This window comes from Phenylobacterium sp. FG114, from assembly GCF_057809855.1.
Genome location: NZ_JBMDKU010000001.1, coordinates 440,251 through 493,684, shown reverse-complemented (window position 1 = coordinate 493,684; position 53,434 = coordinate 440,251). Strand labels below are relative to the sequence as shown.

Genomic DNA, 53,434 nt, shown 5'->3' with positions numbered 1-53,434 from the left:
GTCCATGGCGCCGCCCATGCCCTTGACCATTTTGCCCGGGACCATCCAGTTGGCGAGGTCGCCGTTGGCCGCCACCTGCATGGCGCCCAGGATGCTGAGGTCGATGTGGCCGCCGCGGATCATCGCGAAGCTGTCGGCCGACGAGAAATACGAGCTCGAGGGCAGCGCCGTGATCGTCTGCTTGCCGGCGTTGATCAGGTCCGGGTCCTCCTCGCCCTCGTAGGGGAAGGGGCCCATGCCCAGCATGCCGTTCTCGCTCTGCAGCGTCACCGACATGCCCGTGGGGATGTAGTTGGCCACCAGGGTCGGGATGCCGATGCCCAGGTTCACATAGAAGCCGTCGCGCAGCTCCTGCGCGGCGCGGGCGGCGATCTGGTCGCGGGTCCAGGCCATGTTACGCGATCTCCCGCTTGCGGACGGTGCGCTGCTCGATGCGCTTTTCCTGGACGCCCTCGAAGATGCGATCGACGAAGATGCCCGGCGTGTGGATGTTGTTCGGGTCCAGCGTGCCCGTTTCGACGATCTTCTCGACCTCGGCGACGCAGACCTTCCCGGCCGTCGCCATCATCGGATTGAAGTTCCGCGCGGTCATCCGGTAGGTCAGGTTGCCTTCGCGGTCGCCGACATACGCCTTCACGATCGACAGGTCGGCGGTGAGCCCCCGCTCCATCACATAGAGTTCTCCGTCGAACTCGCGGACTTCCTTGCCCTCGGCGACCAGGGTGCCGACGCCGGTCTTGGTGAAGAAGGCGGGGATGCCCGCGCCGCCGGCCCGGATGCGCTCGGCCAGCGTGCCCTGCGGGTTGAACTCCAGCTCCAGCTTGCCCGATAGGTACAGCTCGGCGAACAGCTTGTTCTCGCCGACATAGCTCGAGATCATCTTGCGGATCTGACCGCCGGCCAGCAGCACGCCCAGGCCGAAGTCATCGACGCCGCAGTTGTTGGAGATGACCGTCAGGTCCTTCACGCCCGCCGCGCGGATCGCCGCGATCAGGTTCTCCGGGATGCCGCAGAGGCCGAAGCCTCCCGCCATGATCGTCATGCCGTCGAAGAGCCGACCCGCGAGCGCCTCGACTGCGTCCTTGGAAACCTTGTCCGCCATGGTCGCCCAATACGCCGCAAAACGTGGGTTGGGAACGGGTCGGCGAAAAAATTCATCGATTGATGATTTCGCCATCACACCCACGTGTCACGGCTTAAGCTGGAGCCGAGATGCACGCAGATTCCTTCCTGATCCAGGCGCTGGTCTATCTGACTGCCGGTGTCGTCTCGGTTCCCATCGCCAAGCGCCTGGGGCTGGGTTCGGTGCTGGGCTACCTCATCGCCGGCGCGCTGGTGGGGCCGTTCGTCCTGGATCTGGTGGGCGAGCCGGGCGACGTTATGCGCTTCGCCGAGTTCGGCGTGGTCATCCTGCTGTTCCTCATCGGGCTGGAAGTCCGCCCCGCCCTGCTCTGGCAAATGCGCACCTCGATCTTCGGCCTGGGCATGGCGCAGATGCTGGCGACCGCCGCGCTGGTGGGCGCCGTCGCCCTTTTGCTGGGCGCCGACTGGCGGGTGGCCCTGACCGCAGGGCTTATCCTCGCCATGTCGTCCACCGCCATCGTGCTGCAGAGCCTGGAGGAGAAGGGGCTCCGGCAAGGCCCGGTCGGACAGGCGGCCTTCGGCGTGCTGCTGTTCCAGGACCTGGCGGTGATCCCGCTCTTCGCCTTCCTGCCGCTGCTGGCCGTCGGCCATCAGGCGGGCGCCGTCGAGGCCACCGGCCACGGGGCCAGCGTCATGGACGGTCAGCCGGAGTGGCTGCGGGTTCTGGCCACCTTCGCCGCCGTGGCCTTCGTGGTCATCGGCGGCCGCTACCTGACCCGTCCGCTGTTCCGCTTCATCGCCGCCGCCCGGCTGCGCGAGATCTTCACCGCCTCGGCCCTGCTGCTGGTGGTGGCCGTCGCCGCCCTGATGGAGCTGGTGGGCCTGTCGCCGGCCCTGGGCGCCTTCCTGGCGGGCGTGGTGCTGGCCGAGAGCGAGTTCCGCCGTGAGCTGGAGACCGACATCGAGCCGTTCCGCGGCCTGCTGCTCGGCCTCTTCTTCATCACCGTCGGCGCGGGCCTGAACTTCGGCCTGGTCGCCGCGCAGCCGGTGCTGGTCGTGTCACTGACCGTGGGGCTGATGGTCGCCAAGTTCGCCGCCATGTACGCCGTGGCGGTGGTCTTCCGGCGCGGACGCCGCGATGCCGGCACGGTCGCCGTCTCCCTGGCCCAGGGCGGCGAGTTCGCCTTCGTCCTCATCGGCTTCGTGCTCGCCGCTCGCGTGCTCCCGTCCGAGCAGGCGGCCCTGATGACCGCGGTGGTGGCGCTGTCGATGGCGCTCACGCCGATCGCCTTCGCCCTCTATGAGAAGCTGGTGTTGAACCGCACGGCCGGCCTGGCCGAGCCCGAGGAACTGCCGTTCGACGACGGCGCGCCCGACGCCATCGTCGCGGGCTTCGGCCGCTTCGGTCAGATCGCCACCCGCCTGCTCACCGCCAACGATTTCAAGGTGGTGCTGCTGGACTCGTCCATCGAGCAGATCGACACCATCCGCCGCTTCGGGTGGCAGGTGCACTACGGCGACGCCTCGCGGCTCGACCTGCTGCGCGCCGCCGGCGCCGAGAAGGCCAAGCTGCTGCTGGTGGCCATCGACGACAAGGACAAGGCCGTCGAGCTGGTGAAGGCCGCGACCGAGTACTTCCCGAACCTCACCATCATCGCCCGCGCCTTCGACCGGCGGCACGCCTATGAGCTGGTCCGAGTGGGCGGCGACGACATCGTGCGCGAGACCTTCGAGAGCGCTCTCTTGTTCGGCAAGAAGGCGCTCCTGCGCCTGGGCCTTTCGGAACGCCGCGCGGCCAAGGCGGTCACCGTGTTCCGCGACCACGACAAGGCGCTCTTCAAGCGCCTGGCGCCGGTCTATGGCGAGGAGGAACGCTACGCCATGGCCGTCCGCGACAGCCGCGAGACCATGGAGAAGCTGCTGGCCGCCGAAATGCGCCGCCTGGGCAAGGAAGAGGCTGAGGAAGCCGACAACGACACCGCCGAGCGGCGCCGGTTGGAGGCGAGCTAGCTCCGGGTGTAGAAGTCCGGAAATGAGCCAAGCCCTCGACCTCCAAGACAAAATCGAGCCCGTTTCGTTCGAGCTCTTCTCCAAGGACTTCAACGCCTTCACCCAGCGCCTGGGCGACAGCTACGCCCGCTGGGGCTTCGCGGTGATCTCCGACCACGGCTTGCCGCAGGACAAGGTCGACGCCGCCATCGACCAGATGAAGCAGTTCTTCGCCCTGCCCGAGGCGACCAAGACGAAGTACAAGCTCGGCGTCGGCGGCCAGCGTGGCTACACCCCCTTCGGCGTCGAGACCGCCAAGGGCCACACCCACTACGACCTCAAGGAATTCTGGCACGTCGGCCGCGACTTGCCGCCCGGCCACAAGTTCCGCGACCACATGGCCGACAACGTCTGGCCAGACGCCGAACTGCCCGAGTTCCACGAGAAGGTGCAGTGGCTCTACGACGCCCTGGACGCCATGGGCCTGAAGGTGTTGGAGGCGATCTCCTGCTACCTGGGCCTCGAACGGCACTTCTTCGACGACAAGGTCGATTTCGGAAACTCGATCCTGCGCCTGCTGCACTATCCGCCGGTGCCCAAGGACGGCCCGCACATCCGCGCCGGCGCCCACGAGGACATCAACGTCATCACCCTGCTGCTCGGCGCCGAGGAGGCGGGGCTCGAGGTGAAGGACCACGACGGCCGTTGGATCGCGATCAACCCGCCGCCCGGCAGCCTGGTCTGCAACATCGGCGACATGCTGCAGCGGCTCGTGAACCACAAGCTGCCGTCGACGACCCACCGGGTGGTCAACCCGGCCCCCGAGCGCCGCGGCTTCCCGCGCTACTCGACGCCGTTCTTCCTGCATTTCAACTCGGACTACCTGATCAGGACGCTGCCGCAGACCGTCGACGCCCAGCACCCCGACCGCTACCCCGAGCCGATCACCGCGGACGGCTACCTCCAGGAACGCCTGAAAGAGATCAAACTGGCTTAGCTCCTCTCCCCCGAGGCGAAGCCTGAGGGGAGAGGAGTCCGGGAGGTTCGCTAGCCGCCTACCACCCGCACTGCTGCCCCTTGTTCTGCTTCACCAGCCACGCATCCAGCGGCTTGAAATAGTCCGCCACGGCGCTGGCGTCGGTGCGGGTCTCGCCCGAGAACACCGCTAGGGTCTGCGGCCACGGCTGCGACTGGCCCAGCTCCATCATCTTGTTGAACTTCTCGCCCACGGCCTTCTGACCATAGACCGAGCAGCGGTGCAGCGGGCCCTTCCAGCCGGCCTGCTGGCAGGCGGCCCGGTGGAACTGGAACTGGTAGATGTGAGCCAGGAAGTAGCGGGTGTACGGCGTGTTGCCCGGCACGTGGTACTTGGCGCCCGGGTCGAAGGCGTCGGCCGGCCGCGGTGCGGGCGGCGTCAGGCCCTGATACTTCAGGCGCAGCGCCCACCAGGCGTCGTTGTAGTGGTCCGGCGTCACCTCGCCCGAGAACACCTCCCAGCGCCAGCGGTCGACCAGGAGGCCGAACGGCAGGAAGGCGATCTTGTCGAGCGCCATCTTCAGCAGGAACGGGATGTCCTCCTCGGCCCCGGGCACGGTGTCGAGCAGGCCGATCTGGTTGAGGTAGGTCGGCGTCGACGCCGACAGCGCCGCGAAGTCGCCGATCGCCTCGTGGAAGCCGTCGTTGGCCCCGTTGCGGAACAGGGTCGGCTGGTTTTGATAGGCGCGCTGGTAGTAGTTGTGCCCCAGCTCGTGGTGGATGGTGCGGAAGTCGTCCGCATTCACCTTGGTGCACATCTTGATGCGGATGTCGTTCTTGTCGTCCAGGTCCCAGGCCGAGGCGTGGCAGACCACCTCGCGGTCCTTGGGCCGGACAATGAGCGAGCGTTCCCAGAAGGTCTGCGGCAGGGGCGAATAGCCCAGCGACGAATAGAAGCCCTCGCCGGTCTTCACCATGCGCACGGGATCGTAGCCCTTGGCCTCGAGCAGCTTGTCGAGGTCATAGCTGGACGCGGCCGTCTTCGGCTGCACGATGTCGTAGATGTTGCCCCACTGCTGGGCCCACATGTTGCCGAGGAGGTCGGCGCGGATCGGGCCGGTCTTGGGCTGCACCGCGTCGCCGTATTTCTCGTTGAGGCGGGCGCGCACATAGCAGTGCAGGTTCTTGTAGAACGGCTCCACCTGCTTCCACAGCCGGTCGGTCTCGGCGGCGAAGGCGTCGGGGTCCATGTCGTAGTTCGACCGCCACAGGGCCCCGGTGTCCTTGAAGCCGAGGCTCTTGGCGCCCTCGTTCGACAGCGCCGCGAACCGGGCGTAGTCCGGCTTCATCACCGCCGCCACCCCATGCCAGCCTTCCCAGGCGGCCTTCAGCTCGGCCGGGTCGCGGCTCTTGGCCAGCACGTCTTCGGCGTCGTTCAGGGTGATCTGCTTACCCTTGTACGTGAACTTCCCGGACGAGTACGTGCTGTCCAGCTTGGTCACCAGGCCCGCCAGTTCCTCGGCCGCGCCGGGGCGGTTCGGCGCCGGCGAGACCAGGTACAGCTTCAACAGCTTCAGCTTGCGCGCGGTGACGGCGTCCACCGTGACGCCGTTGAACTTCGCCGCCTCGGTGGCCAGCTTGGTCACCAGCTCGTTCTGCTCGGCGTTGGCCTTGGCCTCCAGCCACTGAGTGTCCTCGGTGATGAAGTTGGCGCGCACCCAGGCGGCGCGGTTGGCGAAGGCGTTGACGCGGTCGAGCTGGGCTTCTGCGCTCTCCACGAACGCCTTGGCTTCGGCGGCCGTCGGCTGGGGCTGGGCGGCGGCGGGCGTCGCGCCCACGAGGACGGCCAGCGCGCACGCGGCCATGAGCTTCCGTTTCATACTTCGGTCCTGGTCGTTTCCGTTGGCGGCTTTCCGCCTCTGGGTCCGACACAAGCGGCGGTCGGCGATAAGGTCAACCGCGGCGCGACGAACCTAGTCCTCGTACTCCGCCAGATCGTCGGGCCCGGTCACGCTGACGTCGAGGTCGGTCACGATCCCGGTGCCCAGGGTATAGACCCAGCCGTGCACGGTCAGGGGCTGGCCGCGCGCCCAGGCGTCCTGCACGAAGACGTCCGAGGCCACGTTCTTCACCTGCCGGATGACATTCAGCTCGACCAGCCGGTCCCACTTCGCCTTTTCGTCCGGCAGGACGTCGAGTTCGTGCCGGTGGTCCTGGTGCACCTCGCGGATGGGATGCAGCCAGTGATCGACCAGGCCCCGGCGCTGCCCGTCGACCGCTGCGGCCACCCCGCCGCAGCCGTAGTGGCCGACGACCAGGATGTGCTTCACCTTCAACACCTCGACCGCGAACTGGAGCACCGACAGGTAGTTGGCGTCCTGCGGCGGGGCCAGGTTGGCGACATTGCGGTGCACGAACAGCTCGCCGGGATCCAGGCCCACGATCTCGTTCGCCGGCACCCGGCTGTCGGAGCAGCCGATCCACAGGTATTCCGGCGCCTGCTGGCCTTCCAGCCGCTTGAAGAAGCCAGGGTCAACGGCGACCTTGCCCGCGGCCCAGGCCCGGTTCTTCACTTTCAGGTCTTCGAGGGTCTTGGGCATCAGAGGGGCTTCGCGTCCGGCTGTTGGTTGGGGTGGGCGGCCACGAAGGCCGGGTGCTCTGCGGCGTGGTCGGCGGCCGCCACCAGTTTCGGCCACGGAGCGACGTCCAGCTCGAAACGTCGCGCCGAATAGACCTGCGGGACCAGGCAGATGTCGGCCATCGTCGGCGCGTCCCCGAAAGCGTAGGCGCCCCCGTGCTGGGCGATCAGCGGCTCCAACGCGTCGAAGCCATCGCGGATCCAGCCGTGGATCCACTCGGTGATCTGCGGTTGTGGCACGCCCATCTGGTGCAGCTTGCGGCCGACCCGGGTGTTGTTCAGCGGGTGGATGTCGCAGGCGATGATGCCCGCCATCCGCCGCACCATCGCCCGATCGATCGCGGCGCGCGGCAGGATCGGCGGTTCGGGCCGCGTTTCCTCCAGCCATTCCAGGATCGCCAGGCTCTGAGCGAGCACGTGGCCGTCCCCCAGGTCCAGCGCCGGCGTCAAGCCCTGCGGATTCACCGCACGGTATTCTGGCTCGCGCTGCTGGCCCGCGATCAGGTCGATGGGATGATAGTCGTACGTGCAGCCCTTGAGCTGCAGGCCGATGCGCACCCGGTAGGGCGCCGTCGCCCGCCAGGCGGAGTGCAAGGTCCAGCCCATCAGGCCACCGTGAAGGCGAGCCGGCCGACGCCCTCGACCTCACCCTCGACCCTATCGCCCTTGACCAGTGGGCCAACGCCCTCGGGCGTTCCCGTATAGATCAGGTCGCCGGGCTCCAGGGCCCACAGCTTCGAGGCTTCGGCGACGATCTCGGCGACGTTCCAGATCATGTCCACCACGACGGCGTCCTGCTTCACCGCCCCGTTCACCGCGATGGCGATGCGCCCCTGGGGCGGCGGGCCCGTCCAGCGACGGATCGGCGAAATCGGCGCGGAGTCGTCGAAGCCCTTCGAGGCGTCCCACGGCTGGCCCTTGTCCTTGGCGGCGTTCTGCAGGTCGCGGCGCGTGAGGTCCACCCCCACCGCATAGCCGTAGACCAGGCCCAGCGCGTCGCCGACGGCCACGTCGCGGCCGGCCTTGCCGATGGCCACCACCAGCTCGATCTCGTGGTGCAGGTTGCCCGTGCGCGGCGGATAGGCGGGGTCGCACCCCGGGGGCACGATCGCATCGGCGGGCTTGGCGAAGAAGAACGGCGGGTCCCGGTCGTCGCCGCCCATCTCGCGGCGGTGGGCGGCGTAGTTGCGCCCCACGCACAGGATCCGGCGGACCGGGAAGCCTCCCGTTTCGCCCTCCACGGGCACGACGGGAACGGGCGGTGGGGAGAGCACGAACTCGGCCATGGCCGCGCACATAGGCCCCCCGGCGCGGGAAGTGAACCCCACGCTACGGGACAGTATCCTTACGTCAGGGAAAGCCGCCCTGTCGCCGGCCTCCCCCCGCCTATTCCAGGTACATGGCGCGCAGCTTCGCGATCCCGGCGGCGTCGACGCCCAGTTCCTTGTTGAGATAGGCCTCGACCGAACCCCAGCGGCTCTCCACCTCGGCCAGGGCGAACTCCACATAAGCTCGCTTCGCGCCGTCCATCAGCGGCTGCGGCGTCCTGTATTTCGGGTCCTGCTGGAAGCGGGCGAACATCGCGGCGGCGGCGTTGGTGGAGGTCGCGGCCGGATCGATGCGCGGCATCTCGAACTCGGGCCGCCGGTAGGTCGTCGAGAGGTGATAGTCGGCCACGATCGTTTCGCGGGGTACGCCCAGGGCGCTGAGGATCAGGGCGCTGGCGAACCCGGTGCGGTCCTGGCCCGCCGAGCAGTTGTAGGCCACCGGCGCGCCGCCCGCGAGCAGGTCGGCGAACAGCAGCCGCAGCTGCGGCGCCAGCAAGGCCGGGAAATTGCGGTAGATCGCCCCCATCTGGTCCAGGCCGGGCGGCGTGGCGCCGGCGCCCATCAGGCCGGTCATCGAGTAGCCGACCGCGGCATAGGGGACGCCCTGGATCCTGGTGGGCGCCAGCGACCGCTCTTCGCTGGAGCGCAGGTCGACCATCTCCCGGAGGTTCAGCGCCTTGATCATCATCAGGTCGGCGTCGGTCAGCATCGGGGTCGCGCCCGAGCGGAAAATCAGGCCCCAGCGCACATGCTTGCCGCCGGCCGCCGGATAGCCGCCCAGGTCTCGGAAGTTCGAGCCCTGCTGCAGCGGCAGCGCCCGCTCGGCGGTGCGGGAGACCTGCCCGTCGCCGCCATCGCGCAGCAGGAAGTAGGGGCGAGAGCCCGGCGCAGCGGTGAATTCGAACCGGCCGTCCCTGTCCTTGCCGGACACCAGCCTGGCGGCCGAGAGCGCGGCGTCGGGCTTGTCGGCGACGAACACGTCCACCGGATCGGTGTCGGTCCAGGTGACGACGACCTGGTCGGGCTGGGGGCGTTCGACCTTTTCGCCGGTGACGGCGGCGTGGGCCTGGCCGGTCACGAGAAGAGCGGCGAGCGTGAGGGCGAGCTTGCGGCGCATGTGAGGGCTCCCGGTCAGAATTCGAAGGTGAGGTCGAGGCCGTAGGTGCGGGGCTCGTTGAAGATGCCGAACGAGCCTCCGGCGGCGTACGCGGCGCGGCTTTCGACGATGGTGTGGTCCTCGTCGAAGAGGTTGCGGGCCCAGAGCGCCACCTGCATGCGGGCCCCGCCGGCCACCTCGATGTCGGCCAGCGCCAGGCGTCCGTTCACTACCGCGGAGTCGTCGGTGAGCGTCGCCTCGCCCGACTGGGCGCGGTAGCCGTCCGAGACGTTGGCGTCGATGTGGGCGCGCAGGGTGGCGAAGCCCAGCGGCCGGGCGTAGTCGACGGCCGCGGTGTAGGCGTTCTTGGGCGTGTAGACGATGTAGACGGGCGTGAGGCGGCCGCCCGCGAACGGGTTGGCCGCGGCCGGCAGGTGGCCCACCGTCTGGGCGAAGCCCAGCGACAGGGTCAGGCCTTCGACGGGCGCCACCTGGCCGTCGACCTCGAAGCCCTTGATCTTGCCGTGGCCCGGCGCATTGACCGTCTCCAGCGTGCCGCGGTTCGAGTTGTTGAGGTTGGTGGCCGAGAAATCGATCTGGATGTCGGTGTAGCGGGTCTCGTACGCGGCCACGTTCAGCCGGGCGCGGTTCTCCCAGAACTCGCTCTTGAAGCCGGCCTCGAAGGTCTCAACCTCCTCGGGCCCGAAGGCGCGGTAGCTGACCGAGCGCGAGTTGGCCCCGCCGGCGCGATAGGCCGTGCCCCACTTGCCGTAGACGTGGATGTCGTCGGTGGCGTCGTAGGCGAGGGTGACGGCAGGATCAAACCGGTCGTCCTTGAGGTCGAAAGTGAAGTTGGTGTTCGCGCCGTTCACCTTGAACAGGCGGCCGCTCTTCTTGTCGTGCGTCAGCCGCCCGCCCACCGTCAGGTGCAGGCGCTCCTCGAGCACCGCCGGCGTCCACGTGAGCTGGCCGAAGGCGGCGTAGCTGTCGGCCTTGGCCGTCGAGGCCCGGTCCGGGAAGATCCAGGAGGCCCCGGCTTCCAACGTCGGCAGCCGCGTGGCGGTTGTGCCCGTGGCGTTCCATTGCAGGGTGTTGGGCGTCCAGGCGTCGTCATCGCCCGCCTCGTGGTAATAGTAGAGGCCGCCGACGTAGTGGATCTGGCCCACGTCGCCGATCAGCTGGAACTCCTGGCTCCATTGCTTCTGGCGCAGCGACGCCAGGCTGTAGCGGGCGAAGCGGCCATTGGGCGTGAAGACGCCGGCGTGGGCCCCGATGCCGTTGTCGTACTGACTCTGCTTGAGCCGGCGGTACGAGGAGATGGAGCGCAGCTCCAGGTCTTCCATGGGCCTCCACGACAGGTGCAGCGTCCAGCCCTGGGTCTTACCGATACTGTCCTGGGACGGGACGCCGATGTCGCCCGCCTTGGCCCGACTGGACTGGACCTGCACCAGCGGCGCGAGCGGCGGCGCGGCCGGATTCTTGTCCAGCAGCTGGACGTAGTACGGCGTCGAGGCGTCATACGAATCGTCGAAATCGAGCTGCGCGTCGAAGTCCGAGGTCGGGCTCCAGCGGCCGCCCACGTGGATCCCGCGACGGTCGATCTTGTTCCAGTCCTCCTCGCCGGCCAGCGGATTGTCGGTCGTGCCATCCCGGCGAACCACGACCCCGTCGATCTTCACGCTGACATCGTTCCAGGCCGGCAGGTCGAGGTGGGTCTCGCTGCTGTAGCCGCCGAAGTTCCGCACGCCGATCGTCTGGCGCACGCCGAACTCGCCGGACGGCCGGCGGCTGACGATGCTGACCGCCCCGCCGGTGGAGTTGCGGCCGAACAGCGTACCCTGGGGGCCCTTCAGCACTTCGATCCGCTCGATGTCGAACAGCGCCACGCCAAGGCCCTGCGAGCGCCCGAGGTACACACCGTCCAGATAGACGCCCACCCCGGCGTCGCGGCTGGGCTGGTTCGCGTCGAACGGCACGATGCCGCGGATGCCGACGGTGAGGGCCGAGTTGCGGGAGAAGAAGGGCGCCACCCGCAGGGACGGCGCTCCGCTGGTCATCAGGTCGGCCAGGCTCTGCACGTGACGGTCGGCCAGTTGCTCGCCGCCCAGGACCGAGATCGCCACCGGAGTCTTCTGCAGGTTGGTCTCACGCTTCTCCGCGGTGACCACCACCTCTTCGAGCCCGGTCCCGTCGCCCGCGCCGTCGGCCTCGGCCGCCCATGCCGCGCTGCCCGCCATGACGGCCAGGGCCGCGCCTGCGAACAGGGCCGACCGCCCGCCCCGCCATTTCCGAACCGACCCGCACATAGGACACCCCCGCTCTCGTTGATCGCGGGGCGAGCCCTAGTTTTCGAACATGTGAACAGCGCGACGGTTCTATGATGAGTGGGTGACGCAGCCGGGCGTGCGGGTCAGTTACAGAGAGAATTCGGCCCGTCTGCTCGGATCCTGGCTGCGACGGGTCAAAAATGCGTCGAACAGTTGTACAGTGACCGCTTCCGAGGATCTGGGGGGACGCGCTAGAACGGCCCGATGCCTGCGGCGACTTCCGACCTCGTACCCAGCCGGCTCGCCGACGTGGCGGCCGCGATCGCCGTCGAAAAGGGCCTGGGCGGACTCACGGCGCGCGCCCTGGCGGCGCAGTCCCGCGTCAGTCCCTCGGCGGTGAACTACCACTTCGGCGGCCGCGACGGCCTGCTGATCGAGGTGCATCGGGCGCTCGCCCGACGCCGCACGGCCTGGCGAGCCCGCCGGCTGGACGGGCTGACGGCGGGCTCGCCGGTCTGGACCTTCATGCTGGCCGCGGTGTTCGACCTGGCGTTCACGACGCGCGGCGAGACCGTCACGCTCCTGGAGTTCGAGGCCCTCGCCGGCGCCGAGTCGCCCGAGCTGGCGGACCTGGTGCGCCGCGAACACGCCGCGCAGGACGCCTTCTGGCGGGAAGCGGCGAGAGCGTTGGGCGCGGGCCCCGACGCCGCCGACGTCTGGGCCAACCTGGCGCGCACCGCGACGCGGTTCGCCCTGCTTGACGACGAACCCTGGGACGCCCTGGTTTGGCTATCGCCGACCCTGGTGCGCGCGGCCGAGCGGATGGAAGGACGCGCGACGCCGGCGGCGACGCCCTGGCTGGCCGAGGCCGAGCCGCCGGGCTCGCTGCCGGCCCGGCCCGCCGGGGCGCAAAGGCTGGTCGCCGCGGCGCTGGAGATCATCGGGCGCCAGGGTCTGCACGCGGTGACGCTGCGCAGCGTGGCCGACGCGGCGGGCCTCTCGTTGGCCTCGACCACCTATTTCTTCGAAACCAAGGCCGACATCGTGCTGGCCGCGTTCGCGCAGCTCCGCGACGGCGTCTCGGTGGCCGCCCTGGGCGCGGGCCGCCATGGCGCGGCCGGCTTCAGCCAGGCGCTGCTGTCGCCCGACGGCGAGATGCGCTGGGAGATCGCGGCCATGCAGGCGCTGTTCCTCGCCGGCTCGCGCAACGCCGACCTCCGGGCCGTGGCGCTCAGCCTCCGCCGGCTTTCGGGCCAGACCTCGGCCGCCTGGCTCGCGCTGCACGGCGGGGGTGACGTCGACCGGCTGGACGCCTTTGTCTGGTCTGCGTTCGGAATGGGCGTGCAGGAACGGTTGAGCCACCTGCGGCCTCGCGAGCGCCGGGCCGCGATGGACCGGTCCGTCGAACGCGCCGGCGCGGCCCTTTTCCGGCTGCGGTCGCCGAAGCCCGATTGAGGCCCGGCCCATGAAAGAAAGCCCCCGACCCGGCCGGGTCGAGGGCTTCAAAAAGTGCCCGCGGGTCTAGGAGGGCCCGCGGGTCCTTGCGGAGGATGTGGACCGGCCTGAGCGCCTCCCCAGACGCTTCGGCAAGACCGCATTGGCGCGCCGGACCTGCAAGGACAGGGCCCGCCGCGGGACTGCGATGATCCTTCCAACGACATGACGATCGTCGCCTCTCCGCCAGCACAAGCGTCGAGGCCCGGGGTGGGGCGGGGGTTGTCGGGTCCGCCGCACCCCTCGGGAAGGGGTCGAAATCCGAAGCGCAGAAGACCATTTGCCGGCCCGAGCTGACAGGGACGCCACCCGATCTTTTGCCGAGCGGAAGCCGATCTTTCCTCGGCGAAAGTTGCGTCAGGGCAATGGCGGACCGTCCCGGTTGTGCTAAGGGCGAGGCTCGGACGCGCGGCGGCGTGAGGGTGTCGGCCCCGCGGAATTGAATGGGAATCGGAGTCCATGCAGCTGGCCCACCAGGCCGCTTTTTCCTTGGGGGCGCTCGAGGTCCGGCCCCCCACCTGCGAGGTGGTCTCTCCGCAGGGGCGCGAGGTGCTGCAGCCGCGCGTGATGCAGGTGCTGGTCACCCTGGCGCATGCCGAGGGCGCCGTCGTCAGTCGCGACGACCTGATTGAACGCTGCTGGAACGGTCGCGTGGTGGGCGACGACGCGATCACCCTGGTGATGATGAAGCTGCGCCGGCTGGCGGCCCGCAACGCCCACGCCTTCGCGGTCGAGACCATCCCGCGCGTCGGCTATCGGCTGGCGGCCATGAGCGACGCGGCGCCCGTCCCGATGCCCGTCGATCCGCCGCCCCGCGCCAAGGCCAACGGCAAGGCCCGTCCCCGCATCGTGGTGATGGAGTTCACCCACCAGCCCGGCGACGAGGAACAGGCCTGGTTCGCCGAAGCCCTGGCCGACGAACTCACCGCCGGCCTCTCGAAGTCGCCGCTGCTGGCCGTCACGCCGCGCCAGGCCCTGGTGCTGTCCGACGTCGTGGGCCACCCGCCCGGCGCCATCAGCGCACGCCTGGGCGTCGACTATGTCCTCGACGGCAAGGTGCGCAGCCTGGGCGGCTCGGTGCGCGTGTCGGTCGAACTGATCCAGGGCTCCGACGAGACCAGCGCCTGGTCGTCCCGCTACGACCGGCCGATGTCCGACCTGTTCTCGATGCTCAACGAGATCACCACCTCGATCATCGGCGCCATCGAGCCGGCGGTGCTGGAGCGGGAGGAAGTGCGGGCGCTGCGCACGCCCGAGCACAGCCTGGAGTTCTGGCGCCTGTTCGTGCGCGGCCGCCGCCATTTCTGGCGTTCCACCGCGTCCGACGTCCGCCAGGCCGAGATCCTGCTGGAACAGGCGCTGGCGCTCGAGCCCGACGATGTTTCGGCGCTCTCGATCCTGGCGCACTGCAAGCTGTTCGAAGTATGGGTCGGCACCTCCGACGACCCGACCGCCGCCGTCGCCGAGGCGCACCGCATTGCGCTCAAGGCCGTGGCCGCCGGCGGCTCCGACGCCTTCGCACACTATACCCTGGGCGTGGTGCTCTCGATGCTGGGTCGCCAGGCCGAGGCCAAGGCCGAGCAGCGCCGCGCGCTCGAGCTCAATCCCTACCTGGCCACCGCCTCGGGCGAACTGGGACGCCTGCTGGCGTTCGAGGGCGATTCCGAAGGCGCCATCGCCTATTCCGAGCGGGCCATCGCGGCCAGCCCCAACGATCCGCACGCCTGGCTGTGGTTCCGCAGCAAGGCCGTCGCCCGGTTCATCACCGGGGAGTACGACGCCGCCGCGCGGGATGCGGCCGACGCCTGCGCCCGGGGGCCCGAGCGCTTCCCGCTGCACTACCTCCTCGCCGCCTGCTACGCCGCCGGGGGCCGGATGGCCGAGGCCGGCCAGGCCCTGGAGGGCGGCGAGCGCCTCGCCCGTTCCCGCGCAGGCCCGGGGCGCAGCAACGAGACCGGCTATCCGATCGAGGCCCTGAAGATCGGACACCCCTTCACCCACGGCGAACATCTGGATCGCCTCGTTAACTCTCTTCAAAAGGCTGGGTGGCAAGGTGTCTAGGTCAACAACCTAGGCGAGCCGGGGGCAAAATCCCCGGATGGGGATCATGTCCAACGTGAACGGGCCGCAGAAGGTGGCAATCCTTGGCGGCGGCATGGGTGGTCTCGTGACCGCCTTCGAACTGAGCAGCCAGCCCGACTGGCGGGACAAGTACGACATCACCGTCTACCAGCTCGGCTGGCGGCTCGGCGGCAAGTGCGCATCGTCGCGCGGCGCCAACGACCGGATCGAAGAACACGGCATCCACGGCTTCATGGGCAGCTACTTCAACGCCCTGCCGATGATGAACGACGTCTACACCGAACTGAACCGGCCCGCCGGCGCGCCGCTCGCGACCTTCCAGGAAGCGTTCCTGGGCTCGGGCTTCACCATGCTCTGGGAATGGCAGGAAGACCGCCTGACCCCCTGGCCCACCCGTGCGCCATCCAACAGCATCCCGCCCACCGACGGCAGCTATTACAAGGGCCTCGAGACCGCGATCGTCGCGATCATCACCGAGGTCGGCGAGATGCTGACGGCCGCCAAGGGCGTGCCGAAGATCGTCGGCGACGGCATCCAATTGGTGCTGAACAAGGCCAAGCAGCAGGTCGAGACGGTTCCGCTCTCGGAAGGTCCCAACCATCCGCTGGTGCGCGAGATCGAGGGCCTCCGGAAGCTGATCACCGGCGTGGTCGACACCGTCGACGTCCTGGCGCCGCACATCGCCAACCACGCGGACGACCTGCGCCGCGCCCTGATCACGCTAGACTTCTACGCCGCCCTGATCGTCGGGGCCCTGAAGGACAACGTCGAGGTCGAGGGCTACGACCGCCTGGACGAGGAGAACTGGAGCGATTGGCTCAGCCGCCATGGCTGCTGCGCCGCGACCCTGGCCTCGCCTGTGGTCCTGACCACGGTCAACATCTGCTACCAGAGCCCGAACGGCGACACGAGCCGCGCCGCCCGCATGGGCGCCGGCTGCTACCTCAACTGGACCCTTCGAGCCTGCGCCTACATGGGCGACCTGATCTGGAGCTTCGCGGCCGGCACGGGCGAGACCGTCGTGGCCCCGATGTACGAGGTGCTGAAGCGCCGCGGCGTGAAGTTCGAGTTCTTCCACAAGGTGGAGAGCCTGCGCCTCGACCCGGTGAACCGCCGCCACGTCGGCGCCATCGAGATGACGGTCCAGGCCACGCTGAAGGACCCCGAGGCCGGCTACCAGCCGCTCATCGACGTGAAGGGCCTGCCGTCCTGGCCGCACCGGCCTCTTTACGACCAGCTTGAGCAGGGCGAATACCTGCGCGCCACCGGCATCGACCTGGAGTCGTACTGGAACGGCTGGCCGAACGGGGCCTTCCCGGCGCTCAAGCACCCGCGCACTCTGCGCCACGGCGTCGACTTCGACCACGTCGTCTTCGCCATCTCGCTGGGGGCCGTCCAGTACCTCTGCAAGGAACTGATGGCCGAGGACCGCGCCTGGAAAGACATGGTCGACACCATCCCGGCCCTGCAGACCCAGGCGATGCAGATCTGGCTCTCCAAGGACATGTACGAGCTGGGCTGGGCCGAGCCGGTCAATCCGGCGAAGAACGAGCTGGCGCTCACCGGCACCTACTTCTGCCCGCCGAACGGCAACGCCAACTTCCCCGACCTGCTGAAGTGGGAGAGCTGGCCCAGGGAAAACTATCCGAAGGCGCTCTGGTACTTCTGCGGCCTGATGCCGGACTACGAGCCGCCGCCGCCGTTCTCCGACACCGATTACCCGCGCCGTCAGTCCGAGCGGGTGAAGACCCAGTGCATCCAGTATCTGTCGGCGACGATCGGCACCATGCTGCCCAAGGCCACCACCCGCGCCAACTATGGCGTCGGCGACGCCATGGGCCTGGACTTCAACCTGCTGGTCGACAGCCGCGAGACCGGCCCCGGCGCCCTGCGCGCCGAAGGCGTCCAGCGGTTCGACAGCCAGTTCTGGCGCGCCAACATCGACCCCACCGAGCGCTACGTCACCTCGCCCCCGGGCAGCGTGAAGTGCCGCCTGGAAGCCTGGGGCTCGGGCTTCGACAACCTCACCCTGGCCGGCGACTGGATCTACACCGGCCTGAACGTGGGCAGCTTCGAGGGCGCGACCATGAGCGGCAAGCTGGCCAGCTACGCCATCTGCGGCGCGCCGGCCCTGGACACCATCATCGGCTACCCGACGATGCCCCGTCCCGACGCCGACCACCGCGAGCACGTCCCGCCCCCGGTGGCCGAGGCCCAGCCCTACCTCCGCAAGGTGGTCGGCTAGCCCTCACGCGACAGGGGACGTGGACCGACCGGTCCGCGTCCCCCTTCGCTTTCGGATCAGCGCCGGCGGGTCAGGCGCTCGCCGCGGCGATCGCCAGGGCCCGATGCGGGAACGTGGCCTCGTGATACGGCCGCATCAGCTTGATCGGCGTGCCGTTCACCTTGGTCAGCTCGCATGACCAGGCGAGCTGGTAGAGCCGCTTCAGGTCGGCCCTGTCCTGGTCGGTCAGGAAGCTGTCCGGCCCGTAGTTCATGATCGTGAAGCGGCTATCCTCGCCGAACACCTCGGCGGCCCACGCAGTCTCGGAGATGGCGGCAAAGAAGTGCCGCAGGCCGAAGATGTGCCCCACCTCGTGGATCAGGGTCTCGACCTGCTCCTCGCGGGTCTGCTGGAACATCGCCGGATAGATCCGCAGCTTGTGGCTCCCACCGTCCGGGAAGAAGGCGCTGGCCAGCACGCAGGCGCCGTCCTCGCAGTCGTCCACGGGGCTGACGACGATCTCGAAGTCGGCGCTCGCGTCATCGCGCTTGGTGAAGCGGACCGGCGCGGCGTCGCCCCATTTCAGGATGGCCTCGCCCAGCAGCCGCTCGATCGCCGCGCCGGCGGAGGCGGGATTGCGGAAATGGCTGAGCGTGCCCACCGCGAACCGCCACCGCAGGATCACGTCGCGGTCCCAGAGCGGCACAACGCCCTCCGAGGCGTCCACCCACAGACTGAACGGACCGGAGCCGCGCCGCGGCTCTGGAAAGCCGCGCCGTTCCGTCAGGCACTTGAACCCGTGCCGGACATGGACGTGCGCGGGCGGTTCCGCCGGCCGCTCCTCCGGGCCGCAGGTGACGAACGGATCGTCCTCCGGCCGAGGGTCCACGTGCTCGGGATCGACATGTTCCGGATCCACATGGGCCGGATCCACATGCTCGGTGTCGACGTGATCGGCCCGCAGGCCGGAGGTCGTCTTGTCTTCCATCTCAGCACCCCTTTTCGGTTGTTGTGCGAACCGGCCTGCGCCGTCCGCGTGACGCCCCGTCGAACACTGCGGTCCAGGGCTAGGGCCGCTTCACCTTGAGGTCTTCCCGGGCCGGAGCCTGTGGGGCGCCGCCGCCCGGGGCCGCCGCCCCCACGGCGGCTGGCCGGTCGACGGCGCCCCCGCCCCCCGGCGCCGGCGGCGCGGCGGGCTTTGCCTGCAGCACGCCGGCCGCGATCGCCGCGATCAGCAGGAACAGCACGGACCCGATCATCGACCACAGCGCCGGCCCGGCCTTCGCAAGGCTCTCGCCCAGCGACGCCAGGGCCTTCACCAGTTCGGTGACCTCCGCGGGGGTCACCGCCGCGGCGCGCGCCCGGACCAGGTCGGCGGTGTCGTGGGCGCTCTTCGCCACGGCCTCCGCCGCCGGCCGCCGAAGGCTAAGGACCAGGTAGACGAGGAAGCTCAGCAGCGCGCAGCCGATGGCGACCACGCCCACGGCGACTTGCATCTTTTCGAAGGGAGGCATGGCGTGATCTCGCTGTTGATGGGGTTGGACGGTGAGCGCGGGCTCAGCCGCCCCGGTAGGTCAGGCGCAGTCCGACAGTGACGTCGTGCTTGTCCTTGCGACCATCGAGCGGATCCTCGCCGGAGCTGTAGGCGACGCCGATCGAAGGGGCCCACCCCTGCTCCCAGGTCCGGGCGCCGAACTCGTAGTCGACCGAGGCCTTGAACAGGCTGGTGCTGCTGTCGAACACCGGCTTGCGTGGGCTCGACCTGTGGAACGTCTGCATCTGCTGCACGGAGGATCGGAACAGCAGCCGATGGTCGAGCAGGGGTGGTGAGAACGCCATGTTGAAGGACAGGATCGCGCCGGCCACGCCGCCGTCTTCCTTCAGACCGGCGTCGTTCAGCACCGCGTCCGTCACCTCGTCGTGGAAGAGCACCAGGCGGGGCGCGAACGAGTAGGCGAAGTTGCGGCTGGTCTTATTCTGGACCACCGCGACCGAGCTTTCCCAGGTCTGCATGAAGGGCTGGACGTCCACCGCGAGCCGATAGGATCTCTGGTGCTGCGTCCCGCAGGCCGGCAGGGTTGGGTCGGCGACACAGGCGGCGTCGTTCGGTTTGGGGAACGTCGCCGTGCTGTTCCAGCCGACGGACACGTCGGTGAACACAGAGAGCGCGCCCGTACTTATGCCATTGGCATCAATGGTTCCGCCGTACTTCCGCTCGAAGTGGAATCCGGCCTGGAGCTTGTAGAGTTCCTGCTCCTTCTTGGCCTGGTCACTGACGTGGGCCACGCCGCGTACGAAGACGGTGTCCGCCGTCTTGCCGTGCAGCGCCCGCTCCAGCTTCAGCGCCGCGTCGATGGCGAACTTGTCGTCGTCGCTTTCGGAGCTGTCCACGTAGGTGATGCTGGCGGGCTGGGTCCAGGGCGCCAGGGCCGGGGCCTCGTCGCCGGTGAGGGTGAGGGTCTGGGCGAACGCCGCGCCGGGCGCGCCGGCCAGGGCCAGTACCAGGAAGCTGTGCTTGTGCATCGGTTTCCGCCTCAAGCCGGCTTGCACATGGCAAGCACGTCGGAGAACTTGTGGCTGGTCTTGAGCTGCCCGCGGATCAGGAACGGTCGCCCGTTCGGCAGGCGAAACTTCTCGTTGATCCAGTCCCGGACAAAGTGGTCCAGCACCAGGTCGCCCAGGCCCAGCGCGCCCATCGTCTCGCCGTCCTGCGGCGGGTCGGCGACGAGGTCGCGGGCGTCCCTGTTGTAGGCGTCCAGCCCGACGATCAGGAGCGCTCGCACGGGATCCTCTGCGACCATGCCGTGCAGCCTTTCGGCGAGTCCGGCTTCGGCGTCTTTTGCCGAGCTGGTGCGGTTCCTATCGTCTGACATGTCTGCCCCCTTTGGTTGTTCGAGGCCGCCGGGTGGCGGCCTAGCCGACGGTGATGCCGATGCGGCCGATGTCGGTGGGATTGCCGGACGGGCCGATGCGGCCCGGGACGCGGGTCGGGTTCTGCGAGCCCGGCCACGCCTCGAGCAGGGCGCCGCGCCCGTCACGGATCGTCAGGGTCGCCACGTAGTCCGCCTGCGGAGCGGCGTTGGCGATCGCCAGCCAGGACACCGCCAGCTCGGCCTCGTCGCCGCCGTCGGGCGGTCCGACCTGGCGCCACAGCGCCGAACGTTCGTCCTTGTAGGCCTGCGACAGCGCCCGGCCGTGGGTCTCGAGGGCCTGCACCACGTCGGCGTCGTGCAGATAGACGTGCGCCTCGACGGTCAGCTCGACGCTGAGCGGCCACATGTCGGGGCGGGCCTTCAGGCGCACCGCCGCGCGGCCGGTGTCCAACAGCTTGCTCTGCAGGGTGAACTCCATCGCTCCACTCTTCGGCAGGGCGACGACCGCAGTGGGCCGTGCGCCGTTCATGGCCAAGGAGTAGGGCGGGCCAAATCGACCCGCGCGCTAAATCACCGCTAATTCAGTGGGTTGAGCACCGCTCGCCGCCGCCGCGGCGGTGGTCCTCGCGCATCGCCACGCACCCGCCGCCAGGTCGGTCGTCGCCAGCCAAGTCTCTGATCAGCCAGCGGTTTCCCCGGTGAGGCCGTGGCCGGACAGCGCCGCATCAGGCGCCGCCGCGCCGTGAATTCATCGTTAAATCGCTGGAAGGTTGTAGCGCAAGCTGGGGTGTAGCGTTCTAATAACGCTGTCATGGGGGACAGGTTGGGATGGCCGTCTTCGAGCCAAATCAGGTCGTCGATCCGCTCGTCAGGCTGCGGCTGTTCGGCCCCGTGGACGCGCGGAGCTTCAGCGGCGAGAGCGTGCTGCCGCGCGGTCGCAAGGCCCAGGCGATCCTCGCCTATCTCGCCCTCTCGCCTGACGCCGTGGTCCCGCGCCAGCGCTTCGTGGAGCTCCTCTGGAGCCGGCGCTGGGGCGAGCAGGGGCGGGCCAGCCTGCGGCAGAGCCTGCTGGAACTGCGCGCCGCCCTGGGCTCCTGCGGCGACGAGCTGCTGACCGTCCAGCGCGACCGCATCGGCCTGGCGCGCGGGCGTGTGTGGATCGACGGCCTGAGCCGCCGCGCGGACGAGCCCGCGTCGGAGCCGGGGCCCGCACCGGCCGGCGTCGAGCGGCTTCTGGAGACGCTCGTCGGCCTCGATCCGCAGTTCGACGCCTGGATCCAGGGGCTGCGCAAGGATCTGGCCGCCACGCGGCGCGCCGGACGTGTCGTCGGGACCCCGGCGGCGCCCGATGGTCTGCCGCCCGCCCCGGCCGCCGCGTCCGAGCACGAGCCGTCACGGGGCCTGGTGCTTTCGGTGGCGCCGCTCATCCAGATCGGCGCCGACGCGATCGACGACTATGTGGCGCCCGCCCTGACCCAGGAGATCGTCACCGCGCTCGCGCGCTTCCGCTGGTTTCAGGTCCGCTATAGCCATGCGCCGCACACGGTGGACGCCCAGTATCGGCTCGAGGGCTACATCAACCGGCTGGGCGAGGCCTGCCGCGTGGTGGTGCGCCTGATCGACCAGGCCGATCGCGACATCATCGCCTGGACCGGCGCGGTGCAGACGCAATACCCGCTGCCCTATTCGGCGATCGCCGAAGTGGTCGAACGCGTCGTCGAGCAGCTGGACCCCGAAATCCTGGCCATCGAGACTCGCAAGGCGATGCGCCGCCCGCCGGCCTCGCGTGACAGCTACGACTGCGTGTTGCAGGCGACGCCGCTGCTCTACCGGTTCGACCGGCCGTCGTGGGAACAGGCGACCGCCCTGCTGCAGCAAGCGCTCGTGGCCGACCCGCTGCACGGGCGCGCCTTCGCCTTCTCTGCGCTCTGTCGCGTCACCGGTCTGGCGCAGGGTTGGAGCGGCGAGCCGGACGCGGACCTGCAGCGGCTGGGCCGCGAGGCGGCGCATGCCATCGCCTGCGATCCTCGCGACTCGCTGGCCCTGGCTCTCAGCGGCCACATCGCTTCGTTTCTGAACCACGATTTCGCGGGCGCCCAGGCGCTGTTCGAGCGCGCCGTCCGCTCCAATCCCAGTTGCGGCTTCTCGTGGGGCTATTCGAGCCTCACCTACGCCTATCTGGGCCGCATCGACGAGGCCGCCCAACGCCTGACCCGCGCACAGGCGCTGATGATCCATGATCCCTACCGGTCCTTCATGGAGTCGTTCCAGGCCGTGATCGCGTGGTTCGCCCACGACTGGGCGGCCGCCATGGACGCGTGCCGCCGCCAGCTCGACCAGCGGCCGACCTTCACCAACATGCGCAAGCTGCTTATCGGCGCCCTCTGCTTCACCGGGCAGTTCGAGGAGGCGCGGCGCGAGCACGAGCGCCTGATGCAGGACGAGCCGGCCTTCGGCTGGGACCGCCACCTCGAGACCTATCCCTTCGGACGCGGCCGCGACCGCGCGGCCTTGGCCGCCGCCCTGCGCCGGGCGCGGCTGCTGCCCGACGCTCGGCCCGTCGCACCGGCACGCCCGAAGGCGGATATACGCCTGGTCGCCGCTGCGACCGGCGTCTCTTGATAACCTGACAGCTGGGAGGCCTGTCCAATGACCACGACCCCTCAATATCCGCCCTATGGCCGGATGATCTACGAGTGGGAGAGCCAGATCGGCGCGCCCGACACGGGCGGGCCGGCCCCGGACGCCTGGGATCCGAACGGAACCCCCTGGCGCACGTGGCGCGAGGGCGTCAGCGACCTTCTCAGCCATGTCCTGTGGCCGCGCTACGTCCGCGGCACGGGCTGGGTCGGGCCAGCGGACAGGCTCAAGCACGAGCTCACGCTCGCGGACTTCGACCTGTTCCAGGTCCTGCGTCCGCTGCTGGCCGGCGACGAGACGCTGCCCAACGGCAAGACCATCCCGCAAAAGAAGCTGTTCGTGCTCGAGGACGAGGCCGACGCCAAGGACGACGGCGGCGTGATCGTCCTCAATCGCAGCATCGACGCCACGTTACGGCTGTACCTGGCAGACGTCGTGGATCCGCCGACCATCGAGGCCGTGCTCAGCGACTACCTGCCCGGTATCGGCCGCACCGCCGGGAACGTCGACCTTGAGGTCAAGCGCGATATCCAGCGGCCCCGCGCCTATCAGATGGCCTTCTTGCTGGGCCGCGATGAGTTCGCCCACAACCACGCCAAGTCGGCGGTGACGCCGGCCATGATCAGCGGCCACTGCGTCGAGGCGATGATGGGCGGCGTCACCGCCTGGTATGCCCTGGAGAGGATGGCGCCGGCCAACAAGGCCGAGGGCCAGAGGGCGCTCGCGCGGCACACGATCGACGTGGGCGACCGTCGTGTCTTCGGCGGCGTGCACTATCCCAGCGACAACATCTCGTCGTGGCTCACCGGCATCCTGATGTGCACCCACGTGTGCCCTGACGACACCGGCCGCGATTGGCTCTGGGACACCATCACCAATCGCAGCCGCGTCTACGCCGAGATCTCGAAGCAGCCGAAAGGCTCGCCCTACGACCTCTCGATGGCGCTGCTGGAGCACGTGGCCGGCCTGCCGCGGCCGACGATCGACGACGCGATGAAGTTCGTCGCGGGTTGGGACTCCCAGCCGATCGCCGCCGAATAGCTCCACGGCCCGGGCGGGGAGGGTGCGTTCATCCTCGCCCGGATCGCCTTCGGGCGGGCGCGGACTCGGGCGCCAGCAGCATGGCGCCGAGGGCCACGAGGGCGGCGGCCGACATGTACCAACCCGGGGCGAGCGGGCTGGCGGAGACCTTCGTCAGCCACGCGGCCACGAACTGGGTCGATCCTCCGAAGACCGAGACGGCCACGGCGTACACGAGCCCCACCGCCGTGCTGCGGACCCGGCCGGGCAGCGACTCGGCGACCCAGGTCAGCACCGAGGTGATGGCCAGCGCCAGGCAGGCCGACATCAGCGCCGCCCACCCAATCAGCACGATCGCCGAGCGGGTCTGCGACACCCACCAGAAGCCGGGCAGCGTCGTGGCCAGCAACAGCAGCCAGGGCAGGATCATCACCGGCTTGCGGCCGTAGCGGTCCGACAGCCAGCCGCCGACCGGGCTCAGCAGCACGCCGAACAGTCCTATCGACACCGTGGGCAGGAAGCTGATCCGGGCCGACATCGCCAAGGTCGAGCTGGCGTAGGTCGTCAGATAGGTCTGGACATAGGTCGCCACCGCGCCGCCGCCCAGCAGCACCACGGCCAGCGCCGTCGTTCGCCAGATCGCCGGAGCCGGCCGGACGGGGGCGGTTTCCGCCGGCGGCCCCACATCGGGCAGGCTGCGGCGCAGCGCGAAACCCGCCGGCAGGATCACGGCCCCCATCAGCATGGCGACGCGCCATCCCCAGGCGTCCAGCGCCGCCTCAGTCATCAGCGAGGCGAGGGTGAAGCCCACCAGGCCCGCGGCCAGGATCGCGGCGTCCTGGCTCAGGTACTGCAGCGAGACGAAGAACCCGCGGCGGTGCGCCGGCGCGGCCTCCAGGAGGAAGGCCGTGCTGGGTCCGATCTCTCCCCCCAGCGCGAAGCCCTGGGCGAGGCGGAACAAGATGACCAGGGCTGGCGCGGCAAGTCCGATGCTGGCGTGCGACGGGGTGAGGGCCAGGCCCGTCATCGAGAGCCCCATCAGGCCGAAGGTGATCAGCATGGCGGGCTTGCGCCCCCGCCGGTCGCCGATCCGCCCGATCACCACCGCTCCCAACGGCCGCATCAGGAAGCCGACCCCGAACGTCGCCAGCGACGCCAGCAGGCTCGCCGTGGGTTCGGCGGCGGGGAAGAAGGTCCGGCCGATCTGCGCGGCGAAGAAGGCGTAGGTGAGGAAGTCGTAGACCTCGAGCGCATTCCCCGCGACGACGGCAGCCACATGCCGTGGACGCACCCCCGATGCCGCGGCCGCGCGCTGCGCCTCGCCCGTCATGATCGCCACGCCCCCGCCGGTCCCCTCCCGGTAGGACTCCTCAATCGGGGCGTGTTGGCAATCGCCGTTCGTCACATTGGCGAGTGGTCCGGGCCGGGGTCGTTTCCGCTATTGTTTCACCGCCTCCAGCATTCGCTCGCCGAAGAGGTTCGACCATTCGGCGGCGGTCAGCTTGGCCTGCTTCTGCGCGTACTTCGCCGGCAGCGCCTTGTCGCCGCCCACCGCCCGCTGCACCGCCGGGCGAGCGGCGATCGCCCCGAACCAGCGGTGGGTGTTGGGATACTTCTCGATGTCGATGTTCATCAGTCCCGCCGCCGCCCGGCCGGGCCATACCGCGATGTCGGCGATCGAATATTCGTCCCCGCCCAGATAGGCCGCCTCGCCCAGCCGCCGCTCCAGCACCGCCAGCAGCCGCTGCAGTTCCTTGCCGTACCGCTCGATGGCGTAGGGGATCGGCTGGGGCGCATAGCGCATGAAATGGGAGGCCTGCCCGCCCATGGGCCCAAGGCCCGCCACCTGCCAGGTCAGCCACTGGATCGCCATGCTGCGCGCCCGCGGATCGGCGGGCAGCAGCCGCCCGGTCTTCTCGGCCAGGTACTGCAGGATCGCGCCCGACTCGAACACCGCGTGTGGCCCGCCGCCGAAGGGCGGTTCCAGGTCGACGATCGCCGGCAGCTTGTGGTTCGGATTCACCCGGCCGAAGGCGGCCGACAGGTGGTCGCCCTCGAAGATGTCGTAGCTGATCGTCCGGTAGGGCAGCGCCAGCTCTTCGAGCGCGATGGAGATCTTCTGGCCGTTCGGCGTGGGCGTGAAATGCAGCTCGATCATCGGTGGTCTCCCTGAGGGGGAAGGTGGCGGGGCCGGCCCGCGAGTGTCAACGAAGTTGATGATGTAGATTTGCAGCGGGGGAGGCGCCTCGCCACGGGCGGCGCGGCATGCGACACCCGGCCGTCACGCGTCCGGAGCCGCCCATGTCCTCGACCGTCACCCGCAGGCTGATCCTCGCCGGCGCCGGCGCGCTGGCGGCCACGCCGGCCTTCGCGGCGCCCCCGCCGTCGTCCGCGATGCAGGAGGTCCTGGACTACGCCCGCGCCCAGAAGACCACCGGCTTTCTGGTGGTGCACGACCACCGCACGGTGATCGAGCGAAACTGGCCGGTCCCGGCCGACGCGGCCCAGTTCCGCGCCACCATGGCCTACGAGACCAACGCCGACGGCGCGTTGCTGGAGGACGTGGCGTCGCAGCAGAAGAGCTTCGTCGCGGTGCTCGCCGCCATCGCCGCCGACAAGGGGTTGCTCGACGTCGACCGGCCGGTCTCGGACTACGTCGGCGCCGGCTGGTCCAAGACGACGACCGACCAAGAGCGGGCGATCCGCGTCATCCACCTGCTGCAGATGAACTCGGGGCTGGGGGTGGACTTCGCCTACGCCGCCCCGCCCGCCTCGGTCTTCCTATACAACACCCCGGTCTATGCGGTGACCAAGCGGGTGTTGGCCGCCGCGGCCCGCGCGCCGCTGGAGACGATCACCCGCGACTGGCTCACCGTTCCCGCCGGAATGAAGGACACCGCCTGGCGCAAGCGGCCGGCGGCCATGGGCGACGTGGGCAATCCGACGGGCCTGGTCACCAGTCCGCGCGACACGGCGCGGTTCGGCCAGCTGGTCCTCGATGGCGGCAAGGCGCAGGATGGTCGGCGCGTGGTGTCGGAGGCGGGTCTCCAGGCGATGTTCGCCCGCTCGGCGACAAACCCCGCCTACGGCCGGCTGTGGTGGCTGAACGGGTCGGACCACGCCATCCGCCCGCTGGCCACCCGCAGCGAGGGGCCGCTCATCCCCGCCGCGCCGGCCGACCTGGTCGCCGCCCTCGGCGCGATGGACCGCAAGCTCTACGTGGTCCCCAGCCGCAAGCTGGTGGTCGTGCGCATGGGCCAGGCGGCCATCGACAGGGATTTCGACCAGCAGCTCTGGCTGCGCCTCTCCAAGGCGCTCACCTAGCGCGGTCCGTTCCGGCTCCGCTTGCCTCGAGCGGCGGTCGCGGCCACCCTGCCCGCGCTGGGGTCGGGTGCTGACGGTGGCAGGGGCCATGCTGCGGATCGACCTATCCATCTTGAACCGGGCGGAGCTCCTGCGCCTGCGCGACCAGGCCCGGGCACGGAGACAGGCGGGACTCGCCGACCAGGTCCAGGCCGAGCTCGACGCGCGCGCCGCCGGCGGGGCCGCGCCACGGCCGCTCGCACAGCCCGCCGACGAGGATGACGACGTGGCGCCTATGTGGGCGCGGGACGAGCCCTTCGCCGGCGCGGACGACCTGCGCCTCGACGGAGTGGGCAGACCCGCGCCCCGGCGACCGCGCCCCCTCGCCTTCGGCCTGGCGGCGGTGGCGGTCGCCTTCGGGGTGGCCTTCGGTTGGGGGTTCCTCGGCGCCCCGGGCCTTCCCCGTCCCGCGCCGCCCGAACCGGCTCCGGCGGCCGCCCCGGCTTCGCCCCGCCTCGCCGTGACGCCCGCGCCGGCCACGCCCCGCGCCGCGGTCGCCCGGCTCGACCCGCCGGTCGCGCCGGAACCCCAAGCCGCGCCTCCGCCTGCCCAGCCCGAACACAGGCCGCCGAAACCGGCGCCGGAACCGCCGCCGCCGGCGCTCAAGGCCAGGTCCGCCGACACCGCGGCGGACGACGCGGTGTCGCGACCCCGCCGGGTGGATCCCTGCGCGAACCCGCCCACGTCCGCCGACCGGCTGCTGTGCCACGACCTGGCGCTGAACCTGCTCGAGCGGGAGCTGCGCGACGCCTATGGCCGCGCCCTCGACGCTGGCGTCGACCCGGTCGCCCTGCGCGCCGACCAGGCCGCCTGGCGGGCCGAGCGCGACCCGGTGTCGGATCCGAGGACGCTGGCGCGGCTTTACGACCGCCGCATCCGCGATCTCCGGGCGCAAGCCGTCGCCCCTGAGCCCGACCGACAATCAAATTGACGATCTCACCCAGCGTCACCGGGGCTTACACTGCGGCCTGCGCCACGCTAAGCCAGGGCCATGACCGAGACCACCGCACCTGCCGGCCCGCTCGCGGGCCTCGTCGTCATCGAAATGGGCACGCTGATCGCCGGGCCGTTCTGCGGCCAGATCCTGGGCGACTTCGGCGCCGAGGTGATCAAGATCGAGGACCCCAAGGTCGGCGACCCCATGCGCCAATGGGGCCGCAGCCTGCCCAAGGGCCTCTCGCCCTGGTGGCCGGTAATCGGGCGCAACAAGAAGTCGGTGGGTCTCGACCTGCGCAAGCCTGAAGGCCAGGCGCTGGCCAAGCAGCTCATCTCCAAGGCCGACGTGGTGATCGAGAACTTCCGGCCGGGCGCCATGGAGAAGTGGGGCCTGGGCTACGACGTGCTGGCCAAGGACAACCCGGGCCTGATCATGGCCCGTGTGTCCGGCTTCGGTCAGACCGGGCCCTACTCGCAGCGCGCGGGCTACGGCCTGATCGGCGAGGCGATGGGTGGCCTTCGCTATGTGACCGGCGAGCCGGACCGGGCGCCCGCGCGGGCGGGGATCTCCATCGGCGACAGCCTGGCGGCGATGCACTCGGTCATGGGCATCCTGATGGCGCTGCACCACAAGGAGAAGACCGGCCAGGGCCAGGTGATCGACGCGGCCCTCTACGAGAGCGTGCTGGCGGTGATGGAGAACCTGATCACCGAATACGACCTCACCGGCTACGTCCGCGAACGGTCGGGCTCGATCCTGCCCGGGATCGCGCCGTCCAACGCCTATCCCTGCGCCAACGGCGAGATGATCCTGATCGGCGGCAATGGCGACAATGTCTACGCGCGCCTGACCGAGGCTATGGGCCGTCCCGAGCTCAAGGACGACCCCAAGTTCGTCGACCACGCCAGCCGTGGCGCGCACCAGCACGAGCTCGACGGCATCGTCGCCGACTGGACCTCGACCTTCGCCCTCAACGACCTGCTGAAGCTGCTCGAGGACAAGGGCATTCCGGCCAGCCGCGTCTACCGCGCGCCCGACATGCTGGAGGACCCACAGTTCGCGGCCCGCGACGCCATCGTGTCGGTCGAGCATCCGGTGTTCGGCCCGGTCCGCATGCAGAACGCCTTCCCCAAGCTCTCGGCCACGCCGGGCAAGGTCCGCTGGCCCGGCCCGACCCTGGGACAGCATACGGCCGAGGTTCTGGCCGAACGCGCGGGCGTGACGGCGGAAAAGCTGGCGGATCTGAAGGCGGCGGGCGTCGTCTAGGACGCGATGCCCCGAAGGGTCCGCCGGCCCGCGACCTATGCCGCGGACCGAGCGTCGAGATCCGGGTCGCCTGTTTCCGGGCGAACTCCCTTGGCCACCGGTCTGGCCTCCGCGACATCGGCCGCGAACTCTCGGGCGATGGGATAGAGCGCTCGCGGCCCATTGCAGAGGTGGCGACTTGTCCCAGCGCCAGGCTGCCGCGCGGCAGGGCGCCGCGGCGGATGGCTAACGAGAATGGCTAATGCGTTCCATGACTTGCGTTCTCGCAAAGCGCAGCGGGCGTGGGCCGAGGGGACCGACCAGATCATCGAATTCGCGGTATGGTGAAGCTAGGCGCCCAGCAGCTCGGCCACCGCGGCGGACACCTGCGTGACGTCATAGGGCTTGCGGATCACGGGCGCGGCGTCGAAGCCGCCCGGGGCTCCACCGGTCTCGCCGTAGCCGGTGGCGAAGACGAACGGGATGCCGCGCTGGTGCAGCACCTCGGCCACCGGCGTCACCGAGCGTCCGTTCAGATTGGCGTCCAGCACCGCCGCATCGATGGGCTGGTCGAGAAGCGCCATGGCCTCCTCCAGCTCGTAGGCCGGCCCGATCACCTGAGCGCCCGCTTCCGAGAGGCCGGTCTCCAGCTCCAGCGCCAGCAGCACCGCATCCTCGACGATAAGCACCCGCGCGCCCTTCAGGCTGGCCGGTCCGCGCGAGGTGGCCACGGTCTCGGTGACGCGCGCCACGGGCGCCTCGGGCACCACCTCCGGCCGGTCGGCCATGGCCTGGGGACCGGCCCGCAGCCGCACCGTCACCCCGGCCGGTCGATAGTCCACCTTGGTGTCGCCGTTCAGCTCGCGCCCGGTGACCTGGTCGAGCAGCGTCGAGCCGAACCCCTGGCGGGCGGGCGGCGAGACGGTCGGCCCGCCACTTTCCGTCCAGGTGAGCTCGAACCCGCCGCCGGCCCGCGCGGTCCAGCGCAGCCGCACGTGGCCGCCCTCGACCGACAGGGCGCCGAACTTCACCGCATTGGTGGCCAGCTCGTGCAGCGCGAGCGACAGCGCGTTGGCGGCGCGCGGCGTCAGGAAAAGTTCCGGCCCCTCCCAACTGGTCTGGCCGGGCGCGATCGCGCCCAGCTCGGCGGCGGCGAGGTGGTCGATCGCGGCGCCGCGCCAGCGGGCAGCGGTCAGCAGCTCGTTGGCCGAGGCCATGGACTTGAGCCGCCCGCCGAAGGTCTGCAGGAAGGCGTCCAGCGAGGTGGTGCGCTTGGCGGTCTGCTGCGCCAGGGCCTGGACCGCGGCCAGCACGTTCTTCACCCGGTGGTCCAGCTCGGCCATCAGGTGCTCGCGCCGGCCCTCCTCGAGGTGGCGCTGGCTGATATCCTCGATGATGCCGGTGATGGCGCAGGGCCGCCCCGACTCCTCGCGCGTGACGATCCCGGCCATCCTCAGCCACCGCCGACCGTGTTCGGGCGCCATGCGGAACGAGACGTCGAACGTGTCCCCGACCTTCAGCGCCTCCCAACGGCGCGCGCGGATCAGCTCCTTGTCGTCCGGATGGACGTAGGTCTCGAGGATGTCGTTGTTCTCGACCGGCAGCTCGCCCGCGGGCAGACCCGTGATCGCGGCCATACGCTCGCTCACATGGAAGACCCGGTTCCGCAGGTCCCATTCGAACTCGCCGAGCCCGGCGGCCTGGAGCGCCAGCCCGAGGCGGCTTCTATTCGAGTGGTCTCCCAACTCGCGCGTCATGAATCGAACATAGGCAAGCAAACGCCCGTAGGCGACGGGAAACAGTGCAAACTTTCGTTGGGGTTGTCAGGGGCTTTGCGGCCGTTGGGATAACCCCCTATGTTGCAGCGCGCCAAGCTCAGCTCGGAGACGAACCCATGCCGCCCAAGTCCGGCCAACTGACGACCGAAGACGTGGCCGACGCGGCCAACGACACCGCCGCCAAGATCACCGCCGACGCCCAGAAGGCGATCGCCGACGCCGCCAAGCGGATCGAGGCCACCGTCCAGCAGGCGCTGGAACAGGTGCGCGCCCAGAGTCGGGTCTACGCCGACCAGGCCGGCGAACAGCTCGATGAGGCCAGCCGCATCGCCAGCGAACAGATCCGCGCCCGCCCGCTGGCCGCCACCGGCGCGGCGCTGGGCGTCGGCGTCCTGATCGGCATGCTGCTCGCCTCGGCGTCCAAGCGCTGATCTCCGTAAGGCTTTGGACTTCAAGCGGATCCTGAACTTCGCGGCGGCGGTGGCCGCCGTCGCGGCGGCCGTGGCGGTGTGCATCGTCGCGGCCTCGTTCGCGATCTACGCGCTGGCGCGGGAATACATCGGCCCGGCCGGCGGCGCGGCCGTGGTGACCGCGGTATTCGCCCTGGTGGCGGTGGTCGTCGCCCTGCTGGCCACGCGCAAGGTCACGCCGAAGACGGCCGCGGCCCCGCCGCCCTCGCCGGTGGACAAGGCGATCGCCATCGCCAGGGAACATCCCATCGTTGCGGTGGGCGCGGCCGCCGTCGCCGTGACCGTCATGGTGCGCAACCCGGCCATGGTGACCGCCCTCGTCAGCGCCTTCCTGGCCGGCAACAATACCGCGCCCCCGAAGAAGTAGGCGCGGAACACCACCCGCCTCGAAGCGTTGCCTTCGCCGCAGGCAGTTCGGTCTGCGAACGGAGATAATGACATGCTCGGTTGGGCTCTGACCTTTCTGGTGGTCGCCCTGATCGCCGGCGTGCTCGGCTTCACCTCGGTGGCCGGCGCTGCGATGGGGATCGCCAAGATCCTGTTCTTCGTCTTCCTGGTCCTGTTCGTCGTCTCGCTGGTCATGCACCTGGTGCGCGGCCGCGGCGTCGGCCCGGGCCCCCTTTAAGGCAGGCGATCGGAGGCGGAGCCGCATTGCGCTCCGCCGTCCGGCGTCTCGCGCCTGAACGGCGCGCATCAGTCCTCGCGCCGATCCAGCGCCCAGGTTCGATAGGGCTCGTACCTCGAACCCGTCCAGGCCAGCGCGGTGACCCGGATGCAACCGTCCTCGACCTCGACCTCGTTGTAGCCGGGCGGAACGCCTCGCTCGCGCACCGACAGGGTGCCCGCGCCCACGGCGTAGGTACGTCCGTCGCCATGCGGATAGGGCCAGGTGAAGGGGGCGTGGATGTGCCCCGACAGCACCAGGTCCACCTTGGCCGCGGCGAAGTCGGCCGCCGCCTTCTCCCCGCCCCACGTCCGGCTCGTCATCGGCCCGCCGATCATCTCGATCAGCGGATGGTGCACGACCACGATCCGCAGGCGGTCGCCGGGTTCGAACCATTCGGCCGCCCGCTTCGCCTGGTTCCGCGCGATCTGGCCCTTCGACCAGTTGATCCGCGGCTGCGCGCCGCGCGCGGTGTTGACGCCGCGCACCGCCACGCCGCCCTTGCGCCAACTCTGCGCCGGCGCGACGCCCACATAGTGTTCGAAGCGCCGGAAGGGGGCGAAGATCCGCTCGGCCCAGGCCAGGTAGGGCGCGTCGTGGTTGCCGGGGGTGACCAGCCGCGGTTCGGGCAGGGCGTCGAGCCACGCCAAGGCGGCCTCGAACTCGGCCTTCTCGGCAAAGCGCGTCAAGTCACCGGAGACGATGGTCAGGTCGAAGCCGCCGGCGCGGATCCGCTCGCCGGCGGCCGCCACCGCGGCCTTGTTCTCACCGCCGAAATGGATGTCCGACAGGTGCGCCAGCCGGATCTTCATTCCGCCCGCTCGTCCTTCGGCGGCGTCAATACGCGGCAGACCTTCGGGTCGAAGCGGACGTCGACCACGCTGGGCAGCTTGACCACCTCGCCGTCGAGCAGGGCCGGGATGTCCCGCGCCGCCCAGATGCGGGCGCGCTTGGCGAACTCGTCGTCCACCGACGGGTCGACCCGCCAGTCGCGGACGAGTGCGTTGAGGCCCAGCCGGAGGATCTCGCCCGCGCCCTTCGGATTGAGCGCCGCCGCCTCCAGGCAAGGGTCCTCGGCGTGCATCGCCTTCGAGGCGATCGGGCAGATCAGCACCAGCGCCTCGGCCTTGCTGCGCGGACGGCCTTCCAGCTGGTAGCGCAGCCGTCCCGTGAAGGCGCGCTGCACGGCGTGGCGCGTCCGTCCCAGCGCCTCAAGCAGTTGCCCGCGCCGCGCAGCCTCCCGCGCGGGCGCCAAGCGAGCGGGCGATCCCAGGATGGCGGCGCAGAGGAAGCGGTGGCCCTCGATGCACCCGCCGCCCAGGTCCCGCTCCCGCCCTTCGGTCAGGGCGAGCTTGAGGGCGTCCTGCCACGAGCGCTGCCCGTAGACGGCGTGCGGCATCATGTTCATCGTCCCGCCGGGCAGCGGCGCGATCATCGGCCCGTCGGCGCCGCAGCGTTCGGCGGCCGCGCGTACGGTGCCGTCGCCCGCCAGGGTGATCAGCAGGTCAGGCCCGGCGTCCACCGCGGCCTTGAGCTGGTCCATCAGTTCGCCCGGCTGAGGCGCGCGCACACGCGCCGTCACGCCGTGCTCGGCGAGCAGGCTTTCCAGCTCGGCAGGAGCGTTCGGGCCCACGCTGCCGGAGGCGACGTTGACGACCGCCTCGATCTTGCCGAGGCGGGGGCGGACGAGGGGTTCGGCTTCAGTTTGTGGCAGGCGTCGCAGTCCTGTCGGTCGAGGTCACGTCGCGGACGGCCTCGCTCGCGCCGGCGGCGGCGCCGCGAACCACAGGTTCGGCCTGGTCGGCCGCCGTGGCAAGGTTCTGGTCGACCACCGTGCCGGCGCCGCCGAACGAGCCGTTGACGGCCGCCAGGGCCATCACGATCAGCCCTACCGCCGCCGCGACGATCAGGAACGTCATGATGATGGGGTGGCGCCGGCGGGCCTTGGTGGCGTCGCGGCGGCCCAGTTCATAAGCCTGCCGAAGGTCGCTGCGCTCGGCGTCGCGGTCGCTGTAGGAGGTCACGGCAAAGTCTCCAGAAGTGTTCCCCCGCTGCAACGGGGGCCGCTCGCCTTGGTTCCGGGCGGAACTGCTCAGGTGCCGGTGCGTTTCCGGCCCAGAGCACGTCCGGCCCTCGGGCTGAGAGGGCGGGCTCCGAAGTGATCTGGCGACCGGCCCCCGGGCCGCCGCCGGGGACACGCAAAGGAGAGCCATTCTGATGTTGAAGCCTCTTATCGCTATCGCCGGCGCCGGTCTTCTGGCCTCGGCCTGCACCAGCACCGGTCATACGGAACGTAGCGCCCTGGGCGGCGCCGCTCTCGGCGCGCTTGGCGGCGCGGCGATCGGCGCGATCTCGGGTGACGTGGGCGTGGGCACGGGCGCCGCGGTCGGCGCGGCCGTCGGCGGCACCGTCGGCGCCGTGAAGGGCTGCCGCGACGAAGGCGGCTGCGGCAAGGCCACGCCGAACCGCCGCCAGTACTATGACGAGCGCGCGGGCCGCTATTACTACTACGATCCGGGCACCGGCCGGTACTACTGGGAAAATGGCACGCCGCGCTGAGGCGCCGGCTGAAGCCGAAGTATGAAGAGGGCGGTCGGCATTCCCGGCCGCCCTTTTTCGGATGGAATGGAGGGGCTCAAATGAACCGCGCGATCGTGATCAGCCTCGTGGCCGCGGCCGGGCTGTCCGCCTGCACCACGATGAGGACGGCGCGGGACCGGATCGTCCGCGCCCCGCCCACGTGCCAAGACGTCACCGTCCCGATTTATTTCGAGCCCGACGTTGCCCAAATCACGCCCGAGGGCCGCCGCGTGATCTCGACACAGGCCAACCAAGCGAGGCGCTGCAAGGTTCAGGGGGTGCGCGTCGTCGGCCTGGCCGACGCGGTCGGTGATCCGGCGGCCAACCTGGAACTCTCGAAGGCCCGCGCCGCTGCCGTCACCGACGCCCTGATGAAGGCCGGCCTGCCGCCCGCCGAATTCGATCTCTCCGCAGTCGGCCAGGCCGGCTCCGTCACTTCCGACGGCAAGATCGCCCCCGTCCGCCGCCGCGCCGACATCACCCTGAAGCTCTCGAAGCCGTAAGGCGCGCAGCGCGAAAGATTCCGGACCACGAAAGACACGAAAGCTGGCCGGCGCGCCCGTCGTGCTTTTCGTGTCTTTCGCGGTTGAAAGGGACAGCGCCTGCGGCGCGCGTTGAGCGCGCAAAGAGAAGGGCGGACCAGAGGTCCGCCCAGGTGTGCATCATCGAGAAAAGGGGTGCGGAGACGGCAGACTGGCATGCTCGCCAGCCTCAAGTCGGGGGGGGCGTCGCCGCCTCCGCAGAGATAGAACACGGGGGCCTGATAACCGTTCCGACGGGCGCCGATATTTTTTTGGCCCACCGTTCATCCCCCCGACCCACTCGACGAACTGGCGGAACGTCGGCTTGACCGTGCGCGTTAGTCCGGCGCCGCCACGAAAGGAGGGCGTCTCATGCGCAGTTCCTTCGTCGCCACCAAGGGCCTGAAGCTTTCGCGGAGCCCGAACGCCCGCGAACTGGCCAGCCGCCGCCGGCTTGCCGTGGTGGCCGCAATCCTCGTCCTGGCGGGCGCGAGCGCCGGTCTCGGCGTTCTCACCGCTCCGCGCGCCGTCGGCGAGTCCGCCGCGCGTACGGGCCCGTTCAGCTATTTCCCATCTGAGTAAGGAGACCGAACCCATGTCGTATTCTCAAGACAGCGAGAGGCCGGTCACGAACGCCACCCGAGCCCGCCAGGGCCGGTGGGGCCGGCCTGTCTTCTGGGTCCTGGTGTTCGGCACCCTGCTGGCCGCCCTGGGCATGTTCGCCGCCTGGACCTGGAAATCGGCCGACGAAGGCCCTGCCGGCACGGCGCAGGAAACCGTCGACGGCCGCGGCTACGGCGCGCCGACGCCACCCCCTCCCACTCCCCAGAACCCCTGAGGCTGAAGCCTCTCGTCGAAACAGAAAGGGCGCCGCTTGAGGAAGCGGCGCCCTTCTTATTTTGACCGCTGGTCCCTCGCCAAAACCCCTCTTCCCGGGCGACTCGCTGCGGAGCCAAGGGAGACGGGAATTGTTCGGCGAGGTCTCCGTCCTTACGCAGCCTGCTTGTTCTGGCGGCGCGGGTGGAAGAACAGCGCCTGGCCGATGGCGGCCTTCACGGTCTCCGGCTGGAAGGGCTTGGTGATCAGGAACGTCGGTTCGGGACGTTCGCCGGTCAGCAGGCGCTCGGGGAAGGCCGTGATGAAGATCACCGGCACGTCGTAGCGCTGCAGGATGTCCTTAACCGCGTCGATGCCCGACGAACCATCGGCGAGCTGGATGTCGGCCAGCACCAGGCCGGGCGTCTTGCGGGCGACCGCGTCGACGGCCTCGGTGCGCGTGGCGGCGATGTCCACCACCGTGTGGCCCAGTTCGGTGACCAGCGCCTCGATGTCGGCGGCGATCACCGGCTCGTCCTCGATGATGAGCACGTCCGTCGCCAACTCGGCGTCGATCTCGGCCTGGGCCTCGGCGATCAGGACTTCGACCTCGGTGAAGTCGGCGCCGAGGATCTGGGCGGCCTCGGTCGGCGTAAAGCCTTCCAGGGCGGTCAGCAGGAACGCCTGGCGCGACCGCGGGGCGATCCGCATCAGCCGCCGCGTGGCGTCGTCCATGCCGGCGTCATCGTCGGCCGGGCCCTCGAGCTGGGCGCCGGAGGTGCACCAGATCGCGTGGAAAACGTGGTAGAGCGCGACGCGCGGCGTCATGTTGTCGGCGAGCGTACGTTCACCAGCCGCCAGCGCTTCAAGCGCGACGCGCACGTAGTGATCGCCGGTGGTTTGGTCGCCCGTGAGGGCGCGCGCGTAGCGGCGCACATAAGGCAGATGCGGCGCCAATCGGGCTAGAAGACTCAAGGGTTCACCCCTCCCGTATTGCAGTTCGAACACGGCAGCCCGGTGCGAAGGCTTCTTCCCCCGGCCGAACCCCATGATGAACCGAAAACGTCATGCAAGGGAACCGGTTCCCATGTGGCGCGGTTTTCCGCATCTTGTTCCACGCCGCAAGGGAACCCGAATTCGGACGAGGGCGTTGAGCAGTCGCAAGGAACACGAGAGGGGGCGGACTTCGCGTGAGCGAAGCGCCGACGAAATGATCGAACAGCGTCCAACAGCGGAGCGCCGGAAGGCCTCCGCAGCTCTTGATGAAGCCCGCCTGCGTCAGCAGGCGATTGGCGTGCGCCTGCGTCAGATGTTCGACGAGGTGGTGAACGAGGAGGTCCCGGATGAATTCCTGGAAATCCTGCGTCGCGCCGACGAACGTGGCTCGGAGAAGGCTTGATGGAAGCCTCTGCCGAAAAGCGCGCCGAAAAGGTCCGCGCCCCGCGCACCGCCGCGGAAGACGCCGCCTTCAAGCGTGAGCTGGTCCAGCTCATCCCACACCTGCGCGCCTTCGCCCGCACCCTGTGCGGCGATCCCACCGCCGCCGACGACCTGGCGCAGGACGCCATGATGAAGGCGTGGGATGCGCGCGCCAGTTTCCAGATGGGCACGAACATGAAGGCCTGGACCTTCATGATCCTGCGCAACCAGTTCTATTCGGAAAAGCGCCGCTCGTGGCGCCAGAGCCAGCTCGACCAGGAGGCCGCCGAGCGGACACTGGTGGCGGTGGACGATCCCGAGGCGCCCGTCGCGCTCGACGAACTCCGCCAGGGCCTGGCCATGCTGCCCGCCGAACAGCGCGAGGCGCTGATCCTGGTGGGCGCCGGCGGCTTCGCCTACGAGGAAGCGGCCGAGATCTGCGGCTGCGCGGTGGGGACGGTGAAGAGTCGGGTCAGCCGGGCCCGGCGCGCTCTGCACGCCATCCTCGAGGACGGGGCCTACGAGCGGGACGGCGCGGCCGCGGGGGACGCGATGCGTTCTATCCTGGCCGACGCGGAGCGTCTAAGCACCGTCCGGTAGGACGGTTTCCGCAATGGTAGGTTTTCCCACCGGTTCGTTGAGCACGATCCGGGTCCGCTTGATCGCCGCCCTGGCGGCAGCCCTGCTGCCCGTGCTAGTGCTTGGCGCGCTGCAGTCGGCCATCGGCTTCCAGCGCGAGGGCCGCGAGCTGCGCCAGAACCTCGGCTTCGCCGCCGAGCGCAGCGCCGCGACCGCCCGCGCCCGCATGGAAAGCGCCGACGTCCTGCTGCAGACGCTGGCGCCCGGCGCGATCGGCTTCCAGTGCCAGAAGCGCTTGGCCCAGGTCACGACCCGCATCCCCGGCTACCTGAACCTGATCCGGTTCGATCGCCAGGGGCGCGTGGTCTGCGCCGCCGGCGGCGTGCCCGCGGACCTGGGTCGCGCCGAACGGCCGTGGTTCCGGCAGCTCGCGCAGGGCGGCTCCATCTCGATCACTCGGGACCCGGGCTCGGCCTACGCCGAGGAGCCCGCGATCCTCACGGCGGCTCGGGCCACCGGCGAGGACGGAGCCTTCGACGGCGCCTTCGCCGCGGTGATCGCGCTCACCAGCCTGCAGCCCCAGGTCAACGACCCCTCGCTGCCCAAGGGCGCCGAGGTGGGTCTGGTGGAAAAGACCGGCCGCTACATCACCTTCACCGACGCGGGCGCCTTCCCGCGGCTGCCGGCGGACTGGCGCGCCAAGGTCGAGGCCCGCGGCACCCTGGTCTGGTATGGCCAGGACGGCCTGGGTCGCCGGCGGGTCTATTCCGCCGCCCCGGTGGTGGGCGACGAGGTCTATGTCGTGCTGTCGGCCGCCTCGCCGGGCATCCTCTCGTGGGCGCGGCTCAACCCGCTGACCGGCATCGTCTTCCCGCTGCTCACCTTCCTGTTGGCGCTGATCGCCGTCTCGGCCGTGACCGACCGCGTCGTCGTCCGCTGGATCGCCTACCTCCAGCGGATCGCCGCCCTTTACGCCCGCGGCCGCCTCAGCGTGCGTCCGGTGCAGGCCGAGCAGATGCCGCCCGAGATCCGCGAGCTGGCCGAGACCCTGGAGGACATGGCCGACGCCATCGTCGGCCGCGACGCCTCGCTGCGCGACAGCCTCGCCCAGAAGGACGCGCTGATGCGCGAGATCCACCACCGGGTGAAGAACAACCTCCAGGTCATCTCCAGCCTGCTGAACATGCAGCAGCGCTCGCTGGTCGATCCCGCCGCCCGCTCGGCCATGAGCGACACGCGCCAGCGGATCACCGCGCTCGCCCTGATCTACCGCGCCCTCTACCAGGGGCCCGATCTGAAGCGCGTCGACCTGCGGCCGTTCCTCGAGGAGCTCACGGCCCAGCTGGTCAACGGCGAGCTGTCGCACGGGCTGGCGGTTCGCACCGAGCTGAAGGTCGATCCGCTGGTCATCGACCCCGACCGCCTCGCCCCGCTGGCGTTGTTCGCCGTCGAGGCCATCACCAATGCCCAGAAGCACGCCTTCGCCGCGCGCGGCGGTACGCTGCGGGTCAACTTCACCGTCCATGGCGAGGAAGCCGAGCTCGAGATCAGCGACGACGGGCAGGTCGAGGAGAGTGCCCTGGTCTCCTCCGGGGTCGGCCGCACCCTGATGACCGCCTTCGCGCGCCAGCTGCGCGGCCGCGCCGAGCTCGTGCGCAACGAGGCCGGCGGGGTCACCGCGCGGCTGATCTTCCCGACACCGGCCGCCGACCGTGTCGAGCCCACCTCGCCTGGGAACCAGGCGGCCGCCTGAAGCGTTGCCGCCGGGACCTTATGAAGCCCGGGAGATCCACCATGCGTAAAGTCGTTCTGCTGGCCGTTCTGGCCGCCAGCCTCGCCGCCACCGCCTGCAACACCGTGTCCGGCGCGGGCAAGGACGTGAAGTCCGCCGGCGAGGCCGTGACCAGCACCGCCGAAGACGCCAAGAACTAGGCGTCGAGCCCATTCCAGGAACAGGCCCCGGCGCGCGAGCGCCGGGGCTTTTTCTTGTTCAGGCCGCCGGCCGCAGGGCCGCGTAGAGGTCCATGTCGGGCGCGGCGCGGACGAAGGCCTTGCCGGCGTTGTCGTTGCGGCCCAGCAGCAGGCCGCCGCCGGGCGCCAGGGCGCCCTCGATCTGCCCGAGCGCGCGCGACGCCGCCTCGGGTGCCATCTGGTTCAGGACATTGCGGCACAGGATCAGGTCGAACTGGCCCAGCCGCGACAGGTCGTCCATCAGGTTCACCCGCCGCCAGCGCACCATCTGGCGCACCCGGGGCGAGAGGGCGAACCATTCGCCGTCCTTCTCGAAGTGGCGCACCAGCATCCGCGCCGGCAGGCCGCGCTGCACCTCGAATTGCGAGTATCGTCCGGCCTGGGCCTTCTCCAGGCTGCGCTCCGACAGGTCCGAGGCAAACAGCTCCACCGGGCCGATGTCCTTGGCGTCGGCCAGCAGCATGGCCAGCGAATAGATCTCCTGCCCCGTGCCGCAGGCGGCGCTCCAGATCCGCACCGGCTGGCCCTCGCGACGCTGGGCCAGGGCCGGCACCACCTCGTCCGCCAGCTCGGCGAAAACCCGGTGGTCGCGGAAGAATTCGCTCTCCGGCAGGGCCATCGCCTCGACGGCGGCCCAGACGAGCCGGTCGTCGGCGCCGTGGCGCAGGGCGTCGATGAACGCCTCGGTCGAGCTGAAGCATTCGCGCCGGGCCAGGGGCGCCAGCCGGCTCTCGATCAGATAGGCCTTCTCGGGGTCGACCAGGAGGCCGGCCCGCGTCAGGCATAGCGTGGCCACGTAGGCGCGGTCCTGGGCGGGGATCATGCGGTGAGCCCCAGGTAGTCCAGCTTGCCGGCGATGATCGCGCCGTCGAACGGCTTCATGATGAATTCGTCGGCCCCGGCGTCCAGGGCCTCCCGGATCGCCTCCAGGTCGTTCTCGACGCTGCAGAACAGCACCTTGGGCGCGTCGCCGCCGGGCTGCTCGCGCAGCTTCTTGACGAACTCCAGCCCGTCCATCGCCGGCATCCGCCAGTCGAGCAGGATCGCGTCGGGCATGACGGCGGTGCACCAGGCCATGGCCTCGACGCCGTCGGCGGCCTCGGCCACCTCGAAGCCCAGGTCCTCGAGGATCCGGCGCGAGACCTTGCGGATCACGCGGCTGTCGTCGACGACGAGGCAGGTCTTCAAGGCTCGCTCCGGGAAATCAGGAGCGTACTTCGCGCCGAGTTGGTTAACGCCGGGTGTGGCCCGGCGCAGAATGCCGCGTCAGCCGGCCGGCAGGGTGGCCGCGAAGATCACCCGGTCGTCCTGCACGTCGGCGAACACCCGTCCGCCCGCATCCTGCACGAACAGGTGGACATAGTAGGCCTGCACCCAGTGGCCGTGCAGCCCCTCGCCCAGGGCCTGGCCCTGCAGCCCCGCCAGCACCTCGGGCCGCAGCCGCGCGCGCGGGCCGGTCGACTCGATGGCGACCGCGACCGAGACGCCTTCCTGCACCGCCCGCACCTTCGCCACGCCGCCGGTCGGCAGGGCGGCCCCGGCCATCTGCGCCAGGTTCAGCAGGGTTCGCGCCGTGGGCTTGTTCACCGCCGGGGTGTCGACCATCCATTCCAGCTCGGCGCGCATATGGGCGAAGACGCCCTGCGCCAGACGCTCCAGGTCGCGCGCGTCGAACGTCTCGGCCGACGCCGACGCGCCGAAGGCCACGCGGCAGAACGACAGGAGGTCCGCCAGCTTCTTCGCCGACGAGGTGATCAGCCCCATCGCCTCCTCGCGCATGTCTTGCGCGGAAGGATCCTCCAGGAGGTCCAACCCCGAGGAGATGGCGCTCGCCGGGCTGATGAAGTCGTGACACATCCGCGCGGCCAGGTAGGCGGCCAGCTCGGCGGGGCGCACGGCGAGTTCGGGAGTCTCGGTCATGGAGCCCGACCTTGGCGCGATTTGCGCCTTGGGGAAACGCCTGGGCCTCTCTAATAGACCCGGCCATGGACAGGTTTTGGGATCCGTTCCTGGAGCCCGGCGTGCTGGTGCGTCACCCGACCGAGAGCGCGTGGGGGCTGGGCCAGGTGCAGTCGGTCGCCGGGCGCAGGGTCACCGTGAACTTCGAGCACGCGGGCAAGCGGACGATCGACGCGGGCGTCGTGACCCTGCTGTTCGTGGGCGACGATCCCCGAAAATAGCCGAGGGCGACTTGAGCGACGAAAATGTGGGCGAGATCCTCGCCGAGATCTGCGAGGCGGCCGCGGCCCTCATCCTTCCGCTGTGGCGCTCGGGCGTCGAGGTGCTGACCAAGGCCGACGAGAGCCCGGTCACCGAGGCCGACCAGCGCGGCGAGAAACTCATCCTGGAGCATCTGGCGCGGCGCTTCCCGGACGTGCCGGTGATTTCCGAAGAGGACGCCAGCGAGTTCGGCACGCCCGACGCCATCGGGCCTCGCTTCTTCCTTGTCGACCCTCTGGACGGCACCAAGGCCTTCGTGCGCGGGGACCCGAACTTCACGGTGAACATCGGGCTGATCCAGGACGGCCGCCCCGTCGCCGGCGCCGTCAGCGCGCCGCCCACGGGCGAGACCTGGTTCACCAAGGGCGGCAAGGCCTGGAAGCGCGTGAACGGAGGCCCGGCTGCCCAGGTGGTCGCGCGGCCCTGGCCCAAGGGCGCCGCCGTGGCCCTGGTAAGCCACACGATGAAGGAGGAGGTCGCCGTCAAGCTCGCCAACGAGTACGGCTTCAACCTGCGCGAGCCGATGGACTCGTCGATCAAGTTCTGCCGCATCGCCGAGGGTTCGGCGGACGTCTACCCACGGCACGGCCCGACCATGGAATGGGATATCGCCGCCGGACACGCCGTGCTCGAGGCGGCGGGCGGAACGGTGCTGACGCCCGAGGGACGGCCCTTCGCCTATGGCAAGGCGTCCGAGGGCTTCCGCAACGGGTGGTTCGTGGCCCGGGGCGCCTAGCGCGCCTTCGAGCGAACGCGGGAGCCGGCTCCGGTCGAGGCGACCTGAACCGCCGGCTCCACGCTTGAGCGGCTTCCCCCGGCTGAGCCGAGGGAAGCCTGCCCGATCAGGTGTTGTTCTGGCCGCCTTGGCCGCCCTGGTTCTGGCCGCCCATGCCGGACTGGCCGGCTTGCCCAGCCTGGTTCTGCTGGCCTTGACCGCCCTGCTGACCCTGTTGGCCGCCTTGCTGGCCGCCACGGTCGCCCTGCTGGTTCTGCTGGTTGGGCTGCTGCTGCTGGGCGTTGTTGTCCTGCTGCTGCGGGCGGCGGGTCTGGTCGTTCTGACCTTGGTTCATGTTGTTGTCCTGGCCCATGGTTCGTCCTTCCTGATTGCTTCTGCGACAGCGTCCATCACGGTCGGCGCTGCGCCCAGTAAAGGCCTCAGCCGCCATCTGGTTCGGCGTGGCCGTAGGACTTTTTTCGAACCGTCGGGCTCCCGACCGTCCAAGCTTAACCTATGATATTTCCAGGGATTTCCTGGATCAGGCGTCGGTCGGCGGGTGAGAGGCGACCCAGGCCTCCAGCGCCTGCGCCGCTTCGGACGCGCAACCGCCCTGGTGCACCTGGACGATCGCATCCAGCGTCTTGATCGCGTCGGCCTCGGGGCAGATTCCGGCGCGGGTGCGGGTGGCGTATAGGGCCGTGCGCGCCTGGCGTTCGGGCGGCGCAACGATCACCCTGAGCACCGCCAGCCGCTCGGCCTCGGCCTGGCCGGCCTGGCGCTTCGGCGCCGTCACGCCGCCCGGGGCGCCCTTCAGACGCACGGTGTCGCCCGACGCATGCATCAGCACCAGCGTCCGGCCGGGCGCCAGCGCCACCTTCGCGCCCCCGTCGTAGGATGTTCCGCGGGCGATGGACGGATCGTCCGACGCCACCACGATGTAGTCGCGGGCCAGGGCGCCACCGCCGAGAGTGGCCAGCGCGAGGCCCAGGATCAGCGCACGAGAAAGGCGAACCATAGCTTCAGCATGCGCGCCATGGTGGAGCGCCGCAAGTCCGTGCGCGGGTCGCGTATCGCGTCGCGCGAACGCGGATCGCCGAGTGACGTGAGGCCGCTAGGGCCTCTCCGAGGAGGGTGCGGCGCACACGCCTGCGACATATGCTTCCTCAACCGGCAATTGAGGATCTGATTAACCCACGGTTAAGAGGTTGCGTTTTATGGTCTCCGCCAGAATGTCGAGGCAGAACGCTATGGTCAGCGTGCAGCTAAGAAATTCCGGCTCGGGGCTATGGATGCCCTTCACCCTGCCGACTTCGGTGCAGGTGGCTCAGACGATCGCGGCGGCGGTGAAGACACTCAACATCGCCGACCAAGTTCGGATTCAGCCGTCCGCTCCGCAGCAGGTGGACGTGAGGGTCTAGCGCCCCGAAAGGTCGGTCCGCTCGTCCACGTCGAACAGCACCCCGTCGTCGGGGGCCTCGACGAGGGCCAACCGCGCGCCCAGTCCCTCCAGGACGCGCCGGGCGCCGACATCGCCTGTCAGCATCGCGACCTGCGCGAACAGCTCGCGCCCCAGCACGACCGGATTGCCCCGCCGCCCCGCGAACGCGGGCGCGGCGGCCGGCGCGCCCGCGCTCACCGCCGCCGCCAGGGGCGCCAGCACCGAATGCGGCACGCGCGGCATGTCCCCCAGGAACACGAACGCGCCCCGCGTCCCCGCCGGCAGGGCGGCGATCCCCGCCCGCAGCGAGGCGGCCATGCCCTCGGCGTGATCGGCCGCATGCACCAGCCGCACGTCGGGATCGAAGGCCCGCGCGCAGGTCCCGACCGCCTCTGCGTCGGCGCCGGTCACGACGGTCACCGATGCCACAGGCGCGGCCCGCGCCGCCGCCAGCGCGCTGTGCAGCAGCGGCGCGCCCCGCCAGTCGGCGAGCAGCTTGCCCCCGCCGAACCGCGTCGCCGAACCCGCTGCGAGCACAACCGCGACGAAGCTGTCCCCTGTCGCCACGCCCCAATCCCCCCTATCTTGCGTCACGGATGACGCCCTACGACGACATCGGCGCCCGGGCCACGGCCCCGCTCATCGACGGCCTTGGCCGGACGGTGACCTATTTGCGTCTCTCGGTCACCGACCGGTGCGACCTGCGCTGCCTCTACTGCATGGCCGAGCACATGACCTTCCTGCCCAAGGCGCAGGTGCTGACGCTCGAGGAGCTGGACCGCATCGCCACCGCCTTCGTGGGCCTGGGGACCCGAAAGCTGCGGCTCACCGGCGGCGAGCCCCTGGTGCGCAAGGGCATGCTCGACCTGGTGCGCAGCCTGGGCCGCCACCTTTCCACCGGCGCCCTCGACGAACTCACCCTCACCACCAACGGCACCCGCCTGACCGAGCTCGCGGGGCAGCTGGCCGATGCGGGCGTCCGCCGGATCAACGTCTCCATCGACACGCTTAGGCCCGAGCTGTTCCGCACGCTCACCCGCGGCGGCGACCTGGCCAAGGTGCTGGCTGGCGTGTCGGCCGCCCAGGACGCCGGCCTCGCGGTCAAGATCAACGCGGTGGCGCTGCGCGACGCCAACGCCGCCGAGATCCCCGATCTGGTCGCCTGGGCGCATGGCCGGGGCTGCGACATCACCCTGATCGAGACCATGCCGATGGGCGAGGTCGACGTCGACCGCACCGACGAGTTCCTCTCGCTTCGGGAGGTTCGCGCCAAGTTGGAAAGCTTCTGGACGCTCGAGGACCTGCCGTTCTCCACCGGCGGCCCGGCGCGCTACGTCCGCGTGGCGGAGACCGGCGGCCGCCTGGGCTTCATCACCCCGCTCAGCCACAATTTCTGCGAGGCCTGCAACCGCGTGCGCCTCACCTGCACGGGCACGCTGCACACCTGCCTGGGACAGGAGGACGCCACCGACCTCCGGGCCGTGCTGCGGTCTGGCGCCACCGACGCCGATCTCGCCGCCGTGATCCGCCAGGCGATTCTGGGCAAACCCAAGGGCCACGACTTCCAGATCGCCCGCGCCCGGCCGGCCGTGGCGCGGCACATGTCCACCACCGGCGGCTGATCCATGGCCCGCGTCCTGCTGTTCGGTCCCCTGCGCGACCTCGCCGGATGGCGCGAGCGCAACGTGGAGGCGGCCTCGCTCTCGGCGCTCCGATCCCTCCTCGCGGACGAGGACGCCGCCCTAGGCGCGGCCCTCGGCGGCCCCGGCGTGCAGGTGGCGGTGGACCAGGCCCTGGTGCGCGGCGATCCGGCGCTGTCGGCCGCCAGCGAGGTCGCCTTCCTGCCGCCCATGAGTGGCGGATGATCCGCGTTCGCCAAGCCTTGGGAAGGTACGCCCGGCCCTTCGTCGCTCCGAAGGGAACGTAGAAGGATGATCGTCCTCACGGAACAGTCCTTCGATCCCGGCGCCCTCTTGACGATGTTCACCCGCGGGCGCAGCGAGACGGGCGCCGTGGCCACCTTCACCGGGCTCGCCCGGGCCGAGCAGGGCGCGACGACGGTCCTGGAGTTGGAGGCCTACCCGGGCTTCACCGAGACCGAGATCGGCCGCATCGCCGAGCAGGCCCGCGAACGCTTCGGCTTGCACGACCTGGCCATCCTGCATCGGGTCGGGAAGATCGGCCCCGGCGAGCCCATCGTCTTCGTCGCGACCGCCGCCGGCCACCGCCGAGCCGCCTTCGAGGCCTGCGACTTCCTGATGGACTATCTCAAGAGCCGCGCGCCCTTCTGGAAGAAGGAACACGGCCCCGACGGCGCCCGCTGGATCGAACCCACCGCCCAGGACCACGCCGACCGGGAGCGGTGGGGGTAGGCCAAGCTCCTCTCCCAGCCGCGGCAGCGCTGTGGGAGAGGAGAAGAAAAAGCACGAACAACTTTGACGCCGTCCGCATGCGTATGTTCTTCATATGTTCATGTCGCAGGCCGCGCACATCTCCGAACGGCGCCAGCAGATGCTGGGCGAGCTGGCCGAGCTCGACCTCGTCGCCGCCAAGGCCGCGCACGCCAGCTACCTGGCCGCCATCGACACGCCGGAGGAGGCCGAGAAGGGCCGCACCTACCAGCGGATGTCCCGCTCGGTGCGCCAGTCCCTGGCCCTGCACGAGCGGCTGGAACGCCTGGCCTCCCGCGAGGCGCGCGAAGCCGCCCACGAGGCCCGGCGCGAGGCCGTCCTCCATCCCCCGCACGAAGACCCGCCGCCCCGCCGGTCGTTCCCGCGCGACATCGCGGCCGCCGACGCCCGCGCCGACGAGTTGCGCACCGCCGTGCGCCGGCTGATCTGGACCGAGGGCTTCGAGAAGAGCGAGCTGGAATCCGAGCGCGAGCTCGAGGGCGAGTTTTACCGCCACCTCGAGCACTGGCTGGCCGACGCCCGCTGCGACGACGACTTCGTCACCCGCGACCTCGACGACCAGGTCGCCCAGGTCTGCGAGGACTTCGGGCTCAACCCCGACAACGTCCCCCGCTGGCGCGACCTGCCCCCGGTCGACGCCGCCGTCATCAAGCCCTGGCTCGAAGACCTCGAAGGCTACGCCGAGCCGCCCTGGAAGGGCGCGGGCTAAGGGCGAAGCGCCCCGCACGCCCCTCGTCTCCCCCTATTTTCGGATCGTCATCCCCGGGCTTGTCCCGGGGATCCAGAAACGCCGACGGTTCCTATGGCCCGCCGTAGCGCCGATGCGCGTCCTTCCCTCGCCGGCGTGTCTGGATGGCCGGGTCGAGCCCGGCCGTGACGAGCGGGGGACTCCGTGTGGTGCGTGCTGGTCCATGTGGCCCGTCGCGCGGCAAGAAGCGTCCGCCCTAGCCGCGTGCAGTATTCAGCCACGCCCCCCGAACGGAACAGTCACGGTCCCAACGCGATTCCCTCTATTGAGGGGACGAACTTCATTGAACCGCAGCCTGTGACCGACGCCGAGACACCGCGACGCCCGCCGCGACCCGCCCGCACGACCATCCGCCTTCTGGTGGTGATCGCCTGTGTGCTGCTGGCCGCCGTCGCCCTGGCCTGGTTCAACCGCAAGACCATCGCCCGCGAGGCGCTCACCGGCTGGCTCCAGTCTCGCGGCATACCCGCCGACGCGCAGGTCGAGGCCTTCGGCCCCACCACATTCACGGCGCGGCTGCGGATCGGCGACCCGAACAACCCGGACTTCGCGGCCGAACGCGCCGAGGTGCGCTACCGCGCCCGCATCACCGGCATCGAGGTGGTCTCGGTCACCCTGAAGAAGCCGGTCCTGCGCGCCCAGCTCCGCCGCGATGGCCTGCACGTCGGCGCCCTCGACCCCATCGTCCAGGAGTTCCTGCGCCGCCCGCCCCAGCCTAACGCCACCCAGCCGCTGATCCGGATCGACGGCGGCGTCCTGGTGCTTGCCACCGACTATGGCCCGCTGCGGCTAGCCGCCGACGCCCTCGTATCCGAGGGAAAGCTGCAGACCCTGAGCGCGACCTCGGCCCCCGCGCGGCTGCGCAGCCCCGACTTCGACGTCAGCCTTGGCGCCGGCGCGCTACGCGCCGTCACCCGCGCCGGCCGCATCGCCGTCTCCCTGGCCGCGCCGGTGGTTGGGGCCAAGACCGCAGCGGCCGAGGTGGGCGACGGCCGCCTGACCCTCACGGCCGACCTGCCCTATCCGGACCTCCAGAAGCAGCGCGGCGACGGCGCGGTGGTGGCGGGCCTCACCCTGACGGGCCGCAAAGTCACGGTCGCCGGCCAGGCGCTCGATGAGGCCGAGCTGAAGGCCGGACTCACCGGGCAGGCCCGCGGCTGGATCCCAGACCTGCTCGTCACGGGCCGCGCGACCACCAGCCTAACCGCCACGGCCGGCCGCTTCGGCGCCACCGAGGCCCGGGCGATCCGCGCCTCGGCCGTGCTCAACGACTTCGCCTGGGCCCGCAAGGACGGCGACCGCGTGGCGGCGACGCTGAAGTTCAATGGAGGCGTCGAGGGTGTCCGGAGCGGCGACCTGCGCCTCGATGCGGTTTGGCTCACGGCCAACGGCCCCGTGGCTGCCGCCGGCGGCGGGATCGACGTGAAGCTGGCCGCCTCGGCGGTGGGACGCGGTGGCTGGGCCGGCCTCGGCGCGGTCACGGCGCAGGACGCGGCCGATATGGCCGCCATAAAACGCGCGGCCCGCAGCTTCCGCTTCGCGGCCCCGGCCGTCTCGCTGCGCTTCACCGAGGGCCAGGGCGCGATCGGCCTGCCCCAACCCATCCGGCTCGCCATGGCGGGCGGCGGCGTGGCCGAACTCGCCGCCCGCGGCGCCTCCCCCCTGCTAGGGCCGCACGGCGACGCCTTCCGGCTCAACGTGAAGGGCGGTGGCCTGCCGGCGGTCGAGGCCGATGTGGCGAAGCTCACCCTCGTGGAGGGCGGGGCGGTCGCGTCCGGGCGTGTTCACGCCCGCGCATCGGTGGGCTTTGTCCAGGGCGCCGATCTCGACGCGTCCGGCCGGCTGCAGATCGTGAACGGCGGCGTCACCTTCATCGCCGACCGCTGCATCCCCGCGAAGGCCGAACGCCTCGACTTCGGGGCCAACGACATCGAGCGCCTGTCGGGCCGCCTTTGCCCCACAGGCGGGCCGCTGTTCCGGATGACGGGCGCGGACTGGCGGATCGCCGGCCGCGTCGAGGCCGCGACCGCGTCCGCGCCTTTCATCCAGGGCCGGGTCACCGACGGAGCCGCCCGCTTCGTCGCCGAGAGCCGCCGGGGCAAGGTCGCCGTCCAGGCCCACATCGACACGGCCCGCCAGGAAGACACCGGCGCCGACAAGCGCTTCAACCCCTTCATGATGACCGGCGACGCCAGCCTGTCGGAGTTCATCTGGCGCGCCGACCTCGATTTCCGGATGCCGAGCGGCGCGCCGCTGGGCAACGCGCTCGTCACCCAGGATGGACGCCTCGGCCTGGGCGTGGTGGTCATCGAGACCGAGATGCTGAATTTCGACGAGGGCGGGCTGCAGCCGGCGCAGATTTCGCCGCTGGCCGCCGCGGTTGGCTCGCCGGTGGTCGGCCAGGCGAAGTTCAAGGGCCGCTTCGACTGGACGCCGGCGGGTTCGACCAGCAACGGCGTCGTCAACATCCCGCGCCTCGACTTCCAGAGCCCGGCCGGCCCCGTGAAGGGCCTCAAGGGCGAACTGGTCTTCTCCAGCCTGGCTCCGCTCACCGCCGCGCCCGGGCAGCAGATCACCATCGAGCAGGTCCAGGGGCCCCTGCTGCTCGAAAACCTGCGCGCCACCTACGGCGTGGTCGACAACCTCCTGAAGGTCGACGGCGGCGAGGCGGATGTCGGCGGCGGCAAAGTGCGCGTGGAAACCCTTGAGATTCCCCTGGTCCCAGACGCGCCGATCCGCGGCGTCCTCATCCTCGAGGGCGTGCAACTCCACGACCTGGTCGAGGCCTCGCCGTTCGGCGACAAGGTCGAGCTGGATGCGAAGGTGACCGGCAAGATCCCGTTCGACATGACCGGAAACAAGGTGCGCATCTCGGGCGGCGAGCTGCACGCCATCCAAGCCGGCCGCATCTCGATCGACCGCTCGGCTCTGACCGGCGTGAGCACCGACACCCCGCCGGCCACGCCCGCCGTGCCCGATCCGAATTCCACCTTCACCGACTTCGCCTACCAGGCGATGGAGAACCTGGCCTTCGACAAGCTGGAAGCCAGCGTCGCCAGCCAGCCGGACGGGCGCCTGGGCGTGCTGTTCCACATCGTCGGTCGACACGACCCGCCCACCAATCAGAAGATCAAGCTGACGCTGATGGACCTCATCAACCGGCGCTTCCTGGGCAAGCCCCTGCCACTGCCGTCGGGGACGGGCGTCAACCTGACCCTCGACACCACCCTCAATCTGGACGACCTGCTCTCGGACTACGCCGAATATCAGAAGGCGAAGAGTTCAGGTCCGCTTCAGCCGTGAAGCTTCAGAAAGGACCCATGATGACGGAGACCGCCCCATGAGAGCCGTGCTGCTGGCCGCGCTCGCCTCCACGAGCCTCGCGGCCTGCACCCCGACCGTTCGGGTCGAGGTCGCGCCCATCAACATCTACGCCAAGCTGGACGCCAACGTCCGGCTGCAGCTGGACGAGGACGTCAAGGCCCTCATCCAGAAGAACCCCAACCTCTTCTAAGAGGGGAAAGACCATGAAAGACCATTTCAACATCGCCGCCGCCGTCCTGGCCGCCCTCGCCGCGACGCCGGCCGTGGCCCAGGCCATGGACTCCAAGGCCGCCGTCGACGCCGCCAAGGCGCAGGGGATCGTGGGCGAGCAGGCCGACGGCTTCCTGGGCTTCGTGAAGCCTTCGTCGGACCCGCCCCTGAAGGCCGCCGTCGACGACATCAACCAGGGCCGCGCGGCCCTCTATCGCCAGGCCGCCGCCAAGAACGGCGTCTCGGTCGAGGCGGCCGGCGCGTCGGCCTATACGCAGGTGGTGCAGAGCCGGCTGAAGCCCGGCGAGTACTACAAGCCGGCCGGTGGCGGCTGGGTGAAGAAGTAGTCCGCGAATATTAGGTGGGGGCGCAGGGACTGGCGCCCGGCTCAAAGGCTTTGGGCCTGCGCCCCCACCCTCCCTCCGAAGAGGGAACTCTCAAGCCGTCTCGGTCGCCCGAACCCCCTGCGCCTTCCGCTCGCGGCGGCGGCGGGTGAGGACGTGCTCGGTGTAGCCGTTGGGCTGCTCCCGGCCTTTGAACACCAGCTCGAGCGCGGCCTGGTAGGCGACGCTGTCGGGATTGCCGGCCATGGGCGTGTAGAGCGGGTCGTCGGCGTTCTGGCCGTCCACCACCTTGGCCATCCGGGCCATCGTCTCGCGCACCTGCGCTTCGGTGCAGACGCCGTGGTGCAGCCAGTTGGCGATGTGCTGGCTGGAGATCCGGAGCGTAGCCCGGTCCTCCATCAGGCCCACGTTGTGGATGTCCGGCACCTTGGAGCAGCCGACGCCCTGGTCGATCCAGCGGACCACATAGCCCAGGATGCCCTGGGCGTTGTTGTCCAGCTCCTGCTGCACGTCGGCCGGGCTCCAATTCGACTTCGCCAGCGGCGGCGTCAGCAGTTCGGTCAGCCCGGTGGCGGCCGTCGTGCCCATGGCGGTCTGCAGGGCCGGGACGTCGACCTCGTGGTAGTGCAAGGCGTGCAGCACCGCCGCCGTCGGCGACGGCACCCAGGCGGTGTTCGCGCCGGCCTTCGGATGCCCGATCTTGGCGGCCAGCATGTCCTTCATCATGTCGGGCGCGGCCCACATGCCCTTGCCGATCTGGGCGCGGCCCTGGAAGCCGGTGGCCAGGCCGATCTCGACGTTGCGCTTCTCGTAGGCGGGCAGCCAGGGTTCGGCCTTGATGGCGTCCTTCCGGGCCACCGGGCCGGCCTCCATGGCCGTGTGGATCTCGTCGCCGGTGCGGTCCAGGAAGCCGGTGTTGATGAACACCACCCGGTCCTTGGCGGCGAAGATACAGGCCTTGAGGTTGGCGCTGGTCCGCCGCTCCTCGTCCATGATGCCGATCTTGACCGTGTTGCGCGGCAGGCCGAGCGCATCCTCGACCAGGTCGAACAGGCGCACCGCCAGGGCCACCTCGTCCGGCCCGTGCATCTTGGGCTTCACGACGTAGACCGAGCCCACGGCGCTGTTGCGCTGGGCGCCCTTGATGTCGTGCAGGGCGGCGGTGACCGTGATCAGCGCGTCGACCGCCGTCTCGAACACCGGCTCGCCGCCCAGGCGGACCATGTCGGTGGTCATGTGGTGGCCCACGTTGCGGACCAGCATCAGCGAGCGACCCTTCAGGGTCAGCTCCCCGCCCTGGGCCGCGCGGTAGGTGCGATCCTCGTCGAGCCGACGGGTCTCGGTTCTGCCGCCCTTCTGGAAGCTGGCCGCCAGGTCGCCCCGCATCAGGCCTAGCCAGTTGCGGTAGACGCCCACCTTGTCCTCGGCGTCGACGGCCGCGACGGAGTCCTCGCAGTCCTGGATCGCCGTCAGCGCCGCCTCGACCAGCACGTCGGCCACGCCGGCCGCGTCGTCCTTGCCGATGTTGCTGGCCCGGTCGATCTGGATCTCCAGGTGCAGGCCATTGTGCTTCAGCAGCACCGCCGCGGGCGCATCGGCCTCGCCGCGCCAACCCGCGAACTGGCCCTCGGCGGACAGGCCCACCTTGCGACCATCCTTCAGCGTGACGACCAGCGCGCCGTCCGCCACCGAATAGGCCGTCGCGTCGGCGTGGGACCCCTCGGCCAGCTGCGCCACACGATCCAGCAGGTTGCGGGCGAAGGCGATCACTTTGGCGCCGCGCGCGGGATCGTAGCCCTTGGTCCCCGTCGGCGGCTCGATCGCGTCAGTGCCATAGAGCGCGTCGTACAGGCTGCCCCACCGGGCGTTGGCGGCGTTGAGCGCGTAGCGGCCGTTGGACACCGGCACCACCAGCTGCGGCCCGGCGGTGACCGCGATCTCGGGATCGACGCCGCGGGTGCCGATCCGG

The 53,434-nt window shown here is 70.1% G+C and carries 58 protein-coding genes (2 of these 58 running past the window's edge); 31 read left to right on the top strand and 27 right to left on the bottom strand.

Annotated elements, in window-relative coordinates; all coding sequences use genetic code 11:
* Positions 1–393, bottom strand: the 5' portion of a protein-coding gene (locus ACODSY_RS02520) for a 3-oxoacid CoA-transferase subunit B (protein ID WP_488950049.1). 261 nt of this gene lie to the left of the window's left edge; the window shows 393 of its 654 coding nt (coding positions 1–393); it begins with the start codon at positions 391–393; its stop codon lies off the left edge, out of view.
* A 1-nt stretch (position 394) separates the two neighbouring features.
* Positions 395–1,102, bottom strand: coding sequence for a CoA transferase subunit A (locus ACODSY_RS02515; RefSeq protein ID WP_488950048.1), 708 nt, complete (start codon positions 1,100–1,102; stop codon positions 395–397).
* Positions 1,103–1,212: 110 nt separating this feature from the next.
* On the opposite strand from ACODSY_RS02515, the gene ACODSY_RS02510 reads away from it, so the two are divergent.
* Both ACODSY_RS02510 and ACODSY_RS02505 read left to right on the top strand, forming a co-directional pair.
* Positions 1,213–3,093: a monovalent cation:proton antiporter-2 (CPA2) family protein gene (locus ACODSY_RS02510; RefSeq protein ID WP_488950047.1), complete on the top strand. Its 1,881-nt coding sequence runs from the start codon at positions 1,213–1,215 to the stop codon at positions 3,091–3,093.
* Between the two features lie 22 nt (positions 3,094–3,115).
* Positions 3,116–4,069, top strand: a complete 954-nt coding sequence (locus ACODSY_RS02505; protein ID WP_488950046.1) for an isopenicillin N synthase family dioxygenase — start codon at positions 3,116–3,118, stop codon at positions 4,067–4,069.
* 58 nt (positions 4,070–4,127) lie between these two features.
* On the opposite strand, the gene ACODSY_RS02500 is transcribed toward ACODSY_RS02505, so the two are convergent.
* From ACODSY_RS02500 to ACODSY_RS02475, 6 genes are all read right to left on the bottom strand, one after another.
* The gene (locus tag ACODSY_RS02500) at positions 4,128–5,927 is read right to left on the bottom strand and encodes a M2 family metallopeptidase (protein ID WP_488950045.1); all 1,800 of its coding nucleotides are present in this window, start codon (positions 5,925–5,927) and stop codon (positions 4,128–4,130) included.
* A 93-nt stretch (positions 5,928–6,020) separates the two neighbouring features.
* The gene (locus tag ACODSY_RS02495; RefSeq protein WP_488950044.1) at positions 6,021–6,647 is read right to left on the bottom strand and encodes a carbonic anhydrase; all 627 of its coding nucleotides are present in this window, start codon (positions 6,645–6,647) and stop codon (positions 6,021–6,023) included.
* Complete coding sequence (gene maiA, locus ACODSY_RS02490) at positions 6,647–7,291, bottom strand: maleylacetoacetate isomerase (RefSeq protein WP_488950043.1); 645 nt, start codon at positions 7,289–7,291, stop codon at positions 6,647–6,649. The genes ACODSY_RS02495 and maiA overlap by 1 nt, the downstream gene beginning before the upstream one ends.
* Positions 7,291–7,971, bottom strand: a complete 681-nt coding sequence (locus tag ACODSY_RS02485) for a fumarylacetoacetate hydrolase family protein (protein WP_488950042.1) — start codon at positions 7,969–7,971, stop codon at positions 7,291–7,293. The genes maiA and ACODSY_RS02485 overlap by 1 nt, the downstream gene beginning before the upstream one ends.
* Positions 7,972–8,071: 100 nt before the next feature.
* Positions 8,072–9,130, bottom strand: coding sequence for a tyrosine-protein phosphatase (locus ACODSY_RS02480; protein WP_488950041.1), 1,059 nt, complete (start codon positions 9,128–9,130; stop codon positions 8,072–8,074).
* Positions 9,131–9,144: 14 nt separating this feature from the next.
* On the bottom strand, positions 9,145–11,415 hold the full coding sequence (locus ACODSY_RS02475; RefSeq protein WP_488950040.1) for a TonB-dependent receptor: 2,271 nt from the start codon (positions 11,413–11,415) through the stop codon (positions 9,145–9,147).
* A gap of 225 nt (positions 11,416–11,640) precedes the next feature.
* On the opposite strand from ACODSY_RS02475, the gene ACODSY_RS02470 reads away from it, so the two are divergent.
* The 3 genes from ACODSY_RS02470 to ACODSY_RS02460 all read left to right on the top strand — a co-directional run bounded on the left by ACODSY_RS02470 (position 11,641) and on the right by ACODSY_RS02460 (position 17,197).
* Positions 11,641–12,831, top strand: a complete 1,191-nt coding sequence (locus tag ACODSY_RS02470) for a TetR/AcrR family transcriptional regulator (RefSeq protein ID WP_488950039.1) — start codon at positions 11,641–11,643, stop codon at positions 12,829–12,831.
* A gap of 498 nt (positions 12,832–13,329) precedes the next feature.
* Positions 13,330–14,931 (top strand): winged helix-turn-helix domain-containing tetratricopeptide repeat protein, encoded by a 1,602-nt coding sequence (locus ACODSY_RS02465; RefSeq protein WP_488950038.1) that lies wholly within the window; start codon positions 13,330–13,332, stop codon positions 14,929–14,931.
* A 46-nt stretch (positions 14,932–14,977) separates the two neighbouring features.
* Positions 14,978–17,197 carry an NAD(P)-binding protein gene (locus ACODSY_RS02460; RefSeq protein WP_488950037.1) on the top strand — a complete coding sequence of 740 codons (2,220 nt, stop codon included), beginning with the start codon at positions 14,978–14,980 and terminating at the stop codon, positions 17,195–17,197.
* Between the two features lie 70 nt (positions 17,198–17,267).
* On the opposite strand, the gene ACODSY_RS02455 is transcribed toward ACODSY_RS02460, so the two are convergent.
* From ACODSY_RS02455 to ACODSY_RS02435, 5 genes are all read right to left on the bottom strand, one after another.
* A complete protein-coding gene (locus ACODSY_RS02455) occupies positions 17,268–18,164 on the bottom strand; it encodes a matrixin family metalloprotease (protein ID WP_488950036.1) in 897 nt (298 codons plus the stop codon).
* 79 nt (positions 18,165–18,243) lie between these two features.
* The gene (locus ACODSY_RS02450) at positions 18,244–18,690 is read right to left on the bottom strand and encodes a hypothetical protein (protein ID WP_488950035.1); all 447 of its coding nucleotides are present in this window, start codon (positions 18,688–18,690) and stop codon (positions 18,244–18,246) included.
* A 43-nt stretch (positions 18,691–18,733) separates the two neighbouring features.
* Positions 18,734–19,699, bottom strand: coding sequence for a hypothetical protein (locus ACODSY_RS02445; protein WP_488950034.1), 966 nt, complete (start codon positions 19,697–19,699; stop codon positions 18,734–18,736).
* A gap of 11 nt (positions 19,700–19,710) precedes the next feature.
* Positions 19,711–20,049 carry a hypothetical protein gene (locus tag ACODSY_RS02440; RefSeq protein WP_488950033.1) on the bottom strand — a complete coding sequence of 113 codons (339 nt, stop codon included), beginning with the start codon at positions 20,047–20,049 and terminating at the stop codon, positions 19,711–19,713.
* A 40-nt stretch (positions 20,050–20,089) separates the two neighbouring features.
* Positions 20,090–20,527: a hypothetical protein gene (locus ACODSY_RS02435; RefSeq protein ID WP_488950032.1), complete on the bottom strand. Its 438-nt coding sequence runs from the start codon at positions 20,525–20,527 to the stop codon at positions 20,090–20,092.
* A gap of 350 nt (positions 20,528–20,877) precedes the next feature.
* Here ACODSY_RS02435 and ACODSY_RS02430 point away from each other — a divergent pair, with 350 nt between their 5' ends.
* Together ACODSY_RS02430 and ACODSY_RS02425 are read left to right on the top strand one after the other, a co-directional pair.
* Positions 20,878–22,671, top strand: coding sequence for a hypothetical protein (locus ACODSY_RS02430; protein WP_488950031.1), 1,794 nt, complete (start codon positions 20,878–20,880; stop codon positions 22,669–22,671).
* A 27-nt stretch (positions 22,672–22,698) separates the two neighbouring features.
* Positions 22,699–23,730, top strand: coding sequence for a phosphatase PAP2 family protein (locus ACODSY_RS02425; RefSeq protein ID WP_488950030.1), 1,032 nt, complete (start codon positions 22,699–22,701; stop codon positions 23,728–23,730).
* A 28-nt stretch (positions 23,731–23,758) separates the two neighbouring features.
* Here the strand turns inward: ACODSY_RS02425 and ACODSY_RS02420 are convergent, their stop codons facing one another.
* Positions 23,759–25,039 carry an MFS transporter gene (locus ACODSY_RS02420; RefSeq protein ID WP_488950155.1) on the bottom strand — a complete coding sequence of 427 codons (1,281 nt, stop codon included), beginning with the start codon at positions 25,037–25,039 and terminating at the stop codon, positions 23,759–23,761.
* 108 nt (positions 25,040–25,147) lie between these two features.
* The gene (locus ACODSY_RS02415; RefSeq protein WP_488950029.1) at positions 25,148–25,867 is read right to left on the bottom strand and encodes a glutathione S-transferase C-terminal domain-containing protein; all 720 of its coding nucleotides are present in this window, start codon (positions 25,865–25,867) and stop codon (positions 25,148–25,150) included.
* 143 nt (positions 25,868–26,010) lie between these two features.
* Here ACODSY_RS02415 and ACODSY_RS02410 point away from each other — a divergent pair, with 143 nt between their 5' ends.
* The 3 genes from ACODSY_RS02410 (at position 26,011) to ACODSY_RS02400 (ending at position 29,275) form a co-directional block, all read left to right on the top strand.
* Complete coding sequence (locus ACODSY_RS02410; protein ID WP_488950028.1) at positions 26,011–27,033, top strand: serine hydrolase domain-containing protein; 1,023 nt, start codon at positions 26,011–26,013, stop codon at positions 27,031–27,033.
* A gap of 88 nt (positions 27,034–27,121) precedes the next feature.
* On the top strand, positions 27,122–28,003 hold the full coding sequence (locus ACODSY_RS02405) for a lysozyme inhibitor LprI family protein (RefSeq protein WP_488950027.1): 882 nt from the start codon (positions 27,122–27,124) through the stop codon (positions 28,001–28,003).
* Positions 28,004–28,063: 60 nt separating this feature from the next.
* Entirely contained in the window at positions 28,064–29,275 is a 1,212-nt protein-coding gene (locus ACODSY_RS02400; protein ID WP_488950026.1) for a CaiB/BaiF CoA transferase family protein, read from the top strand.
* 329 nt (positions 29,276–29,604) lie between these two features.
* On the opposite strand, the gene ACODSY_RS02395 is transcribed toward ACODSY_RS02400, so the two are convergent.
* Positions 29,605–31,011, bottom strand: coding sequence for an HWE histidine kinase domain-containing protein (locus ACODSY_RS02395; RefSeq protein WP_488950025.1), 1,407 nt, complete (start codon positions 31,009–31,011; stop codon positions 29,605–29,607).
* A 137-nt stretch (positions 31,012–31,148) separates the two neighbouring features.
* On the opposite strand from ACODSY_RS02395, the gene ACODSY_RS02390 reads away from it, so the two are divergent.
* The 3 genes from ACODSY_RS02390 (at position 31,149) to ACODSY_RS02380 (ending at position 32,127) form a co-directional block, all read left to right on the top strand.
* Entirely contained in the window at positions 31,149–31,463 is a 315-nt protein-coding gene (locus ACODSY_RS02390; protein ID WP_488950024.1) for a glycine zipper domain-containing protein, read from the top strand.
* A 13-nt stretch (positions 31,464–31,476) separates the two neighbouring features.
* Positions 31,477–31,869: a hypothetical protein gene (locus ACODSY_RS02385; protein ID WP_488950023.1), complete on the top strand. Its 393-nt coding sequence runs from the start codon at positions 31,477–31,479 to the stop codon at positions 31,867–31,869.
* A 72-nt stretch (positions 31,870–31,941) separates the two neighbouring features.
* Positions 31,942–32,127, top strand: a complete 186-nt coding sequence (locus ACODSY_RS02380) for a DUF1328 domain-containing protein (protein ID WP_068877826.1) — start codon at positions 31,942–31,944, stop codon at positions 32,125–32,127.
* 68 nt (positions 32,128–32,195) lie between these two features.
* Here ACODSY_RS02380 and ACODSY_RS02375 read toward each other — a convergent pair whose 3' ends face one another.
* Genes ACODSY_RS02375 through ACODSY_RS02365 form a run of 3 tightly spaced genes read right to left on the bottom strand, consistent with a single transcriptional unit; the run spans position 32,196 to position 34,190 of the window.
* On the bottom strand, positions 32,196–32,978 hold the full coding sequence (locus tag ACODSY_RS02375) for a metallophosphoesterase family protein (protein ID WP_488950022.1): 783 nt from the start codon (positions 32,976–32,978) through the stop codon (positions 32,196–32,198).
* Positions 32,975–33,832 (bottom strand): diacylglycerol/lipid kinase family protein, encoded by an 858-nt coding sequence (locus tag ACODSY_RS02370; RefSeq protein ID WP_488950154.1) that lies wholly within the window; start codon positions 33,830–33,832, stop codon positions 32,975–32,977. The genes ACODSY_RS02375 and ACODSY_RS02370 overlap by 4 nt, the downstream gene beginning before the upstream one ends.
* A gap of 34 nt (positions 33,833–33,866) precedes the next feature.
* Positions 33,867–34,190: a hypothetical protein gene (locus ACODSY_RS02365; protein WP_488950021.1), complete on the bottom strand. Its 324-nt coding sequence runs from the start codon at positions 34,188–34,190 to the stop codon at positions 33,867–33,869.
* 193 nt (positions 34,191–34,383) lie between these two features.
* Here ACODSY_RS02365 and ACODSY_RS02360 point away from each other — a divergent pair, with 193 nt between their 5' ends.
* The 4 genes from ACODSY_RS02360 to ACODSY_RS02345 all read left to right on the top strand — a co-directional run bounded on the left by ACODSY_RS02360 (position 34,384) and on the right by ACODSY_RS02345 (position 36,105).
* On the top strand, positions 34,384–34,725 hold the full coding sequence (locus ACODSY_RS02360) for a YMGG-like glycine zipper-containing protein (RefSeq protein ID WP_488950020.1): 342 nt from the start codon (positions 34,384–34,386) through the stop codon (positions 34,723–34,725).
* An 80-nt stretch (positions 34,726–34,805) separates the two neighbouring features.
* Complete coding sequence (locus ACODSY_RS02355) at positions 34,806–35,249, top strand: OmpA family protein (protein WP_488950019.1); 444 nt, start codon at positions 34,806–34,808, stop codon at positions 35,247–35,249.
* Between the two features lie 390 nt (positions 35,250–35,639).
* Positions 35,640–35,849, top strand: coding sequence for a hypothetical protein (locus tag ACODSY_RS02350; RefSeq protein ID WP_488950018.1), 210 nt, complete (start codon positions 35,640–35,642; stop codon positions 35,847–35,849).
* 13 nt (positions 35,850–35,862) lie between these two features.
* The gene (locus ACODSY_RS02345; RefSeq protein ID WP_488950017.1) at positions 35,863–36,105 is read left to right on the top strand and encodes a hypothetical protein; all 243 of its coding nucleotides are present in this window, start codon (positions 35,863–35,865) and stop codon (positions 36,103–36,105) included.
* A 152-nt stretch (positions 36,106–36,257) separates the two neighbouring features.
* Here ACODSY_RS02345 and phyR read toward each other — a convergent pair whose 3' ends face one another.
* The gene (gene phyR / locus ACODSY_RS02340) at positions 36,258–37,058 is read right to left on the bottom strand and encodes an anti-anti sigma factor/receiver protein PhyR (RefSeq protein ID WP_488950016.1); all 801 of its coding nucleotides are present in this window, start codon (positions 37,056–37,058) and stop codon (positions 36,258–36,260) included.
* Positions 37,059–37,293: 235 nt separating this feature from the next.
* On the opposite strand from phyR, the gene nepR reads away from it, so the two are divergent.
* The 4 genes from nepR to ACODSY_RS02320 are packed head-to-tail and all read left to right on the top strand — an operon-like array spanning position 37,294 to position 40,013.
* Complete coding sequence (nepR, locus tag ACODSY_RS02335) at positions 37,294–37,482, top strand: anti-sigma T factor NepR (protein WP_068877835.1); 189 nt, start codon at positions 37,294–37,296, stop codon at positions 37,480–37,482.
* A complete protein-coding gene (locus ACODSY_RS02330) occupies positions 37,482–38,102 on the top strand; it encodes a sigma-70 family RNA polymerase sigma factor (protein ID WP_488950015.1) in 621 nt (206 codons plus the stop codon). The genes nepR and ACODSY_RS02330 overlap by 1 nt, the downstream gene beginning before the upstream one ends.
* 13 nt (positions 38,103–38,115) lie before the next feature.
* A complete protein-coding gene (gene phyK, locus ACODSY_RS02325; protein ID WP_488950014.1) occupies positions 38,116–39,834 on the top strand; it encodes a sensor histidine kinase PhyK in 1,719 nt (572 codons plus the stop codon).
* A 41-nt stretch (positions 39,835–39,875) separates the two neighbouring features.
* Positions 39,876–40,013, top strand: coding sequence for an entericidin A/B family lipoprotein (locus ACODSY_RS02320; RefSeq protein ID WP_488950013.1), 138 nt, complete (start codon positions 39,876–39,878; stop codon positions 40,011–40,013).
* Positions 40,014–40,071: 58 nt separating this feature from the next.
* On the opposite strand, the gene ACODSY_RS02315 is transcribed toward ACODSY_RS02320, so the two are convergent.
* The 3 genes from ACODSY_RS02315 to chpT all read right to left on the bottom strand — a co-directional run bounded on the left by ACODSY_RS02315 (position 40,072) and on the right by chpT (position 41,972).
* Entirely contained in the window at positions 40,072–40,875 is an 804-nt protein-coding gene (locus tag ACODSY_RS02315; protein WP_488950012.1) for a CheR family methyltransferase, read from the bottom strand.
* On the bottom strand, positions 40,872–41,240 hold the full coding sequence (locus tag ACODSY_RS02310; RefSeq protein ID WP_488950011.1) for a response regulator: 369 nt from the start codon (positions 41,238–41,240) through the stop codon (positions 40,872–40,874). Before ACODSY_RS02310 ends, ACODSY_RS02315 begins: the two co-directional genes overlap by 4 nt.
* A gap of 78 nt (positions 41,241–41,318) precedes the next feature.
* A complete protein-coding gene (chpT, locus tag ACODSY_RS02305) occupies positions 41,319–41,972 on the bottom strand; it encodes a histidine phosphotransferase ChpT (protein WP_488950010.1) in 654 nt (217 codons plus the stop codon).
* A 65-nt stretch (positions 41,973–42,037) separates the two neighbouring features.
* Here chpT and ACODSY_RS02300 point away from each other — a divergent pair, with 65 nt between their 5' ends.
* Both ACODSY_RS02300 and cysQ read left to right on the top strand, forming a co-directional pair.
* Positions 42,038–42,232: a DUF3553 domain-containing protein gene (locus ACODSY_RS02300; protein ID WP_488950009.1), complete on the top strand. Its 195-nt coding sequence runs from the start codon at positions 42,038–42,040 to the stop codon at positions 42,230–42,232.
* Positions 42,233–42,243: 11 nt separating this feature from the next.
* Positions 42,244–43,008, top strand: a complete 765-nt coding sequence (cysQ, locus tag ACODSY_RS02295; RefSeq protein ID WP_488950008.1) for a 3'(2'),5'-bisphosphate nucleotidase CysQ — start codon at positions 42,244–42,246, stop codon at positions 43,006–43,008.
* Between the two features lie 106 nt (positions 43,009–43,114).
* Here the strand turns inward: cysQ and ACODSY_RS02290 are convergent, their stop codons facing one another.
* Positions 43,115–43,360 (bottom strand): hypothetical protein, encoded by a 246-nt coding sequence (locus tag ACODSY_RS02290; RefSeq protein WP_488950007.1) that lies wholly within the window; start codon positions 43,358–43,360, stop codon positions 43,115–43,117.
* Positions 43,361–43,528: 168 nt separating this feature from the next.
* Complete coding sequence (locus ACODSY_RS02285) at positions 43,529–44,005, bottom strand: hypothetical protein (protein WP_488950006.1); 477 nt, start codon at positions 44,003–44,005, stop codon at positions 43,529–43,531.
* A gap of 274 nt (positions 44,006–44,279) precedes the next feature.
* Here ACODSY_RS02285 and ACODSY_RS02280 point away from each other — a divergent pair, with 274 nt between their 5' ends.
* Entirely contained in the window at positions 44,280–44,408 is a 129-nt protein-coding gene (locus tag ACODSY_RS02280; protein ID WP_488950005.1) for a hypothetical protein, read from the top strand.
* Here ACODSY_RS02280 and ACODSY_RS02275 read toward each other — a convergent pair.
* Complete coding sequence (locus ACODSY_RS02275; protein WP_488950004.1) at positions 44,405–44,995, bottom strand: nucleotidyltransferase family protein; 591 nt, start codon at positions 44,993–44,995, stop codon at positions 44,405–44,407. The two genes, ACODSY_RS02280 and ACODSY_RS02275, sit on opposite strands and share 4 nt — an antisense overlap.
* Before the next feature lie 29 nt (positions 44,996–45,024).
* Here ACODSY_RS02275 and moaA point away from each other — a divergent pair, with 29 nt between their 5' ends.
* The 7 genes from moaA to ACODSY_RS02240 all read left to right on the top strand — a co-directional run bounded on the left by moaA (position 45,025) and on the right by ACODSY_RS02240 (position 51,468).
* Entirely contained in the window at positions 45,025–46,050 is a 1,026-nt protein-coding gene (moaA, locus tag ACODSY_RS02270) for a GTP 3',8-cyclase MoaA (protein ID WP_488950003.1), read from the top strand.
* Positions 46,051–46,053: 3 nt separating this feature from the next.
* Entirely contained in the window at positions 46,054–46,293 is a 240-nt protein-coding gene (locus ACODSY_RS02265) for a MoaD/ThiS family protein (protein ID WP_488950002.1), read from the top strand.
* Between the two features lie 66 nt (positions 46,294–46,359).
* Positions 46,360–46,800 (top strand): molybdenum cofactor biosynthesis protein MoaE, encoded by a 441-nt coding sequence (locus ACODSY_RS02260; protein ID WP_488950001.1) that lies wholly within the window; start codon positions 46,360–46,362, stop codon positions 46,798–46,800.
* A gap of 100 nt (positions 46,801–46,900) precedes the next feature.
* Positions 46,901–47,548: a hypothetical protein gene (locus ACODSY_RS02255; protein WP_488950000.1), complete on the top strand. Its 648-nt coding sequence runs from the start codon at positions 46,901–46,903 to the stop codon at positions 47,546–47,548.
* Positions 47,549–47,884: 336 nt separating this feature from the next.
* Entirely contained in the window at positions 47,885–50,890 is a 3,006-nt protein-coding gene (locus ACODSY_RS02250) for an intermembrane phospholipid transport protein YdbH family protein (protein ID WP_488949999.1), read from the top strand.
* A gap of 37 nt (positions 50,891–50,927) precedes the next feature.
* Complete coding sequence (locus tag ACODSY_RS02245) at positions 50,928–51,101, top strand: YnbE family lipoprotein (protein WP_296599002.1); 174 nt, start codon at positions 50,928–50,930, stop codon at positions 51,099–51,101.
* 13 nt (positions 51,102–51,114) lie between these two features.
* Positions 51,115–51,468: a YdbL family probable chaperone protein gene (locus ACODSY_RS02240; protein ID WP_488949998.1), complete on the top strand. Its 354-nt coding sequence runs from the start codon at positions 51,115–51,117 to the stop codon at positions 51,466–51,468.
* Positions 51,469–51,558: 90 nt separating this feature from the next.
* Here the strand turns inward: ACODSY_RS02240 and ACODSY_RS02235 are convergent, their stop codons facing one another.
* Positions 51,559–53,434, bottom strand: the 3' portion of a protein-coding gene (locus ACODSY_RS02235; protein ID WP_488949997.1) for a malate synthase G. The gene runs 284 nt beyond the window's last position; only the last 1,876 of its 2,160 coding nucleotides appear in the window; its start codon lies beyond the right edge, outside the window — the gene reads right to left on this strand; the stop codon is at positions 51,559–51,561.

Excerpts from the sequence above, each read along its gene's own strand:
- ACODSY_RS02320 (WP_488950013.1), top strand. The coding sequence starts at position 39,876 with ATGCGTAAAGTCGTTCTGCTGGCCGTTCTGGCCGCCAGCCTCGCCGCC.
- ACODSY_RS02415 (WP_488950029.1), bottom strand. The coding sequence starts at position 25,867 with ATGATCGAGCTGCATTTCACGCCCACGCCGAACGGCCAGAAGATCTCC.
- ACODSY_RS02510 (WP_488950047.1), top strand. The coding sequence starts at position 1,213 with ATGCACGCAGATTCCTTCCTGATCCAGGCGCTGGTCTATCTGACTGCC.
- ACODSY_RS02485 (WP_488950042.1), bottom strand. The coding sequence starts at position 7,971 with ATGGCCGAGTTCGTGCTCTCCCCACCGCCCGTTCCCGTCGTGCCCGTG.
- ACODSY_RS02285 (WP_488950006.1), bottom strand. The coding sequence starts at position 44,005 with ATGGTTCGCCTTTCTCGTGCGCTGATCCTGGGCCTCGCGCTGGCCACT.
- nepR (WP_068877835.1), top strand. The coding sequence starts at position 37,294 with ATGATCGAACAGCGTCCAACAGCGGAGCGCCGGAAGGCCTCCGCAGCT.
- moaA (WP_488950003.1), top strand. The coding sequence starts at position 45,025 with ATGACGCCCTACGACGACATCGGCGCCCGGGCCACGGCCCCGCTCATC.
- ACODSY_RS02515 (WP_488950048.1), bottom strand. The coding sequence starts at position 1,102 with ATGGCGGACAAGGTTTCCAAGGACGCAGTCGAGGCGCTCGCGGGTCGG.
- ACODSY_RS02470 (WP_488950039.1), top strand. The coding sequence starts at position 11,641 with ATGCCTGCGGCGACTTCCGACCTCGTACCCAGCCGGCTCGCCGACGTG.
- phyK (WP_488950014.1), top strand. The coding sequence starts at position 38,116 with ATGGTAGGTTTTCCCACCGGTTCGTTGAGCACGATCCGGGTCCGCTTG.
- ACODSY_RS02410 (WP_488950028.1), top strand. The coding sequence starts at position 26,011 with ATGTCCTCGACCGTCACCCGCAGGCTGATCCTCGCCGGCGCCGGCGCG.
- ACODSY_RS02505 (WP_488950046.1), top strand. The coding sequence starts at position 3,116 with ATGAGCCAAGCCCTCGACCTCCAAGACAAAATCGAGCCCGTTTCGTTC.
- maiA (WP_488950043.1), bottom strand. The coding sequence starts at position 7,291 with ATGGGCTGGACCTTGCACTCCGCCTGGCGGGCGACGGCGCCCTACCGG.
- ACODSY_RS02315 (WP_488950012.1), bottom strand. The coding sequence starts at position 40,875 with ATGATCCCCGCCCAGGACCGCGCCTACGTGGCCACGCTATGCCTGACG.
- ACODSY_RS02355 (WP_488950019.1), top strand. The coding sequence starts at position 34,806 with ATGAACCGCGCGATCGTGATCAGCCTCGTGGCCGCGGCCGGGCTGTCC.
- ACODSY_RS02265 (WP_488950002.1), top strand. The coding sequence starts at position 46,054 with ATGGCCCGCGTCCTGCTGTTCGGTCCCCTGCGCGACCTCGCCGGATGG.
- ACODSY_RS02380 (WP_068877826.1), top strand. The coding sequence starts at position 31,942 with ATGCTCGGTTGGGCTCTGACCTTTCTGGTGGTCGCCCTGATCGCCGGC.
- ACODSY_RS02480 (WP_488950041.1), bottom strand. The coding sequence starts at position 9,130 with ATGCGCCGCAAGCTCGCCCTCACGCTCGCCGCTCTTCTCGTGACCGGC.
- ACODSY_RS02390 (WP_488950024.1), top strand. The coding sequence starts at position 31,149 with ATGCCGCCCAAGTCCGGCCAACTGACGACCGAAGACGTGGCCGACGCG.
- ACODSY_RS02260 (WP_488950001.1), top strand. The coding sequence starts at position 46,360 with ATGATCGTCCTCACGGAACAGTCCTTCGATCCCGGCGCCCTCTTGACG.
- ACODSY_RS02345 (WP_488950017.1), top strand. The coding sequence starts at position 35,863 with ATGTCGTATTCTCAAGACAGCGAGAGGCCGGTCACGAACGCCACCCGA.
- ACODSY_RS02445 (WP_488950034.1), bottom strand. The coding sequence starts at position 19,699 with ATGCACAAGCACAGCTTCCTGGTACTGGCCCTGGCCGGCGCGCCCGGC.
- ACODSY_RS02375 (WP_488950022.1), bottom strand. The coding sequence starts at position 32,978 with ATGAAGATCCGGCTGGCGCACCTGTCGGACATCCATTTCGGCGGTGAG.
- ACODSY_RS02430 (WP_488950031.1), top strand. The coding sequence starts at position 20,878 with ATGGCCGTCTTCGAGCCAAATCAGGTCGTCGATCCGCTCGTCAGGCTG.
- ACODSY_RS02400 (WP_488950026.1), top strand. The coding sequence starts at position 28,064 with ATGACCGAGACCACCGCACCTGCCGGCCCGCTCGCGGGCCTCGTCGTC.
- ACODSY_RS02360 (WP_488950020.1), top strand. The coding sequence starts at position 34,384 with ATGTTGAAGCCTCTTATCGCTATCGCCGGCGCCGGTCTTCTGGCCTCG.
- ACODSY_RS02500 (WP_488950045.1), bottom strand. The coding sequence starts at position 5,927 with ATGAAACGGAAGCTCATGGCCGCGTGCGCGCTGGCCGTCCTCGTGGGC.
- ACODSY_RS02240 (WP_488949998.1), top strand. The coding sequence starts at position 51,115 with ATGAAAGACCATTTCAACATCGCCGCCGCCGTCCTGGCCGCCCTCGCC.
- ACODSY_RS02350 (WP_488950018.1), top strand. The coding sequence starts at position 35,640 with ATGCGCAGTTCCTTCGTCGCCACCAAGGGCCTGAAGCTTTCGCGGAGC.
- ACODSY_RS02460 (WP_488950037.1), top strand. The coding sequence starts at position 14,978 with ATGTCCAACGTGAACGGGCCGCAGAAGGTGGCAATCCTTGGCGGCGGC.
- ACODSY_RS02245 (WP_296599002.1), top strand. The coding sequence starts at position 50,928 with ATGAGAGCCGTGCTGCTGGCCGCGCTCGCCTCCACGAGCCTCGCGGCC.
- ACODSY_RS02440 (WP_488950033.1), bottom strand. The coding sequence starts at position 20,049 with ATGTCAGACGATAGGAACCGCACCAGCTCGGCAAAAGACGCCGAAGCC.
- ACODSY_RS02420 (WP_488950155.1), bottom strand. The coding sequence starts at position 25,039 with ATGACGGGCGAGGCGCAGCGCGCGGCCGCGGCATCGGGGGTGCGTCCA.
- chpT (WP_488950010.1), bottom strand. The coding sequence starts at position 41,972 with ATGACCGAGACTCCCGAACTCGCCGTGCGCCCCGCCGAGCTGGCCGCC.
- ACODSY_RS02450 (WP_488950035.1), bottom strand. The coding sequence starts at position 18,690 with ATGCCTCCCTTCGAAAAGATGCAAGTCGCCGTGGGCGTGGTCGCCATC.
- ACODSY_RS02425 (WP_488950030.1), top strand. The coding sequence starts at position 22,699 with ATGACCACGACCCCTCAATATCCGCCCTATGGCCGGATGATCTACGAG.
- ACODSY_RS02290 (WP_488950007.1), bottom strand. The coding sequence starts at position 43,360 with ATGGGCCAGGACAACAACATGAACCAAGGTCAGAACGACCAGACCCGC.
- ACODSY_RS02455 (WP_488950036.1), bottom strand. The coding sequence starts at position 18,164 with ATGGAAGACAAGACGACCTCCGGCCTGCGGGCCGATCACGTCGACACC.
- ACODSY_RS02395 (WP_488950025.1), bottom strand. The coding sequence starts at position 31,011 with ATGACGCGCGAGTTGGGAGACCACTCGAATAGAAGCCGCCTCGGGCTG.
- ACODSY_RS02465 (WP_488950038.1), top strand. The coding sequence starts at position 13,330 with ATGCAGCTGGCCCACCAGGCCGCTTTTTCCTTGGGGGCGCTCGAGGTC.
- ACODSY_RS02330 (WP_488950015.1), top strand. The coding sequence starts at position 37,482 with ATGGAAGCCTCTGCCGAAAAGCGCGCCGAAAAGGTCCGCGCCCCGCGC.
- ACODSY_RS02475 (WP_488950040.1), bottom strand. The coding sequence starts at position 11,415 with ATGTGCGGGTCGGTTCGGAAATGGCGGGGCGGGCGGTCGGCCCTGTTC.
- ACODSY_RS02495 (WP_488950044.1), bottom strand. The coding sequence starts at position 6,647 with ATGCCCAAGACCCTCGAAGACCTGAAAGTGAAGAACCGGGCCTGGGCC.
- ACODSY_RS02255 (WP_488950000.1), top strand. The coding sequence starts at position 46,901 with ATGTCGCAGGCCGCGCACATCTCCGAACGGCGCCAGCAGATGCTGGGC.
- ACODSY_RS02300 (WP_488950009.1), top strand. The coding sequence starts at position 42,038 with ATGGACAGGTTTTGGGATCCGTTCCTGGAGCCCGGCGTGCTGGTGCGT.
- ACODSY_RS02280 (WP_488950005.1), top strand. The coding sequence starts at position 44,280 with ATGCCCTTCACCCTGCCGACTTCGGTGCAGGTGGCTCAGACGATCGCG.
- ACODSY_RS02435 (WP_488950032.1), bottom strand. The coding sequence starts at position 20,527 with ATGGAGTTCACCCTGCAGAGCAAGCTGTTGGACACCGGCCGCGCGGCG.
- ACODSY_RS02405 (WP_488950027.1), top strand. The coding sequence starts at position 27,122 with ATGCTGCGGATCGACCTATCCATCTTGAACCGGGCGGAGCTCCTGCGC.